General features: G+C 70.9%; 50 protein-coding genes and 1 pseudogene (1 of these 51 only partly in view). 29 read left to right on the forward strand and 22 right to left on the reverse strand.

What is annotated here, in order from left to right:
* From IEY71_RS01050 to IEY71_RS01080, 7 genes and pseudogenes are all read right to left on the reverse strand, one after another.
* A pseudogene (locus tag IEY71_RS01050) lies at positions 1-217 on the reverse strand (amidohydrolase); the annotation flags it as partial.
* On the reverse strand, positions 214-1,893 hold the full coding sequence (locus IEY71_RS01055; protein ID WP_189083465.1) for an amidohydrolase: 1,680 nt from the start codon (positions 1,891-1,893) through the stop codon (positions 214-216). The gene IEY71_RS01055 and the pseudogene IEY71_RS01050, both read right to left, overlap by 4 nt.
* Positions 1,890-3,629, reverse strand: a complete 1,740-nt coding sequence (locus tag IEY71_RS01060; RefSeq protein WP_189083466.1) for a dipeptide ABC transporter ATP-binding protein — start codon at positions 3,627-3,629, stop codon at positions 1,890-1,892. Before IEY71_RS01060 ends, IEY71_RS01055 begins: the two co-directional genes overlap by 4 nt.
* A complete protein-coding gene (locus IEY71_RS01065) occupies positions 3,626-4,609 on the reverse strand; it encodes an ABC transporter permease (protein WP_229781477.1) in 984 nt (327 codons plus the stop codon). Before IEY71_RS01065 ends, IEY71_RS01060 begins: the two co-directional genes overlap by 4 nt.
* A 3-nt stretch (positions 4,610-4,612) precedes the next feature.
* Positions 4,613-5,563, reverse strand: coding sequence for an ABC transporter permease (locus tag IEY71_RS01070; protein ID WP_189083467.1), 951 nt, complete (start codon positions 5,561-5,563; stop codon positions 4,613-4,615).
* 88 nt (positions 5,564-5,651) lie between these two features.
* Positions 5,652-7,259 (reverse strand): ABC transporter substrate-binding protein, encoded by a 1,608-nt coding sequence (locus IEY71_RS01075; RefSeq protein ID WP_189083468.1) that lies wholly within the window; start codon positions 7,257-7,259, stop codon positions 5,652-5,654.
* Positions 7,244-8,569, reverse strand: a complete 1,326-nt coding sequence (locus IEY71_RS01080) for a cyanophycinase (protein ID WP_189083469.1) — start codon at positions 8,567-8,569, stop codon at positions 7,244-7,246. Before IEY71_RS01080 ends, IEY71_RS01075 begins: the two co-directional genes overlap by 16 nt.
* A gap of 233 nt (positions 8,570-8,802) precedes the next feature.
* On the opposite strand from IEY71_RS01080, the gene IEY71_RS01085 reads away from it, so the two are divergent.
* The 3 genes from IEY71_RS01085 to IEY71_RS01095 all read left to right on the forward strand — a co-directional run bounded on the left by IEY71_RS01085 (position 8,803) and on the right by IEY71_RS01095 (position 12,725).
* Positions 8,803-9,705 (forward strand): MurR/RpiR family transcriptional regulator, encoded by a 903-nt coding sequence (locus IEY71_RS01085; RefSeq protein WP_189083470.1) that lies wholly within the window; start codon positions 8,803-8,805, stop codon positions 9,703-9,705.
* 139 nt (positions 9,706-9,844) lie between these two features.
* Positions 9,845-11,020 (forward strand): M20/M25/M40 family metallo-hydrolase, encoded by a 1,176-nt coding sequence (locus IEY71_RS01090; RefSeq protein WP_229781478.1) that lies wholly within the window; start codon positions 9,845-9,847, stop codon positions 11,018-11,020.
* A 538-nt stretch (positions 11,021-11,558) separates the two neighbouring features.
* Positions 11,559-12,725, forward strand: a complete 1,167-nt coding sequence (locus IEY71_RS01095; protein ID WP_189083472.1) for an RtcB family protein — start codon at positions 11,559-11,561, stop codon at positions 12,723-12,725.
* Positions 12,726-12,906: 181 nt separating this feature from the next.
* Here IEY71_RS01095 and IEY71_RS01100 read toward each other — a convergent pair whose 3' ends face one another.
* The gene (locus IEY71_RS01100) at positions 12,907-13,443 is read right to left on the reverse strand and encodes a helix-turn-helix domain-containing protein (protein WP_189083473.1); all 537 of its coding nucleotides are present in this window, start codon (positions 13,441-13,443) and stop codon (positions 12,907-12,909) included.
* A 203-nt stretch (positions 13,444-13,646) separates the two neighbouring features.
* Between IEY71_RS01100 and IEY71_RS01105 the strand changes: the two genes are divergently transcribed.
* From IEY71_RS01105 to IEY71_RS01170, 14 genes are all read left to right on the forward strand, one after another.
* Positions 13,647-15,239, forward strand: coding sequence for an ABC transporter substrate-binding protein (locus tag IEY71_RS01105; protein WP_189083474.1), 1,593 nt, complete (start codon positions 13,647-13,649; stop codon positions 15,237-15,239).
* A 123-nt stretch (positions 15,240-15,362) separates the two neighbouring features.
* On the forward strand, positions 15,363-16,385 hold the full coding sequence (locus tag IEY71_RS01110; protein ID WP_189083475.1) for an ABC transporter permease: 1,023 nt from the start codon (positions 15,363-15,365) through the stop codon (positions 16,383-16,385).
* Positions 16,382-17,290: an ABC transporter permease gene (locus IEY71_RS01115; RefSeq protein ID WP_189083476.1), complete on the forward strand. Its 909-nt coding sequence runs from the start codon at positions 16,382-16,384 to the stop codon at positions 17,288-17,290. Before IEY71_RS01110 ends, IEY71_RS01115 begins: the two co-directional genes overlap by 4 nt.
* Entirely contained in the window at positions 17,287-18,117 is an 831-nt protein-coding gene (locus tag IEY71_RS01120; RefSeq protein ID WP_189083477.1) for an ABC transporter ATP-binding protein, read from the forward strand. The genes IEY71_RS01115 and IEY71_RS01120 overlap by 4 nt, the downstream gene beginning before the upstream one ends.
* Positions 18,114-18,971 (forward strand): ABC transporter ATP-binding protein, encoded by an 858-nt coding sequence (locus IEY71_RS01125; RefSeq protein WP_189083478.1) that lies wholly within the window; start codon positions 18,114-18,116, stop codon positions 18,969-18,971. Before IEY71_RS01120 ends, IEY71_RS01125 begins: the two co-directional genes overlap by 4 nt.
* On the forward strand, positions 18,968-20,206 hold the full coding sequence (locus tag IEY71_RS01130; protein ID WP_189083479.1) for an amidohydrolase family protein: 1,239 nt from the start codon (positions 18,968-18,970) through the stop codon (positions 20,204-20,206). Before IEY71_RS01125 ends, IEY71_RS01130 begins: the two co-directional genes overlap by 4 nt.
* The gene (locus IEY71_RS01135) at positions 20,203-21,927 is read left to right on the forward strand and encodes a DUF885 domain-containing protein (protein ID WP_189083480.1); all 1,725 of its coding nucleotides are present in this window, start codon (positions 20,203-20,205) and stop codon (positions 21,925-21,927) included. Before IEY71_RS01130 ends, IEY71_RS01135 begins: the two co-directional genes overlap by 4 nt.
* Positions 21,924-22,322: a nuclear transport factor 2 family protein gene (locus IEY71_RS01140; protein WP_189083481.1), complete on the forward strand. Its 399-nt coding sequence runs from the start codon at positions 21,924-21,926 to the stop codon at positions 22,320-22,322. The genes IEY71_RS01135 and IEY71_RS01140 overlap by 4 nt, the downstream gene beginning before the upstream one ends.
* 13 nt (positions 22,323-22,335) lie before the next feature.
* On the forward strand, positions 22,336-23,265 hold the full coding sequence (locus tag IEY71_RS01145; protein WP_189083482.1) for a dihydrodipicolinate synthase family protein: 930 nt from the start codon (positions 22,336-22,338) through the stop codon (positions 23,263-23,265).
* Positions 23,262-24,467 carry an NAD(P)/FAD-dependent oxidoreductase gene (locus IEY71_RS01150; RefSeq protein ID WP_189083483.1) on the forward strand — a complete coding sequence of 402 codons (1,206 nt, stop codon included), beginning with the start codon at positions 23,262-23,264 and terminating at the stop codon, positions 24,465-24,467. Before IEY71_RS01145 ends, IEY71_RS01150 begins: the two co-directional genes overlap by 4 nt.
* Complete coding sequence (locus IEY71_RS01155; protein WP_189083484.1) at positions 24,454-24,753, forward strand: (2Fe-2S)-binding protein; 300 nt, start codon at positions 24,454-24,456, stop codon at positions 24,751-24,753. The genes IEY71_RS01150 and IEY71_RS01155 overlap by 14 nt, the downstream gene beginning before the upstream one ends.
* Positions 24,750-26,276 carry an FAD/NAD(P)-dependent oxidoreductase gene (locus IEY71_RS18500; RefSeq protein WP_189083485.1) on the forward strand — a complete coding sequence of 509 codons (1,527 nt, stop codon included), beginning with the start codon at positions 24,750-24,752 and terminating at the stop codon, positions 26,274-26,276. The genes IEY71_RS01155 and IEY71_RS18500 overlap by 4 nt, the downstream gene beginning before the upstream one ends.
* Positions 26,277-26,814: 538 nt before the next feature.
* Positions 26,815-27,726, forward strand: coding sequence for a DMT family transporter (locus IEY71_RS01165; protein ID WP_189083486.1), 912 nt, complete (start codon positions 26,815-26,817; stop codon positions 27,724-27,726).
* Positions 27,723-28,367, forward strand: coding sequence for an NADPH-dependent F420 reductase (locus tag IEY71_RS01170; protein WP_189083487.1), 645 nt, complete (start codon positions 27,723-27,725; stop codon positions 28,365-28,367). The genes IEY71_RS01165 and IEY71_RS01170 overlap by 4 nt, the downstream gene beginning before the upstream one ends.
* A 30-nt stretch (positions 28,368-28,397) precedes the next feature.
* Here the strand turns inward: IEY71_RS01170 and IEY71_RS01175 are convergent, their stop codons facing one another.
* Genes IEY71_RS01175 through IEY71_RS01190 form a run of 4 tightly spaced genes read right to left on the reverse strand, consistent with a single transcriptional unit; the run spans position 28,398 to position 32,144 of the window.
* Positions 28,398-29,822 carry an NHL repeat-containing protein gene (locus IEY71_RS01175; RefSeq protein ID WP_189083488.1) on the reverse strand — a complete coding sequence of 475 codons (1,425 nt, stop codon included), beginning with the start codon at positions 29,820-29,822 and terminating at the stop codon, positions 28,398-28,400.
* Between the two features lie 36 nt (positions 29,823-29,858).
* The gene (locus tag IEY71_RS01180) at positions 29,859-30,683 is read right to left on the reverse strand and encodes an alpha/beta hydrolase family protein (protein WP_189083489.1); all 825 of its coding nucleotides are present in this window, start codon (positions 30,681-30,683) and stop codon (positions 29,859-29,861) included.
* A gap of 32 nt (positions 30,684-30,715) precedes the next feature.
* Positions 30,716-31,003: a DUF1905 domain-containing protein gene (locus tag IEY71_RS01185; protein ID WP_189083490.1), complete on the reverse strand. Its 288-nt coding sequence runs from the start codon at positions 31,001-31,003 to the stop codon at positions 30,716-30,718.
* Positions 31,004-31,034: 31 nt separating this feature from the next.
* Positions 31,035-32,144, reverse strand: a complete 1,110-nt coding sequence (locus IEY71_RS01190) for a hypothetical protein (RefSeq protein WP_189083491.1) — start codon at positions 32,142-32,144, stop codon at positions 31,035-31,037.
* Positions 32,145-32,228: 84 nt separating this feature from the next.
* Here IEY71_RS01190 and IEY71_RS01195 point away from each other — a divergent pair, with 84 nt between their 5' ends.
* Positions 32,229-32,741 carry a methylated-DNA--[protein]-cysteine S-methyltransferase gene (locus IEY71_RS01195; protein WP_189083492.1) on the forward strand — a complete coding sequence of 171 codons (513 nt, stop codon included), beginning with the start codon at positions 32,229-32,231 and terminating at the stop codon, positions 32,739-32,741.
* Positions 32,742-32,864: 123 nt separating this feature from the next.
* Complete coding sequence (locus IEY71_RS01200) at positions 32,865-33,299, forward strand: Hsp20/alpha crystallin family protein (RefSeq protein ID WP_189083493.1); 435 nt, start codon at positions 32,865-32,867, stop codon at positions 33,297-33,299.
* Between the two features lie 68 nt (positions 33,300-33,367).
* Here IEY71_RS01200 and pbp4b read toward each other — a convergent pair whose 3' ends face one another.
* The 3 genes from pbp4b to IEY71_RS01215 form a co-directional block, all read right to left on the reverse strand.
* A complete protein-coding gene (gene pbp4b, locus IEY71_RS01205) occupies positions 33,368-36,013 on the reverse strand; it encodes a penicillin binding protein PBP4B (protein ID WP_229781617.1) in 2,646 nt (881 codons plus the stop codon).
* 214 nt (positions 36,014-36,227) lie between these two features.
* Entirely contained in the window at positions 36,228-37,094 is an 867-nt protein-coding gene (locus tag IEY71_RS01210) for a MurR/RpiR family transcriptional regulator (RefSeq protein WP_189083495.1), read from the reverse strand.
* A 148-nt stretch (positions 37,095-37,242) separates the two neighbouring features.
* Entirely contained in the window at positions 37,243-38,301 is a 1,059-nt protein-coding gene (locus IEY71_RS01215; protein ID WP_189083496.1) for a serine hydrolase domain-containing protein, read from the reverse strand.
* 94 nt (positions 38,302-38,395) lie between these two features.
* Between IEY71_RS01215 and IEY71_RS01220 the strand changes: the two genes are divergently transcribed.
* From IEY71_RS01220 to IEY71_RS01240, 5 genes are read left to right on the forward strand one after another with little or no spacing between them, the layout of a single operon-like run.
* Positions 38,396-39,331: an N-acetylmuramic acid 6-phosphate etherase gene (locus tag IEY71_RS01220; RefSeq protein ID WP_189083497.1), complete on the forward strand. Its 936-nt coding sequence runs from the start codon at positions 38,396-38,398 to the stop codon at positions 39,329-39,331.
* Positions 39,332-39,375: 44 nt separating this feature from the next.
* A complete protein-coding gene (locus IEY71_RS01225) occupies positions 39,376-40,662 on the forward strand; it encodes an ABC transporter substrate-binding protein (protein WP_189083498.1) in 1,287 nt (428 codons plus the stop codon).
* 41 nt (positions 40,663-40,703) lie between these two features.
* Positions 40,704-41,657, forward strand: coding sequence for a carbohydrate ABC transporter permease (locus IEY71_RS01230; protein ID WP_229781479.1), 954 nt, complete (start codon positions 40,704-40,706; stop codon positions 41,655-41,657).
* Positions 41,657-42,568 (forward strand): carbohydrate ABC transporter permease, encoded by a 912-nt coding sequence (locus IEY71_RS01235; protein ID WP_189083499.1) that lies wholly within the window; start codon positions 41,657-41,659, stop codon positions 42,566-42,568. Before IEY71_RS01230 ends, IEY71_RS01235 begins: the two co-directional genes overlap by 1 nt.
* Positions 42,565-43,530, forward strand: a complete 966-nt coding sequence (locus IEY71_RS01240) for an N-acetylglucosamine kinase (RefSeq protein WP_189083500.1) — start codon at positions 42,565-42,567, stop codon at positions 43,528-43,530. Before IEY71_RS01235 ends, IEY71_RS01240 begins: the two co-directional genes overlap by 4 nt.
* A gap of 34 nt (positions 43,531-43,564) precedes the next feature.
* Here IEY71_RS01240 and IEY71_RS01245 read toward each other — a convergent pair whose 3' ends face one another.
* A complete protein-coding gene (locus IEY71_RS01245; RefSeq protein WP_189083501.1) occupies positions 43,565-44,425 on the reverse strand; it encodes an SDR family oxidoreductase in 861 nt (286 codons plus the stop codon).
* A gap of 388 nt (positions 44,426-44,813) precedes the next feature.
* Here IEY71_RS01245 and IEY71_RS01250 point away from each other — a divergent pair, with 388 nt between their 5' ends.
* Positions 44,814-46,697, forward strand: coding sequence for a DUF7380 domain-containing protein (locus IEY71_RS01250; RefSeq protein WP_189083502.1), 1,884 nt, complete (start codon positions 44,814-44,816; stop codon positions 46,695-46,697).
* Between the two features lie 18 nt (positions 46,698-46,715).
* On the opposite strand, the gene IEY71_RS01255 is transcribed toward IEY71_RS01250, so the two are convergent.
* The 4 genes from IEY71_RS01255 to IEY71_RS01270 form a co-directional block, all read right to left on the reverse strand.
* Entirely contained in the window at positions 46,716-48,125 is a 1,410-nt protein-coding gene (locus IEY71_RS01255) for a zinc-ribbon domain-containing protein (RefSeq protein WP_194483590.1), read from the reverse strand.
* A 485-nt stretch (positions 48,126-48,610) separates the two neighbouring features.
* Positions 48,611-49,651 carry an AAA family ATPase gene (locus IEY71_RS01260; RefSeq protein ID WP_189083504.1) on the reverse strand — a complete coding sequence of 347 codons (1,041 nt, stop codon included), beginning with the start codon at positions 49,649-49,651 and terminating at the stop codon, positions 48,611-48,613.
* Complete coding sequence (locus tag IEY71_RS01265; RefSeq protein ID WP_189083505.1) at positions 49,651-51,648, reverse strand: TnsB C-terminal domain-containing protein; 1,998 nt, start codon at positions 51,646-51,648, stop codon at positions 49,651-49,653. The genes IEY71_RS01260 and IEY71_RS01265 overlap by 1 nt, the downstream gene beginning before the upstream one ends.
* Complete coding sequence (locus IEY71_RS01270) at positions 51,645-52,439, reverse strand: TnsA-like heteromeric transposase endonuclease subunit (protein ID WP_189083506.1); 795 nt, start codon at positions 52,437-52,439, stop codon at positions 51,645-51,647. Before IEY71_RS01270 ends, IEY71_RS01265 begins: the two co-directional genes overlap by 4 nt.
* Before the next feature lie 822 nt (positions 52,440-53,261).
* On the opposite strand from IEY71_RS01270, the gene IEY71_RS01275 reads away from it, so the two are divergent.
* Positions 53,262-53,555 (forward strand): helix-turn-helix domain-containing protein, encoded by a 294-nt coding sequence (locus tag IEY71_RS01275; RefSeq protein WP_189083507.1) that lies wholly within the window; start codon positions 53,262-53,264, stop codon positions 53,553-53,555.
* Here IEY71_RS01275 and IEY71_RS18600 read toward each other — a convergent pair.
* Positions 53,482-53,844 carry a helix-turn-helix domain-containing protein gene (locus IEY71_RS18600; RefSeq protein ID WP_189083508.1) on the reverse strand — a complete coding sequence of 121 codons (363 nt, stop codon included), beginning with the start codon at positions 53,842-53,844 and terminating at the stop codon, positions 53,482-53,484. The two genes, IEY71_RS01275 and IEY71_RS18600, sit on opposite strands and share 74 nt — an antisense overlap.
* 3 nt (positions 53,845-53,847) lie before the next feature.
* Positions 53,848-54,468 (reverse strand): hypothetical protein, encoded by a 621-nt coding sequence (locus tag IEY71_RS01285; protein ID WP_189083509.1) that lies wholly within the window; start codon positions 54,466-54,468, stop codon positions 53,848-53,850.
* Between IEY71_RS01285 and IEY71_RS01290 the strand changes: the two genes are divergently transcribed.
* From IEY71_RS01290 to IEY71_RS01300, 3 genes are all read left to right on the forward strand, one after another.
* On the forward strand, positions 54,444-55,529 hold the full coding sequence (locus IEY71_RS01290; protein WP_189083510.1) for a hypothetical protein: 1,086 nt from the start codon (positions 54,444-54,446) through the stop codon (positions 55,527-55,529). The genes IEY71_RS01285 and IEY71_RS01290 overlap by 25 nt on opposite strands.
* Entirely contained in the window at positions 55,529-55,834 is a 306-nt protein-coding gene (locus IEY71_RS01295) for a hypothetical protein (protein ID WP_189083511.1), read from the forward strand. Before IEY71_RS01290 ends, IEY71_RS01295 begins: the two co-directional genes overlap by 1 nt.
* Before the next feature lie 670 nt (positions 55,835-56,504).
* A protein-coding gene (locus IEY71_RS01300; protein WP_189083512.1) for a hypothetical protein crosses the window boundary here: on the forward strand, positions 56,505-56,633 show its start. It continues 1,200 nt past the right edge of the window; only the first 129 of its 1,329 coding nucleotides appear in the window; the start codon lies at positions 56,505-56,507; its stop codon lies beyond the right edge, outside the window.

Raw genomic sequence — 56,633 nt, forward strand, 5'->3', positions numbered from 1 at the left:
GCCCGAAGTGCACGTGCTCGTCCCAGAGCCCGGAGGTGAGGAAGCGGCCCTCCGCGTCGATCGAGTCGGCCGTCGCGGGCGTGCTGTCGGCAGGGGTGACGGCGGCGATCCGGGCCTCGCCTGGGCGTCCGCCGGCGTGGAGGGTCACGTCGAGCAGCTCCGGGCGGCCGAGCAGTCGCACCGAGCGGAGCTGCGTGACCGCCGCGGCTCCCGTCACGCCGGCCGCCCGCCGCTCGCGGTATCTCCGCCCGAGCGGTGGCTCACCCGCCCGCCGACGACGGTGAGTAGCACCTCCGTCTCGGCGAAGCGCTCGGGCTCGCTCGTGAGCGGATCGTCGCGGAACACCGCGAGGTCGGCGATCGCGCCCGGGACGACGGCGCCGTCGCCCGGGCGGTCGATCGAGGTCCAGGCGTTGCGGGTCATGGCGACGAGCGTCCGCGCCGGGGAGAGCGCCTGATGCGGGTCGACGGCGGGCCGGTCGGAGCCGTGCCGGCGCCGGGTCACGTTCGCGGCGAACACGCGGCGTCCGTCGAACTCCTCGACGGGCCAGTCGGAGCCGAGCACGACGAGCGCGCCGGCGGCGTCGAGGTCGGCGATCCGCCAGCCGTGCGCGGCGCGCTCCGTGCCGCGACCGAGGAGCGTCGTCCACATGTCCTGGCCGTCGGGCCGCTGCGCGAACGCGTGGATGGGTTGCACGCTCGCCGGCACGCCGAGCTCCGCGAAGCGGGGCAGGAGCCGGTCGGGGATCGTCTCGAGGTGCTCGATGCGGTGCGTGACCCGCGGCGCATGCGCCGGGATGGCGGCGACGGCGTCGAGCACGAACTCGACCGCGCGATCGCCGATCGCGTGCGTCGCGGTCGGCACCCCGCGCTCGGCGAGCGCGTGCAGCGCGCGGGTGAAGGTCTCGGACGGCACCCAGTACGGCTGCAGTCCGCCGCCGGCGGTGTCGGCGTCGAACAGCCAGGCCGAGCCGTTGTCGATGCTGCCGTCGAGCATGAACTTCACGCCCTCGACCTGCCAGCGCCGCCCGCCCACGCCCTGCAGCTCGACGAGACTGCGGAACGTCTGCTCCCAGGGATCGGTGGCCCGCCAGATCGGCGAGACCCGCACGCGCACCGGGAGCTCGCCCGCCGCCTCGATGGCGCGCAGCACGTCGAGGTCGCCGGGTTCCATGTTGAGCTGGTGCAGCGAGGTGTACCCGCTCGCCGCGAACTCGGCGAGCTTGTTGCGCACCGCCGCGACCCGCTCCTCGAACGGCATGCGCGGGTAGAGCTCCGTGACGAGCATCTCGGCGTCGGACTCGACGAGATAGCCGGTCGGGCGGCCCGCCGCGTCGACCTCGATGGACGCGTTGTTGCCGAAGTCGCGCGGGCCGTCGATGCCGGCGAGTTCGAGGGCGCGCGGGCTCGCGATGATCGCGTGCCCGTCGAACAGCAGCAGATAACCGGGGCGTCCGCCGAAGGCCTCGGCGAAGGGGGCGTTCGTCAGCTCGCCGCCGACGAAGAGGTCGAAGGAGAGGCCGAAGCCGCGGATCCACTCCTCGGGGCCGCGCTCGGCGGCGAAGGCGGCGAGGCGTTCGGCGACCTCCTCGACGGAGGTGCAGTCGTGCAGCAGCAGCGCCCGGTGCCGGGATTCCGCGCCGGAGAGCGGGTGCACGTGCCCGTCCACGAAGCCGGCCGTGATGGTCGCGTCGCCGAGTTCGACGAGCTCGGCATCCCTCGTGTCCCAGGCCGCGGCCTCGGCCCGGGAGCCGACGGCGACGATGCGCTGCCCGCTGACGGCGACCGCCTGCGGCGGCGCCTCGCTCGCCGAGCCCTCCGGCTCGTAGCCGGTGCGGACGAGGCCGCCGAGCAGTACGAGCTCCGCCCGGACGGCGGGGCCGGCGGCGGTCACGCGATCGCCTCCGCGTCGAGCAGGGGGTGGCCCGGGTCCTCGGCCCGGCGCCGCAGCCGCTGCACCTCGGGGTCGGGCACCGGCACCGCGGCGATGAGCTGCTGGGTGTACGGATGCTGCGGGGCGTGCAGCACCTGCTCGGTCGCCCCGAGCTCGACGAGTTCGCCGCCCTGCAGCACGCCGACGCGGTCGGCGAGGAGCTCGACGACGGCGAGGTCGTGGCTGATGAACAGCGCGGCGAAGCCGAGTTCGCGCTGCAGGGACGTGAAGATGTCGAGCACGCGCGCCTGCACCGAGACGTCGAGGGCGGAGGTGGGCTCGTCGGCGATCACGAGCTCCGGATCGAGGGCGAGCGCCCTGGCGAGGCCCACCCGCTGCCGCTGCCCGCCGGAGAGCTCGAAGGGGTACCGGCGCGCGTAGGAGCCGGGGAGCTCGACGGCGTCGAGCAGCTCCGCCGCGCGGGCGCGGTGCGCCGAGCGGCCGCCGGGAACACGGTGGATGCGCATCGGCTCGATGACGCAGTCCTCGATCGTCATGAAGGAGTTGAAGGACGCCGCCGGGTCCTGGAAGACGAAGCCGATGCGGCGGCGGAGCTCGCGCAGGCGCCGCCGCGGCAGGCCGCGCAGCTCGGCGCCGAGCACCTCCAGGCGGCCGGCGGCGACGGTCTCGAGCCCGCCGATGGCGCGGCCGATCGTCGACTTGCCCGAGCCGGACTCGCCGACGAGCCCGACGACCTCGCCGCGGGCGATCTGCAGCGAGACCCCGCGCACGGCGCGCACGGGCTTGGTGCCGAAGCCGCTGCGGTACTCGATATCGACGCCGTCGAGCAGCACGGCGGGGGCGGGCGCGGCCGGCGCGGCCGACACTGCAGTCGAGGTCGTGGAGTCGGATGCCCCCGTCGGGGCGGATGCCGGCGAGGCATCCGGCTCCTCGCGTCCGCCGCCGAGCCGCGGGACCGCGGCGAGCAGCTGCCTCGTGTACGCCTCGCGCGGCGAACGGAACAGCTCGTCGACCGGGGCGACCTCGACGAGCTCGCCGCGGTACATGACCGCGACCCGGTCGGCGATGTCGGCCACGACGCCCATGTTGTGCGTGATCAGCACGATCGAGGCGCCGAAGTCGTCGCGGCACTCGCGGAGCAGATCGAGGATCTCGGCCTGCACCGTCACGTCGAGCGCCGTCGTGGGCTCGTCGGCGATGATGACCGACGGTCGCAGGGCCAGCGCCATCGCGATCACGATGCGCTGCTTCTGGCCGCCCGAGAACTGGTGCGGGTAGTCGCCGAGGCGGCGCTCGGGGTCGGGGATGCCGACCGCGCGCAGCATCTCGACCGTGCGCCGGCGGCGCTCGGCCGGCTCGGTCACCCCGTGCGCGCGCAGGCCCTCCTCGAGCTGCCAGCCGATCGGGAACACCGGGTTCAGCGCGGTCGAGGGCTCCTGGAAGATCATGGCCGCCTCGCCGCCGCGGATCGAGCGGAGCGCCTCGGGCGCGGCCTGCAGCACGTCGGCGCCGCCGAGCAGCACCCGGCCGCCCGTTCGCGTCCGCGGCGGCAGCAGGCCGAGCGCGGCCCGGGCGGTCAGCGTCTTGCCCGACCCCGACTCCCCGACGATCGCGAGGATCTCGCCCCGCTGCAGCTCGAGCGTGACGCCGCGCACCGCGTGCACGGTGCCCTGCGGGGTGTCGATGTCGAGCGTGAGCTCCTCGAAGCGGAGCGGCGCGGTGGACTCGCCGGTCATCGCTTCACCTCCTGACGGAATCGGCCGGGCGTGACGACGGCGGCCATGCGGGCGAAGACGCCCGGCTTGCCGACGAGGGAGCGCGAGCGCTGGTCGACGAGGTCGCGCAGGCCGTCGCCGATGAGGTTCAGCGCGAGCACGGTCACGATCAGGAAGCCGCTCGTGATGAGGATCATCTGCGGCGCCTGCATCAGCACCGACTTGCCGTCGTAGAGGATGTTGCCCCAGCTCGCCTGCGGGGCCGGCACGCCGGCGCCGAGGAAGCTCATCGCCGCCTCGGTGATGACCGACTCCGCGAAGGTGAACGTCGACTGCACGACGAGCACCGACAGCGTGTTCGGCAGGATGTGGCGCCACATCAGGTGCAGCATGCCGGCGCCCTGCATGGTGCTCGCGGTGACGAACGTCTCCGACGTGACCGCGAGCGCCCGGGAGCGGACGAGCCGCGCGATGCCGGGCGTGTAGACGATGGTGAGGGCGATCACGAGGTTCGTGACGCTCGGCCCGAGCGCCGCGGTGAGGGCGACGGCGAGCAGGATGGCGGGGATCGCCATGAGGCCGTCACAGATGCGCATGAGCACCTGGTCGAGCACGCTGTTGAAGACGGCGGCGATGCCGATGATCGCGCCGAGCACGCCGCTGACGAGGGCGACGACGAAGCCGACGAGGAGCGAGGTCGAGGCGCCGGAGACGATGCGGGCGAACAGGTCGCGGCCGAAGTTGTCGGTGCCGAAGGGATGCGCGGCGGAGGGCGGCGCGAGGCGGTTCGCGGGGTCGACCGCGTAGGGGTCGAGGTGCAGCAGCGGCGGCAGCACGTAGGAGACGACGAAGATCACGAGGACGACGACGATGCCGGTCATCAGCCCGGTGTTGCCGAGCATCCGTCGCCACAGCGAGTCGCGGGCGGCGACGGGCTGCATGGCGAGCACCGTGGTGCTGGGCGCCGCGGTGTTCGTGGTCGCGGGGGAGTTCGGGGCCATCGCTCAGGCCTTTCCGACGCGGACCCGCGGGTCGACGATGCCGTAGAGCAGGTCGATGAGCAGGTTCGTGAGCAGGTAGATGAGGGTGACGAAGAGGATGACGCCCTGGATGACGGGGTAGTCGCGGCGGGCGATCGAGGTGACGAGCAGCTGTCCGAGGCCCGGGATGTTGAAGATCGTCTCGGTGACCGCGGCCCCCGTGACGAGTCCGCCGAGCGAGAGGCCGATGATCGTGAGCACCGGCAGGCTCGCGTTCTTCAGGGTGTGGCTGAACAGCAGCCGGCCCTCGGCGACGCCGCGGGAGCGAGCCGCGTCGATGTAGTCGGCGTTCAGCACGTCGAGCACGGCGGCCCGCGTGGTGCGGGTGATCAGGGCGGCCGTGATCGCGCCGAGCGCGATGCCCGGCATGATCAGGGTGCGGATGCCGCCGGCGAAGTCCTCGAAGGGGTTCACGTAGCCGGAGATCGGCAGCCAGCGCAGCATCAGGCCGAACACGACCATGAGAGCGAGGGCGAGCACGAAGCTCGGCACCGTCATGCCGATCAGCGTGAAGCCCATCACCGAGCGGTCGAGGCGACCGCCGCGGAACCGTGCGGCGAGGGTGCCGAACGGCACCGAGAGCACGATGGCGACGATGATCGCGATGACGGCGAGCTGGATGGTCGGCACGGCGTTGTCGCCGATCGCCTCCGTCACGCTCTTGCGCAGGAAGTAGGAGTCGCCGAAGTCGCCGGTGAGCACGCCGCCGACCCAGCCGAGGTACTGCTCGACGAGGGGCCGGTCGAGACCCATGCTCTCGCGGAGCGCGGCGACCTGCTCGTTCGTCGCGTTCTGCCCCAGGATGGCGCGGGCCGGGTCGCCGGGCGTCAGGTGGATGAGCGAGAAGATCACCACCGAGACGACGAAGAGGACGGGCAGCAGGCTGAGCAGCCGCCGGAAGATGAATCTGAGCATCGGGTCTCCGGGGACGAGGGGAGCGGGGGATGGGGCGGGCGGGGCGGAGCTTCGCGCTCCGACCCGCCCGCCCCGGGCGTTCAGCCGGTCACTTCCAGCTGGCGTTCCACCACACGAAGTGCGAGTTGAACACCGGCAGCTCGAGGTCCTTGCTCGCGGCGTACACATTGTGCGCGTCGCCGAGGCGGGTGAGCGGGCGGTACGTCTCGATGTACTGCTGCATCTCGTCGAAGATCAGGGTCGCGTCGTCCTGCGTCGGCGCCGCGCGGAAGCGCGCGAGCAGATCGTGCAGCTCCGGGGTGTCGTAGTAGCCCGCGCGGTTCGGCAGGAAGCCGACGGTCTGCGTCGGGTCGGTGACGGTGCCCTGCGGGATGATCGTGAGGTCCCACTCGTCGCGGCCCTCCTTGTACTTGTCGAAGTACGAGGCCCACTCGAGCGCCTCCAGCTTGACGTCGACCCCGATGCCCTTGAGCTGCTCGGCGACGACGACCGCGGCGTTGTAGGCCTCGGTGTAGTCGCGGGTGACGAGCAGCGTGACGGGCTCGCCGGCGTAGCCGCCCTCGGCGAGGAGCGCCTTCGCCGCCGCGGTGTCGGCCGCGTTGAACTCGGCCTTGCCGACCTCGGTGTCCCAGATCGCCTGCTGCGGTTCGGTCATGTTGTGGTGCACGAGGTCGTAGAGCTCCTCGGAGCCGACCGAGGCGAGCATGATCGGATCGCGGTCGAGCGCCGTGTTGACCGCCTGCCGGTTGACGACGTTCTCGAACGGGCCGCCGGCGCGGTCGCTGTAGACGAGGTTGATCGGGCCGATCGTGTAGGTGCCGAGGACGAGGTTCGGGTCCTCCTGGAACTGCGTCAGCCCGTCGAACGGCAGCTCGGGGGTGACGTCGTACTGGCCCGACTGCATGCCCATGGTGCGGGTCGCGGCATCCGGCACGAAGCTGAAGACGACCTCGTTCAGGACGGCGTCCTTCGCCCCGGCGCGACCGCTCGACGGGGCGTCGACCGATTGGTAGTCGTCCCACTTCTCGATGACGATGCGCTGGTCGGCGTCCCATTCCTTGAGCGTGTACGGGCCGGTGCCGACGATGTCCTGCACGGGCTCGTCGCCGAACTCCTCGATGACCTCGGAGGGCATGATCGCCGGGTACGAGGTGCCGATGTCCGAGAGGTACAGCAGGTGCAGGAAGCTCGCGGTGGGCACCGTGAGCTTGACGGTGTAGTCGTCGACCTCGGTCCACTCGGAGCCGTCGAACGCGCCGTCGGCGGCGATCGAGACCCGCGTCCAGCGGTTCATCGAATCGACGACGTCGCTCGCGGTGAGCTCGGACCCGTCGTGGAACTTCACGCCCTCGCGCAGGACGAAGGTGTACTCGAGGCCGTCGTCGCTGCGCTCGAACGACTCGGCGAGCATCGGCTGCGGCACGAGGTTCTCGTCGGTGACGACGAGGGTCTCGTAGATCGAGCCGGTGATCTCGCCCATGATCGACTCGGTCGAGATCTGCGGGTCGAGCGTCGACGGCTGCGCGGGCGTCACGACGTTGACGACGTCCTTCGCGGCGTCGCCGCCGTCGCCGGACGCCGCGCAGCCGCTCAGCACGAGCGCGCCGGACGCGACGATCGCGGAGACGGCGCTCGCACGGCGGAGGCTCCGCCGACGGCGGGGGATGCCGGATGCTCCGGTCACGGGTGTGGGCATGGTGCGCCTTCCTCTGTGGTGGTGGGGACTGCTGTGGTGATGGGGACTGCTGCGGGGATGAGCTCGTCGGCATGGGGCGCCGGGGCGATCGAGACGAGCAGCTCGCCGAAGCCGCCGTCGGCGGTCCAGACGGTGCGCTCGTCGCGACGCAGGGTGGTGCGGTAGCGCGGCTCGGACTCGGCGGTGTCGCCGTGCGCGGTGCGCGCCCCGGAGGCGAGCAGCTGCGTGGCGAGCCGGAGGAGCGCTCGCGAGCCGTCGGCCGCCCAGGCGTCGTCGCTCGGCTCGGGCGCGGCGGCCTCGCCCAGACCGAGCAGCACCGCGCCCGCGCGCTCGACGCGGCCGGCGCCGAAATCGACGGCGTCGCCGCGGAGGAGCCGGCTCCAGCGCACCCCCGCGACCGCGTCGCCTGGGGTATGCGCGTCGGTCTCCTCGCTCTCGGCGACGTCGACGAGATGCACGCCGCGCTCGCCGATGACCTCGCCGCGGCGGGTGGCGCGGTCGTACACGAGCGCCGTGTGCTCGTCGACGCCGACGAGCGATTCGCGGCCGAGCGCACGGGCGAGGCGGATGGCCCGGGGCAGCCGGCCCCACTCGGCGAAGTGCGAGTCGAGCAGCGCCTCGGAGAAGAGGCCGAGGCCCCCGGCCGGCACGTAGCGCAGCCGCTCGTCGTCGGCGTAGCCGGCCGAGGCGCCGAGGCGCCAGCTCTCGTGCACGCCGCCGCCAGAGACCATGCCGGCGCCCTGCTGCACCGCGAGCCCCGCGCTCGTGCCCGCGACGACGCCGCCGCGCGCGAGCACCCCGCGGATCGCGGTGAGCACGCGGGTGTCGCGGCGCTCGCCGAAGGGCGGTTCGCCGGCGAGGGCAGCGGCACCGGTGCTGCGGTGCAGCGCGAGCACGTAGTGCGTCTGGTCGCCGCCGCCGAGGAACACGCCGTCGCACGAGTCGACGAGGGCGGCGAGCTCGGCGCGCTCCGCGTGCTCGGCGAGGTAGCGCTGCCCGGGGAACCGGGGCGCCGCGGCGACGCCGACGGGGATGGGCACGCCCTCGGCGCCGTGCCGGGCGAAGAGGGCGGCGTAGTAGCGCCCGTCGGCGGCGTCGTGCTCGACGCCGGGGTCGTTCGTCGCCTCGTCGTCGGCGGAGCGGGCGGGCTCGGACGCCGTCGTGAGGATCGCGATGCGCGGCGGGCGGCCGGGCGCCGGGCTCGCGCTCGCCGCGAGCTGCACGATGCGGTCGAGGATGCCCGGATGCTCGTCGAGCGCGCCGCCGATCAGCACGAGGGTGCCGCGGTCGGCGTCGTGGGTGGCGGTCACGGTACTCCTCTCCGAGTACGGGATCGGGCTCCGGCGGGGGCCGGATGCGCGGTGCAAGTATTTCACATCACGATAGAATGTCCAGAATCGAAATGAACATTTCAGTCGTTCGCCGCCCCGGCGGCCGGCTGGCCCGTTGCTAGACTCGCGACGTCCGATGTCGCGGTCGACCGGGTTCGCCATCGCCGGCCGGGGCTCGGCGACGGAGATGCGTCGCAGACCGAAGGACCCAGATGAACCCCGATTCCCCTCGATCCGCCGCCGTCGCGCCGGGCGATCTCGCCGAGGAGTCGGTCGCCGCACGCATCCGCGAGCGCATGGGCGACTGCAGCCCGGCCGAGCGCAAGGTCGCGCGCACGCTGCTCGCCGCCTATCCGGTCGCGGGCTTCGAGACCGTCGCGGGCCTCGCCGAGCTCGCCGCGGTGAGCGGCGCCACCGTGGTGCGCTTCGCGACCCGGCTCGGCTACCGCGGCTTCCCCGACTTCCAGCGCGCGCTCCGGCACGAGCTCGAGCAGCGCAGCGCCTCGCCCGCCTCGCTCTACGAGCGGATCGGTGCGGCGGGCGCCTCGGCATCCAGCGATCTCGCCTCGCTCGGCGACGCCCCCGCCGACGACGTCCGCGCCACGTTCGCGGGCCTGTCCGAGCACGACTTCGCAACCACCGTCGACGCGATCGCGAACCCGAAGCACCGCGTCTGGCTCGCCGGCGGGCGCTACAGCGGCTTCCTTGCCGAGTACCTCCAGGCGAGTCTGCAGCAGCTGCGCCCAGCGGTCCAGATGGTGCCGCGCATGGCGAGCCTGCGCGCCGCGACCATGTCGGGCTTCGACGCGAAGGACGTGCTCGTCGTGTTCGACTTCCGCCGCTACGAGGCCGAGACCCGCCGGCTCGTGCAGCACGCGAAGGCGCGCAAGGCGACCGTGGTCCTCGTGACCGATCGCTGGGTGTCGCCGTGCGCCGGCGACGCCGACACCGTGCTGTCGAGCCTCGCCTCCGAACGCGGCCCGTTCGACTCCGTCGTGCCCGTCATGGCGCTCATCGAGGCGATCTTCGAGGCGGTGCTGACCCGCCTCGGGCCGCCCGCGCGGGAGCGGATGGAGCGCATCGAGCGCACCGTGCAGGAGCTCGAGCTGCTCTGAGCGGCACGCCCCTCCGCGAGTCGCCCGACTTCCGTGGAGGTCGGGCGCGTCCGGCGCTCGGCTCGGAAACGAGTGTTTCTGTTCGTGTATGGTCGTCGGTGATCTGCAACGGACGTTGCAGACACCGAACGGAGGCCCCGTGCTCGCTGCCGAACTGCTCCGCCGCGCCGAAGACGCCCGGGCGGCGTACATCCGCGATCTCGCGGAGCTCGTCGGCATCGACTCGGGCTCGCTCGACCCGGAGGGGGTCGACCGCGTCGGCGACGTGGTCGCCGGCCGCCTCGCCGAGCTCGGCTTCGCCGTCGAGCGCCGCGCCTCCGTCGACCCGCGCTACGGCGCCACGGTCATCGGCCGGCGTCGCGGCACCGGCGTCGCGCGCATCCTGCTGTTCGCCCACCTCGACACGGTCTTCGAGCGCGGGGATGCCGCGGCGCGGCCGTTCTCGATCGACGCCGCCGGGCACGCGCACGGGCCGGGCGTCACCGACGACAAGGCCGGCGTCGTCGCGGCCCTGCACGCCGCCGCGCACCTGATCGATGCCGGGGCCGAACGCTACGGCGAACTCGTGCTCGCCTTCACCCCCGACGAGGAGATCGGCTCGCCCGCCGGCGGTCCGGTGCTCCAGGAGCTCGCCGCGGGCGTGGACGCCGCCTTCAGCCTCGAGTGCGCGCGCGAGAACGGCGATCTCGTCGTCGGGCGCAAGGGCGTCGCCGACCTCGAGCTCGTCGTGCACGGCGTCGCCGCCCACTCCGGCATCGAGCCGGAGCGGGGCGCGCACGCCGCCCTCGAGGCCGCCCACCTCACCGTCTTCCTGCAGGCGCTCGCCGACCCCGCCGAGCAGCTGACCGTCAACGTCGGCGTGCTCCGAGCCGGCGAGCGCACGAACATCGTGCCCGACCGGGCGACCATGCACGTGGAGATGCGGGCGACGCGCACCGCGGTCATCGAGGGGGCGCTCGCCGCGCTCCGGGAGCGGGCGGCCGGTCCGCTCGTCGAGGGCACCCGCGTCGAGGTGCGCGTCGTCGACCAGTGCGCGCCGCTCGAGGAGACCGAGGCGGGGCGCGAGCTCGGCGAACTGGCGCTCCGGCTCGCGCGCGAACTGGGGTTCGAGCCGGGGCTCGCCCGCACCGGCGGGGTGTCCGACGCCAACCGGGTCGCCGCCCTCGGCGTGCCGACCCTCGACGGCCTCGGCCCCGTCGGCGGCGGCGACCACAGCCCGAGCGAATGGCTCGACCTCGCGAGCGTGCCGCAGCGGGTCGCACTCCTCGCCGCGCTCGTCGACGCGAGCGCCGCCCGCTCGGCCCTGGTTCCCTGAGCCTGTCGAAGGGACCTTCGCCGTGGTTCCCTGAGCCTGTCGAAGGGAACGCCGCCGCACTTCGACGGGCTCAGCGAACCAAGGCCGCGCTTCGACGAGCTCAGCGAACCAGTGGTTCCCTGAGCTTGTCGAAGGGAACGCCGCTTCGACGAGCTCAGCGAACCAAGCGGGCTCAGCGAGCCATCCGTCCTTGACCTCGGCTGCGCCGGCCCGCTAGGGTTCCAAGGCTGCGCGATCGCGCGGCATCCCCGGAGTCTGGAAGCAGGTGGAATCGTGAGCGTGTCTCTGCAGCGCACCTTCACGCCCGCCTTCGCCGAGCCCGCGAACGCGGGGCGCCAGCAGCGCCCCGAAGCGAAGCTCGAGCAGGCTCTCGAGCCGGCACCCTGACGCCAGCGAATCCATCGCCACCGTCACCCCGTGCCGCTTCGAGGCCCGGGGTGATTCCGTCTGCGCGCGACGGTGGACCCTCGGGCCCGAGGACCCACCAGAACGGGGCCCGTCACCGCGAGCTCCGGGAAAGCAGACAGGAATCATCATCATGGAGAGACTCTCCGATCGGCTCGTCTCCTGGGCGAGCCTGCTCGACGAGCAGACCGTCGCGCAGGCGCGCACCTCGTCGACGATGCCGTTCATCCACCCGCACCTGGCCCTGATGCCCGACGCCCACCTGGGCCTCGGCGCGACGGTCGGCTCGGTCATCCCGACGCTCGGGGCGATCATCCCCGCGGCGGTCGGCGTTGACATCGGCTGCGGCATGATCGCCGTGCGGACCCAGTTCCACGCGAGCGAGCTGCCCGCCGACCGGCGGGAGCTGCGGGAGCAGATCGAGCGGGCCATCCCGCTGTCCGCGGGCAAGTACAACCGCAAGGTCGTCGCGACGGCGCAGCCCCGGATCGCCGAGCTCGAGGAGCTCGCGGAGCGGAGCGGCTTCGACCCGGCCTCCTACGCGGGGAACTGGCGGGAGCAGCTCGGCTCCCTCGGCAGCGGCAACCACTTCATCGAGGTCTCGCTCGACGAGGTCGACCGGGTGTGGCTGTTCCTGCACTCCGGCAGCCGGGGCGTCGGCAACAAGATCGCCCAGCGGCACATCGGCATCGCCAGGCGGCTCGCGAAGCAGTGGTGGATCGAGCTGCCCGACCCCGACCTCGCCTACCTCGTCGAGGGCACGCCGGAGTTCACCCGGTACATCGCCGAGCTCCGGTGGGCGCAGCACTTCGCGCTGCTCAACCGGGAGGAGATGATGGACCGGGTCATCCGGCAGGTGTCCGAGTGGACCGGGGTGCCGGTGGAGGAGCAGGAGCGGATCAACTGCCACCACAACTTCACCGAGAGCGAGGAGCACTTCGGCAAGCGGGTCTGGGTGTCGCGGAAGGGGGCGATCCAGGCCGACGTCGGCCGGCCGGGCCTCATCCCGGGCTCGATGGGCACCGCCTCGTACGTCGTGGAGGGGCTCGGCGACCCGATGTCGCTGAACTCCTCGCCGCACGGCGCGGGCCGGGAGTACTCGCGGTCGAAGGCCAGGAAGACCTTCACCCACGAGCAGCTCCGGGAGGCGATGGTCGGCATCGAGTCCCGGGACACGGAGGCCTTCATCGATGAGATCCCGCAGGCCTACAAGCCGATCGACCGGGTGATGGCGGATGCCTCGTCGCTCGTCGCGGTGCGGCACACGCTGCGGCAGATCGTCAACGTGAAGGGCGACTGACCCTGGTTCCCTGAGCTTGTCGAAGGGAACGCCCTGGTTCCCTGAGCTTGTCGAAGGGAGCGACCCTGGTTCCCTGAGCTTGTCGAAGGGAACGCCGCTTCGACAAGCTCAGCGGGCCAACGCCGCTTCGACAAGCTCAGCGGACCAACCCCGCTTCGACGGGCTCAGCGGGCCAGGCGGACTACGGGGACGGCGGCGTCACCGCGATCACGATCGTGGTGACGTCGTCGCTCTCGTTCACGTAGCGGTGCGGCTCGCGCGAGTCGAACGTGACGGACTCGCCGGTCGCGAGGGTCACCCGCTCGGCGCCGAGCTCGACGGTCAGCTCGCCGGAGATGACGTAGGCGCACTCGGTCGAGGGGTGGCCCCACAGCCGGGGCGAGGTCGCCTGCCCCGGCGGGATCTCGGCGCGCAGCACCTCGAGGTCGCCGCGGCCCGGGGTGAGCCGCTCGTAGGCGAAGCTCGCGTCGGCGACGCCGAGGCTGTGCCGTTCGCCCGGCCGGCTGATGTGGATGGCGGGCGCATCGGGGTCGCTGAAGAGGGTCGCGATGGATGCCTCGAACACCTCGGCGAGCTTACGCACCGAGCCGAGGCTCGGATCGGCGGCGCCGTTCTCGATCTGGCTCAGCATGCTGACCGACAAGCCCGTCCGCTCGGAGAGCTCGCGGAGGGTCAGGCCCTTGGCCTGGCGCAGGGCCTTCAATCGGTCACCGAGCACGCTGAGTCATCCTTCCTGTGCGTCCCCCGTGTGGGTGTGACGGGCGGCCGCGTTTTGACATGTGAGTCCGCACGTGTTTAATGTGCTTGAATTCATGGTACCTGGATTGAACATCATCCACACGACACCGGGCACTGACTGGCAGCGAGGCTGAGCGCTCCTCCAACTCCTTCGTCACCGTCGCCGACCGGGGAAAGAAGCACATGAGATCCCTCACAGCCAAGCTCGCCGTGCCCGCCGGCGCCGTCGCCTTGACGCTCGCGCTCGCCGGATGCGCCGGAGGCAACAGCACCTCCAACGCGGGCGACCAGACGCTCACCGTCGACACCTCATTCGTCGTGAAGACACTCGACCCCGGCACAGTGTACGAGCAGACGGGCAACATCGCCGTGCACGCGCTCTACGACACCCTGGTGACCTACGAGGGTTCGGACGTCACGACCCTCCAGCCCGAGCTCGCCGAGAGCTGGGAGCAGTCGAGCGACGGCACCACCTGGACCTTCACCCTCCGTGACGACGCGGTCTTCTCGGACGGCGCGGCCGTCACCGCCGAGGACGCCGTCTTCAGCCTCAACCGCCTGAAGAACCTGCAGGGCTCCGCCTCGCAGACCGTGCAGGGCCTCGACTTCGCCGCTGAGGGGGACGACACGGTCGTCGTCACCTCCGAGACGCCGAACCCCGACGTCCCGGTCATCCTCGCGATGCCCGCGGCGAGCGTGCTGAACTCGGCCGAGGCCAAGAAGCTCGGCGCGACCGACGCCGAGGACGCCGCCACGAGCGACCAGATCGGCACCCAGCTCGACACCGCCAGCCTCGGCAGCGGCCCGTACGTGCTGAAGAGCTACGACCCGAGCACGAAGATCGTGCTCACCGCGAACCCGAAGTACTGGGGCGAGCAGCCGGCTTACAGCCGCGTCGTCATCCAGAACGTCGACGTGCAGAACCAGAAGCTCACCATCTCGAAGGCCAAGGGCGACGAGATCGCGCTCGACCTCTCGGGCCCGCAGGCCGCCGAGCTGTCCGACGACCTCCAGGTCTCGGGCGTCGCCGACACCTCGTACTTCCTGAGCCTCAACCAGGACCCGGCCGTCTCGGCCGTCACCTCGAACCCGGCGTTCGTCAAGGCCCTGCGCCTGACCGTCGACGGCGAGGGCCTCGCGAAGCTCTTCGGCGAGGGGGCGACCCCCGCGGCCGGCCTCGTGCCGCCCGCCTTCGCCGGCGCGCTCGACGAGTCGGAGAACCCCGTGCAGGACCTCGACGGCGCGAAGAAGCTGCTCGCCGACGCGGGCCTCAGCGACGTGAAGGTGGCGCTCGTCTACCCGGCGATCACCTACCGCGGCGTCGACCTCGGCACCATCGTCACGAAGGTGCAGCAGGACGCGAAGAAGGCCGGCATCGAGATCGAGCTCACCCCGCAGCCGATCAACGTGTTCCTGCAGTCGCAGTCCGAAGGTAAGAACGAGATCAACTTCTCGCCGAACAGCCTGAACTACCCGGCCTCGTCGTCGCTCGTGAACAACATGGCCCCCGGCGCCTCGACCTCGCTGCGCACCGGCTGGACCCTGGAGCGCGCCGACCAGTCGGCGATCGACGCCAGCAACGCCGTGACCGCGGAGCTCACCCCCGAGGGGCGCAACGAGGCCATGATCGAGTGGCAGCACGTGATGAACGAGGTCTCGCCCTACATCGCCCTGGCGAACAACGCCGGCATCGTCGTCGCGACGAGCGACCTGACCGGCGCGGACTACACGCCCGCCGGCTGGACGGTCGACCTCGCGGCGATCGCCGGCAAGTAGCCGGAACGGACCGCGGGCGCCCCTGCTCTCTTCCTGTCAGGGGCGCCCGCTTCCCCCGTCGCGCATGCGACCCCGTCGCGCGAGCGACCACCCGTCGCCACCGCGACCCGAGACGGAGCTTCGATGCCACCCCTCCTCAAGATGATCGGCAAACGCCTGCTGAGCGCCCTCGTGCTGCTCTGGGGCGTCACGGTCGTGACCTTCCTGCTCGTGAACGTGGTCCCGGGCGACGCCGCCGCGGCGAACCTCTCGCAGCAGGCCTACGACGACCCGGAGATCCGGGCCGCCTTCGAGGCCAAGTGGGGCCTCGACCAGCCGATCTGGGTGCAGTACGTGCGCTACCTCGGCAACATCCTGCAGGGCGACCTCGGCACCTCGCAGCAGACGCACCGCCCGGTCGCCGAGGACCTCGGCCAGTACGTGCCGGCGACGATCGAGATCGCGCTGCCGGCCATGGCCCTCGCCATCGTGATCGCGGTCGGCCTCGGCATGCTCGCCGCGATGCGCAAGAACCGTCCGACCGACACCGGCATCCGCAGCGCCGCGCTCGTCGGCCTCTCCACCCCGCCGTTCTGGCTCGCGCTCGTCGCGCTCTACGTCTTCTTCTACCTGCTCGGCTGGGTGCCCAACGGCGGCCGGCTCAGCAACATCTACGACCCGCCGCCCGCGGTCACCGGCATGTACACCGTCGACGCGGCCATCGCCGGGCAGTGGGACGTCTTCGGCGACGCGCTCTGGCACCTCGTGCTGCCGGTCGGCATCCTCACCGCGCTCACCGTGTCGGGCCTCCTCCGTTTCGTGCGCTCGGCCATGATCGAGGTGCTGGATGCCGAGTACATCCGTTCGGCGATCGCGAAGGGCCTGCCGCGCCGCATCATCACCTGGCGGCACGTGTTCCGCGCGGGCCTGCTGCCGGTGCTCACCGTCTCGGGCCTCATGCTCGCCTCGCTGCTCGGCGGCGCCGTGCTCGTCGAGCAGGTGCTGTCCTGGCCGGGCCTCGGCCAGTACGCCTACAAGAGCGCCATCTCGCTCGACCTGCAGGCGATCCTCGGCGTGACCCTGTTCATCGCGGTCGTCTACACCCTCATCAACCTCCTCGTCGACGTGCTCTACAGCGTCATCGACCCGAGGATCGGAGCGAAATGACCATCCTGCCCTCCGACCGGGTCGCCGTCTCGCGCGCCTCGCGCTTCCGGCGCGACCGCCTGCGCGTCGGCGGCAGCCTCGGCACGGGGTCGTTCTGGCGACCGCTCACCGTGGTCTCCCTCGGCATCATCGTGCTCTGGTGCCTGCTCGCGGCCTTCGCGCCGTGGGTGGCGCCCTACGACCCGCTCGAGACCGTCGGCGACAACCTGCAGCCGCCGTCGGGCGCGCACTGGATGGGCACCGACGACCTCGGCCGCGACGTGCTCAGCCGGCTCATCTGGGGCTCGCGCCTCTCGCTGCCGCTCGCGGTCGCCATCGTCGCGTGCTCGCTCCTCGTCGGCGGCATCGTCGGCCTCGCCGCCGGCTACTTCGGCAAGGCCGTCGACAACGTCGCGATGCGGCTCGCCGACCTCGTGCTCGCGTTCCCGCAGATCATCCTCGCGATGGCGGTTGCCGCGGCCTTCGGCCCGAGCGTCGGCAACGCGGTGCTCGCCCTCGTCATCGTGTCGTGGCCGCTCTACGCGCGCATCATCCGCAGTTCGGTGCTGAGCGTCCGCGAGCAGGAGTACGTCGTCGCCGGCCGGATGCTCGGCCTGCCGACGCTGCGCTCGATCGTGAAGGACGTCATCCCGAACAGTGCCGGCCCCGCCCTCGTCATGTCGACGATCGAGCTCGGCAACGCCATCCTCATGCTCGCCGCCCTGTCGTTCCTCGGCCTCGGCCCGCGGCCGCCGGCCGCCGAGTGGGGCGCGATGATCGCGCTCGGCTCGCAGAACCTCGGCAACTGGTGGGTGAGCCTGTTCCCCGGCCTCGCCATCCTCACGATCGTGATGGCCTTCAACCTCCTGGGCGACGCCATCCAGGACCACCTCGACCCCCGGTCGCGGAATGCGAGGACGCGATGACGACCGCAGCCGACCCCCTGCTCTCCATCGAGGGCCTCTCGGTGACCATGCCGACCCCCTCGGGGCCGGTCGAGCTCGTGCACCGCACCGATATCGAGATCGGCGAGGGCGAGATCGTCGGCCTCGCCGGCGAGAGCGGCTCGGGCAAGACGATGACCGCCTCGGCGATCATGGGCATCCTGCCGCCCGGCGCGCGCGCCGGCGGCCGGATCATGTTCGAGGGCCGCGATCTGCTCTCGCTGAGCCGCGCCGAGCTCGACACGGTGCGCGGCAATCGCATCGCGATCGTGTTCCAGGACCCCTCGGCGGCGCTGCACCCGCTGCTCACGATCGGCACGCAGCTCACCGAGCACCTGATCCACCACAAGGGCGTCACGAAGAAGCAGGCGAACGCCCGCGCGGTCGAGCTGCTCGACCTCGTGCGCATCCGCGACCCGCACCACGCGGTGAAGGCGTTCCCGCACCAGTTCTCGGGCGGCATGCGCCAGCGCGCGGCGATCGCCATCGCGCTCGCCTGCGAGCCGCGGCTGCTCATCGCCGACGAGCCGACGACGGCGCTCGACGTGACGGTGCAGGCCGGCATCCTGCGCCTCTTCGACCGGCTCGCCCGGGAGACCGGGGTCTCGATGCTGTTCATCACCCACGACCTCGGCGTCATGAACTCGATCGCCGACCGCACCTACGTGTTCAAGGACGGCACCGTCGTCGAGTCGGGGGTCACCACCACCATCCTGAACGAGCCGAGCCACGAGTACACGAAGGCGCTCATCGCCTCGCGCGCGCAGTCGCTCGCCGAGGAGCGCGTGCAGCAGGAGGCCCGCCCATGACCGCCAACGTGCTCGAGCTCGAGGACATCGTCGTCACCCACCGCCGCAGCGGCGGCCCGGCGGTGCAGGCCGTCCGCGGCGTCTCGCTGACCGTCGCGCCCGGCCAGGTCGTCGGCCTCGTCGGCGAGTCGGGGTGCGGCAAGTCGTCGCTCGCGCGGGTCGCCTGCGGCATCCACGCCCCCACCTCGGGCGCGGTGCGCTTCGAGGGTGCGCCGTTGGAACCGCTCCGGATGCGGCAGCGGCCCGCCGCCGACCGCAAGCTGCAGATGGTGTTCCAGAACCCCTACGCCTCGCTGAGCCCGCGCCGCACGATCGCGAGCCAGCTGCTCGACGGCGTGACGGAGCCGATCCCGCGCGAGCAGCGGGCCGCGGAGGTCGCGCGGCTGCTGGAGCTCGTCGGCCTCGACGCGGCGGCGGGCAGCCGCTACCCCTCGCAGTTCTCCGGCGGGCAGCGGCAGCGGCTCGCGATCGCCCGCGCCCTCGCCGCGAAGCCGAGCCTCGTCGTCGCCGACGAGCCGGTGACGGCGCTCGACGCCTTCTCCTCGGCGCAGATCGTGCAGCTGCTGCAGTCGCTCGTGCGCGAGCTCGGCATGGGGATGCTCTTCATCTCCCACGATCTCTCGCTCGTGCGGGCCATCGCCGACGAGACCGCGGTGATGTACGCCGGCGAGATCGTCGAGCGCGGCCCGAGCGAGCAGCTCTGGGAGCGGCCGACGCATCCCTACACCAAGACCCTCATCGCCGCGATCCCCGAGATCGGACCCGTCAAGAAGCTGCCGGGCCTCGACGAGGACGTCGCCGAGCCCGCAGCGGCCGGCATCGACGCGGCCGCCACGAACGGAGCATCAGCATGACCAGCGCGCCCACCGCCCCCACCCTGCTCGTCGGGGCCCGGATCTTCACCGGCACGGATGCCGAGCTCCTCGACGGCGCCGCGGTGCTCGTGGGCGTCGACGGCCGCATCGCGGCGCTCGGCCCGGAGGCGGAGCTGCGCGCCCGCGCCGACGCCGCCGACGCCCGCGTCGTCGAGCTCGCCGGCCGGGTGCTGAGCCCGGGCCTCGTGAACATGCACGTGCACCTCGGTCTCGCCCTGCCGGGCACGGCGGGCGCCGCGATCGCGAGCAAGTCGGACCCCGACCTGCTCCTCGTGATGGCCGACGGCGCGAAGCGCACGCTGCAGGCGGGCGTCACGACGACCCGCCTCGTCGGCGAGAGCCGCTACCTCGACTTCGCGCTGCGCCGCGGCATCGACGCGGGCATCGTGCCGGGCCCGCGCATCTTCACCGCCGGCCACGCGCTGTGCTGCACGGGCGGCCACGGCTGGGACTCCGACGCCCTCGAGGGCGACGGCGCCGACGAGCTGCGCCGGCTCGCCCGGCTGCAGATCCGGCACGGCGCCGACCTCATCAAGGTCTGCATCTCGGGCGGCATCGCCGGCGAGCACGAGCAGATCGACACCCCGCAGCTCACCGACGAGGAGATGGCCTCCATCATCCAGGTCGCCCACGACTGGGGCCGCAAGGTCACCGCGCACGTCGGCCCCTCGGAGACGCTGCGCCGCGCGATCGAGCTCGGCCTCGACTGCGTCGAGCACGGCTACCAGCTCACGCGGGAGATCACCGAGCTCATGGCCGAGCGCGGCGTCTGGTACGTGCCGACGATCACGGTGAGCCGCTGCGAGGAGTTCTTCGACGCGCAGGGCGTGCCCGCGTGGATGAAGGAGCGCGCCCTCGGCGCGGGCCCCCGGCACTGGGAGAGCCTGCAGCACGCCATCGCGAGCGGCGTGCCGATCGCGATGGGCACGGACATGCCGCCGGCCGCCGACTTCGACGGCACGACGGCCACGGTCCGCGAGATGGAGTTCATGGTGGAGGCCGGGATGACGGACCTCGACGTCATGCGCTCGGCGACCGGGCGGGCGGCGGAGCTCCTCGGCGCGCCCGGCATCGGGGTCGTCGAGCCCGGCGCCCACGCCGACTTCATCGTCACGGACGCAGACCCGACGCGCGACGTCTCCGCGCTGCGGGGCATCGATTGGGTCATGAAGGACGGCGTCGTCGTGCGCGACGACCGGGCCGGCGCCCGATGACGGATCGCGCCACCGTCCGCTCCGTCGCCGACGCGCACCTCGCCGCCCTCGCCGAGCACGAGCCCGCCGCGGCGCAGGCGCTCGGCCGCGACGCCGCCGCGCGCCTCGCGGACTACGGCCCGGAGTGGGCGGAGGAGCGCCGGGCGCTGCTCGGCCGCACCGCCGCCGCGCTGGCCGCGCTGCCCGCCGAGGAGCGCGCCACCGACGCCGCCCTCGACGCCGCGCTCGCGGAGCGCGCCGCGAGCGAGGCGGAGCTCTTCGACACGGGCTTCACCGCGCGGCTGCTGGCCCCGCTCGCCTCGCCCGTGCAGGAGATCCGGGAGCGCTTCGACGACGTCACCGTCACGGACGACGAGGCGGGCGACGCGGTCATCGAACGGCTCGCCGCCGTCGAGCCCGCCCTCGGTGAGTTCCGCCGCCGCCTCGAGTGGGCGCGCGACGCCGGCCGCGCCGGCCGGTTCAGCGGCTCGGGGGTCGCGGCGGCGCGTCAGCTCGAGGTCGTCGCCGGGCAGATCGACAGCTGGATCGACCCGGCGGGCCTCGACTACTTCTCCCGCATCTCGGCGGCGCCGCTGAGCGGGCCGCGCGCCGCGGCCCTCGCGCGCGCCGGCGAGCGGGCGACGCGCGCCTTCGGCGAGCTGAGCGGATGGCTCCGCACCGAGCTGCTGCCGAGCGCGCCCGTCGAGGACGCCGTCGGCGAGCACGTCTACCGGCAGATCGCGCAGAGCTTCCTCGGCACCCGGCTCGACCTCGACGAGGTCTACGACTACGGCTGGTCCGAGCTCGACCGGCTGCTCGGCGAGGCCCGGCGCCTCGCCGCGATCGTGCTGGGCACCGGAACCGAGACCGGCGCCGTCACCGACGGCACCGAGGCGGTGCGCGCCGCGGCGCGCCTGCTCGACGCCGACCCGCGGTACCGGGTCGCGGGGCACGAACGCATCGTCGCCTGGCTGCAGGAGCGCCTCGAGGACACCTTCGCCCGCGTCGACGGCGTCGCCTTCGACCTGCCCCGGGCCATCCGCGACGTCGACGTCGTCGTGCCGACCGCCGCGAGCGGCGTCGTCTACTACACGCCCGGCGCGCCCGACGGCTCCGTGCGCAGCAAGATCGTCTGGACCATCCCCGAGGGCGCCGAGGCGATCGGCACCTGGCAGGAGGTCACGAGCTTCCACCACGAGGGCGTGCCCGGGCACCACCTCGAGCACACGATCAACCGCAGCAATGCGGGCCTGCACCCGTGGCAGCGCTACCTGTGCGAGATCCACGGCTACGCCGAGGGCTGGGCGCACTACTCCGAGCAGCTGTCCGACTCGATCGGCCTGCTGCGCGACCCCGCCGAGCAGCTCGGGATGGTGCTCGGCCAGATCTGGCGCGCGGTGCGGATCGTCGTCGACCTCGGCCTGCACACCGGCCGCGAGCTCCGGCCGAACCCGCTCGGCGCGACCGGTCGGTGGACGCCCGAGCTCGGCCGCCGCTTCCTCACCGAGCTCGCCCTCGTCGACCCCAGGACGGCCGGCTTCGAGGTCGACCGCTACCTCGCCTGGCCGGGGCAGGCGCTCGCCTTCAAGGTCGGCGCGAAGCTCTGGACCGAGGCGCGGGCCCGCGCCGAGGCATCCGGGATCGCCGCCAAGGACTTCCATCACCGAGCGCTGTCCTACGGCCCCATGGGCCTCGGACCGCTCCAGCACCTGCTCACCACCGAATCGACGGACCGACCATGACCTCTGCCTCCCTCGACGACTTCGTCGTCGCCCTCTACCGCGACCTCGGCGACCGCGCCGCCTTCGACGCCCGCCTCGACCCCGCGGTGACCGTGTGGGAGACGCCGTGGCCGACCCTCATGCGCGGCATCGCCGAGCTCGACGAGCTGCGCGGCCCCGCCGTCGCGCCCGAGGACCGCGCCGAGCCGCTGCCCGAGGTGCGCCCCGTCGAGATCGTCAGCGACGACTTCGGCGACGGCACCGGCCTCGTGCGCTACGTGCTCGAGGTGCGCGACCCGGCCGACGGCCGCCTGCTCGAACGGGTGCGGGTGACCGATGTGCTCCGCCACGGCGACGAGGGCTGGCGCATCGTGCACCACCACGCGCAGGACCTGCCCGCCGACGGCGCGAACTGAGAGGACGAGGAAGATGGATCGCACGAGCGTCGACTGGCACGGCTACATCCCGGCCATCACGACCCCGTTCACCCGGGACGGCGACTTCGACGTCGCCGCCTTCGAGGGGCAGATGGGCTGGCTGGCCGACGAGGGCATGCACGGCGTCATCCTCGCCGGGACCTCGGGTGAGTGGTTCAGCCTGAACGAGGACGAGCGGGCCGAGCTGTTCGCACAGGGCGCCCGGCTCGGCGCCGGCATGCGCGTGCTCGGCGGCTGCAACGCCTTCACCGCGGCCGAGGCGATCCGGCACGCCCGCGCCGCCGAGCGGGCCGGGCTCGACGGCATCCTGCTCACCCCGCCGCCGTACCTCGTGCCCAGCCGCGCCGAGATCGTCGAGTTCTACCGCGAGGTCGCCGCCGGCACCGAGCTGCCGATCTGCGTCTACAACTGGCCGCGCGGCTGCATCGTCGACCTCGACGTCGACACCCTCGGCGAGCTCGCCGAGATCGACAACGTCGTGGCGATCAAGAACTCCACGGGGAACTTCGCCGGCTTCCTCGCGGGCCTCTACGCCCTCGGCGACCGGGTGCGCTACTTCGGCATCCCGACGAGCGAGCTCGGCGCCGACCTCGCCGCCCTCGGCCGCGGCGACGGCCTGATGGGCTCCGGCGCCCCGCTCGGCCGCGACCACCCCGACTTCTGGAACGCGCTCGCCGCCGGCGAGCGCGAGCGCGCCATCGAGCTCGGCGCCCGCGACCGGGTCGTCATGACCCGGTGGTTCGGCCCCGACTACGGCGCGAAGTTCGGCAACCAGCAGGCGATCATGAAAACGGCGCTGCGCCTCCGCGGCGTCTCGGCCGGCTACGTCCGGCGCCCCCTCCTCGAGCTCGACGACGCGCAGGTCTCGATCGTCCGCTCGACCCTCGAGGACCTGGGGATCGCGACCGTTCCACTCTCGTGAGCGAGCGATACGACAGCATCGTCGTCGGCGGCGGACTGCTCGGCGCCGCGCTCGCCTGGATGCTCGCCCGCGAGGGCGCCCGGGTGGCGCTCCTCGAGCGCGACCAGCTGAACCAGCACGCCTCCGGCCAGAACGCGGGCAGCCTGCACTTCCAGCTCGAGTACCGCATGGTCGAGCACGGCTGGGAGTCGGCGCGCACCGCCGCCGAGGCGATGCCGCTGCACCTCGAGGCCGCCCGCGAGTGGGCGGCGCTCGGCGACGAGCTCGGCGAATCCCTCGGGGTCGCCCAGCAGGGCGGCTTCATGCTCGCCGAGACGGCCGAGCAGGTGGAGGTGCTGCGGCGCAAGACCGCGCTGGAGCAGGAGTGGGGCCTCGACGTGCGCCTCCTCGACGGCGACGAGGCCCGCCGCCTCGCCCCGTACCTCTCCGACTCGGTGCTCGCCGCCGCGTTCTGCCCGCTCGAGGGCAAGGCCGACACCCGCATCGCCGGCCCGGCGCTCGCCCGCGGCGCGCTGCGGCTCGGCGCCGAGGTGCGCACCCGCACCGAGGTCGTCGACCTGGTGCCCGCCGGCTCCGGCTGGGCGGTGCACGCGGTCGAGCGCAGCGAGGCGGGGGAGCGGAGGCTCCGCCTGGAGGCCGACACGGTGATGCTCGCCGCCGGGGTCTGGACGACCCGGCTCGGGCAGCTCCTCGACGTCTCGCTGCCGACCATCCCGCTCGCGCTCATGATGAGCGTCAGCGCCCCGACCGCGCCGTTCGTGCCGCACCTCGTGCAGCACGCCGGCACGAAGCTCTCCCTGAAGCAGACCGGCAACGGCACCGTGCTCATCGGCGGCGGCTGGCCCGCCCGCCTGCCCCTCGCCGCCGACGGCACGCCCGACCTGGACAGCAGGCCGACGCTGCTGCAGTCCTCCCTCGTCGGGAACGCCGCCGCCGCGATCGGCGTCGTGCCGCGCACCGCCTCGCTGCCGATCGTGCGCAGCTGGGTCGGCACGACGACCGTCACCCCCGACCAGCTGCCGCTCGTCGGGCAGGTGCCCGGCCGACCCGGGGTGTTCGTCGCGACGGGCGGCTCGGCCTTCACCCTCGGGCCGAGCTTCGCCCGCTCGCTCATCGCCCTCGCCGACGGGCGGCCGCCCGGCATCGATCTGCACCCCTACGACCCCGCACGATTCGAAAGGCTGAGCCATGCCCGACGCTGAGGCCACGAGCGGGCGCGCCGCGCGCCTGCCCTCGGAGCGCGGCGAGCCCGCGGAGATCACCGTCGACGGTCGCCCCGTCGGCTGCTTCGCCGGCGAGACCGTCGCCACGGCGATGCTCGCCGCCGGGGTGCCCGCGTTCTCGCACCGCAACGGCGAGCCGCGCATCCCGCTCTGCAACATGGGCACCTGCTTCGAGTGCGGCGTGACCGTCGACGGCGTGCCGCTCACCCGCGCGTGCCTCACCACCGTGCGCGACGGCATGCGCGTCGAGACGAGCGAGCGATGAGCGCCGCCCACGACCTCGTCGTCGTCGGGGCCGGTCCCGCGGGTGCCGCGGCCGCGCTCGCCGCCGCCGACGCCGGCCTCGACGTGCTCGTCGTCGACGAGCAGCGCGCCGCGGGCGGGCAGATCCTCCGCACCACGCCGCCGGAGTTCGGCGGGCGCCGGAAGCTGCCGACCGGCTACCCCTGGGCCGGCGAGCTCCTCGACCGCGCACGCTCGCACCCGGGCATCGCCTGGCGGCACGGCGCGACCGTGTTCGGCATCCTGCCGGTCACGGCGGATGCCTCGTCGGCGGGTGGCGCGGATGCCTCGGCCGGGCCCGGCTCGGCGGATGGCGCGGATGCCTCGGCCGGGCCCGCTTCGGCGGGCTTCGACGTGCTGACGAGCGATCCGGCCGATCCCGCCGGCTCCGGCCGCGTGCGCGCGCGACGGGTGCTCATCGCCTCCGGCGCCTACGACATGCCCGTGGCGATCCCCGGCTGGACGCTGCCCGGCGTGATGATGGCGGGCGCGGTGCAGGGTTTCCTGAAGTCGCAGCGCCTGCGCGTCGCCGACCGCGTCGTGCTGGCCGGCTCCCACCCGCTCCTGCTCATCGTCGCCGACCAGCTGCTCGCGGCCGGGGCGCGGATCGAGGAGGTCGCGATCGCGCGAGGCATCCCGTCGCCCGTCGAGCTGCTGCGGGCGCTGCCCGCCGTGCCCGGTCACGTGCGCCTCCTCGGCGAGCTCGCCGGCTGCGTGCTGCGGCTGCTGCGGGCCGGCGTGCGGATCTCGACCGGCACGGTGCCGACCGAGGTGCTCGGCGACGGCCGCGTGCAGGGGGTGCGGCTCGCCCGCGCCGACCGCGGCTGGCGGCAGACCGGCCCGGCGCGGACCGTCGAGGCGGACGCGCTCGTGCTCGGCTACGGCTTCCACCCCTCGACCGAGCTCGCCCGCCAGCTCGGCTGCGCACTCGATTGGGACTCGGCGCAGGGCGGCTGGATCGTGCGCCACGATGCGCAGCTCGAGACGACCGTCCCCGGCGTGCACGTCGCGGGGGAGCCGAGCGGTGTGGCCGGCGCCGAACAGTCCCGGGCGGAGGGCGAGCTCGCCGGCCTCACCATCGCCGCGGCCCTCGGCCGCCCCGTGCCCGAGCGCGCGCTCGCCGGCGCCCGGCGACGCATCCGCTCGGCCTCGCGCTTCTCCGGAGTGGTGCAGCGGATGTTCGCCCCGCGCCGCGAGGCCCTGCTCGAGCTCGCGACGCCCGCGACGGAGATCTGCCGCTGCGAGACGGTGACGCGGAGCACGATCGACGGCTTCCTGGACGAGAACCCCTTCGCCGGCACCGCGGATGCCGTGAAGCTCGCCTGCCGCAGCGGCATGGGCCCGTGCCAGGGGCGGTACTGCGAGTCCGCCGTCGCCGGCCTCGTCGCGAAGGCGCGCGGCACCGGCGTCGGCGAGGCCGGCCGCTTCGCCGCGCACATCCCGGTGAAGCCGGTGCCGCTGCAGGCCTACGTCGCCCTCGCCGACGACCCAGCGGAGGTTCCCTGAGCCTGTGGTTCCCTGAGCCTGTCGAAGGGAACTGCGTGTTGGTTCCCTGAGCCTGTCGAAGGGAACTGCGTGTTGGTTCCCTGAGCCTGTCGAAGGGGACGCCGTGTTGGTTCCCTGAGCCTGTCGAATGGAGCAGCGCCCCGTCCCGCTTCGACAAGCTCAGCGAACCAACGCCCGCTTCGACAGGCTCAGCGAACCAACGCCCGCTTCGACAAGCTCAGCGAACCAACGCCCGCTTCGACAGGCTCAGCGAACCAACCTCCGCTTCGACAGGCTCAGCGAACCAACCCGCGCTTCGACAGGCTCAGCGAACCAACCCGCGCTTCGACAAGCTCAGCGAACCAACCCGTGGTTCCCCAGCCCCGCCCAGCGAACCATCCACCGCGGCAAGCCGTCAGTCTTTGCGGGTGCCGGCGCCGACGCACCCGCAAATACTGACGGCAAGCCGGCCGGACCCCGCCCCCGAGGTGGCCGGATGTCGCGGGAGGACGGCAGCCATGCCCGCGCGCTCGGGCCCGCGACGCAGCAGAATGGGCGGGTGACTCGCCGGGGGATCATCCTGTTCGCCGCGCTCGGGATCGCGTGGGGCATCCCCTACCTCTTCATCAAGGTGGCGGTGTCGGAACTCGACCCGGGCATGGTCGTGCTCGCGCGCTCGGGGCTCGCGGCCATCCTGCTGCTGCCGCTCGCGCTCTTCCGCCACCAGGTCTGGCCCGTGCTGAAGCGGTGGAAGCCGATGCTCGCGTACACGCTCGTCGAGATCGTGTTCCCCTGGTACTTCCTGAGCTCCGCCGAGCAGCACCTGCCGAGCTCGACCGCGGGACTCCTGCTCGCGGCCGTCCCGCTCGCGGGCGTCGCGATCGCCTTCCTGATGGGCCGCCCGGAGCGCCTGTCCGGAGTGAACTGGCTCGGCATCCTGCTCGGCATGCTCGGCGTCGCCGCGCTCGTCGGCCTCGACGTCGCGGGCTCCGACCTCTTCGCCGTGGCGGAGATGGGCGTCGTGGTGGTGGGCTACGCGCTCGGCCCCGCCATCCTCGCCCGCTGGATGTCCGATCTGCCGGGCGTCGGCATCGTCGCCGTCTCGCTCGCGGGGGCGGCCGTCGTGTTCGTGCCGTTCGTGCTGCTCACCGGCGGGGTGCCGACGAGCTGGCCCTCGACGGAGGTCGTCGTGGCGGTGCTCGTGCTCGCGGTGGTCTGCAGCGCGCTCGCGTTCCTGCTGATGGTCGGGCTCATCGCCGAGATCGGCCCGGTGAAGGCGACGACGATCACCTACGTGAACCCCGCGGTCGCGATCGTCGCGGGCGTGCTCGTGCTCGGCGAGCGGGTCACGGTGTGGACGGTGGTCGGCTTCGTCCTCGTGCTGCTCGGCTCCTACCTCGTGACCCGACATCGGCAGGATGCCTCGGTCGGGGAAGCAATCGCCCCGCCGGAGCGTTCCACCTCTGCATGACGACCCTCGGAATCATCGGCGCAGGACACATCGGCAGTCAGATCGCCCGAGCGGCGGTGGCGAACGGCTATGAGGTCGTGATCGCCAACTCGCGCGGCCCGGAGACGCTCGCGGAGCTCGTGGCCGAGCTCGGCCCGCAGGCGCGCGCGGCCACCGCGGAGGAGGCCGCGGCGGCGGCGGACCTCGCGGTGGTGACCGTGCCGTTCAAGGCGTACCCGTCGGTGCCGGTCGAGCCGCTCGCCGGCAAGATCGTGATCGACACGAACAACTACTACTGGGAGCGCGACGGGCACGTCCCCGTCCTCGACGAGGGGCGCGACACCGTGAGCGGCATGCTCCAGGCGCACCTGCCGACGAGCCGGGTCGCGAAGGGCTTCAACCACATCACCGCCGCCGACATCACCACCGAGGGGCGCCCGGCCGGTGCCCCGAACCGTCGCGCGCTCGCCACCGCGAGCGACTACGAGGATGCCGCGGCCGCCGTCGCCCGGATCTACGACGAGTTCGGCTACGACACCGTGAACGTCGGGCCGCTCGCCGAGAGCTGGCGGGTCGAGCGCGATCAGCCCGCGTACTCGGCCGGCGCGCAGGGCCGTGAGGAACTCGTCGCGAACCTCGCGAAGGCCGAGCGCGCCGCGTAGGCGCGCTCGAGCCTGCTGCGCGCTCGGGCGTCAGTCGCGCTGCTCGGAGGCCAGGATCACGAGCGGTGACGTCGGGAACGCGATCGTCTGGGTGCTCTCGTAGACGAGCACGACGGCATCGTCGACGACCCGCGCGGTGAACCCGGTCTCGCCGAAGAGTCCCGACGGGATCTCCCAGCTCTCGGTGCTCTCGCCCGTCTCCGGGTCGATGCGGTTCAGTGCGGTGTCGCCGTTCACGAGGCCGATGCTCAGCGCGTACAGCTCGCCGTCGGTGCCGATGCTCACGTCCTGCAGGGTCGCCGTGAACGGCGCCGGCGGCGTCGTGCGCCAGCGCTCCTCGCCGGTGACGAGGTCGTAGCCGACGAGGTCGAGCGAGCCGCCGTCGGGATCCTTCGCGCCGGTGACGAGCAGATCGCCGACGACCTCGTAGGCGCCGTGGCCGTCCGTGAGCCCCGCCGCGAAGTCGACCGGCGTGGCCGGTGAGATCGGCGCCGGCATCCGCCCGGTCTCGGGGTCGAGACGGCCGAGCACCGCGCTGCCGTCGGCGAGCTCGGCGATGGCGAGCACGCCCGGTTCGCGGTCGTCGACGAAGAGGAACGGGTCGGCTGCGTCGAGTTCGCCGACCCCGAGCGCGGCGTTGCCGTCGATGGTGTCGCCGAACTTCCAGACCACCTCGGCCTCGGTGCCGTCGACACGGATGCCGTAGACGTCGGAGGCGGGCGCGTCGCCGATCAGCTCGCCGTGCAGCAGGGTCGTGACGAGCAGCCCGGATTCGGGATCGACGGCGAGCGAGCTGACGTGCGCCCGCCCGCTGTCGTCGCTGAAGGCTCCCAGCTCGGCGGAATCGAGGACGCCCTCGGGCTCGCCCGTCTTCGGGTCGAGGAAGCCGAGCCCGTGGTACGCGGTGACGAACCATAGCCGGCCGTCGACGGCCGCGGTGCCGGTGACCTGCTCGTAGCTCTTCGTGCCCTGGTATTCCGCCGTCACGAACTCGAAGCCGTCGACCGCCTCGCCGCTCTCGAGGTCGTAGACGACGAAGCGCGAGCAGGGCCCGCCGCCCTCGATACCGGTGAGCAGCACGAGCCGCTGCTCGGAGAGGAAGTACGGCTCGCCGCACGGACCCCAGTCGGCCGGGCCGCCGGAAACGGACCAGGCTTCGTCGAGGGTGGCCCGGTCGAACACCGTGAGCGTACCGGCCGGCGCCGAGGCGACGGCGATCCAGCGCTCGGAGATCGAGACGCCCGGCTGCATGATCGGACTCGTGCTGCGGTCGACCTCGCTGACCTGCGGCGCCTGGTACACCACCTCGAGTTCGCCCGCCGGGAGCGGCGGGGTCGCTGCCGCGCTCGGCGGTGCGCTCGGCGTGGGCGTGGCGGTCGGCGGGGCGGTGCACGCCGTGAGGGCGGCGAGCGCGAGCGCGCACGAGGCGAGCGCGGTGGTGCGAAGCTTCGACATATGTCCCCCGTCTGGCATCCCCAGTGCTGGCGGCCTCTACTGTAGCCGTTCCGGGAATCGGCGGGCGAGCGCCGACTGCAGCCAGCCGCTCACGATCTCGTCGTAGGCGCGGGCGGCGGCGGTCTGGGGCGCGGGTTCGTCGCCCGGCCACTCGGCGAGGGCGTGCTCGACGCCGGGCACGTAGCGCACCTCGGCGAGCTCGAGCCGGTCGAATGCGCGAACCGCGTCGAGGAAGGGCGCCTCGTCGGCGTCGCCTTCGACGATGAGCAACGGGGTGCCGAGCCTGCGGAGCTCGTCGGCGCGGGCCACGAAGTCCATGCGGGCGGCGACGGCGCTCGAGGCATCCGTCCAGCGGTAGGGCTCGGGCAGGAACTCGGCCATCGCGTCGACCATGGGCCGCAGCCGCAGCATCGGGTTCACGAGCACCGCGGCGCGGAGGCCGAGCGCTGCGCCGTGGGTCACGGCGACCTCGGCGGCGACCGACGCGCCCGCGGAGCCGCCGAGGACGACGAGGGGTGCCTCGGGGGCGGCGCCGAGCCGTTCGCGGAGCTCGGCGAGCGCGCCCGGGAACTCGTCGTTCGCCTGCTCGTGCATGGGCCCGAAGAACTCGGTGACCAGATCGATGCCGCTGCCGAGCAGCGCCTCGAAGCCGTCGTGCACGGCGCGCGCCCCGCTGAGCGGCAGGCCGAGGCAGAGGAGGTGCGCGTCGAGACCGGCGAGCGGCAGCGCCGAGGCCATGGCGGCGGGCGTGTTCGGCGGGTCGAGCAGGTGCCAGGCGGCCACAACGGGGGCGTCGGGATGCCTCGCCGCGCGCGCCGTGTAGGGGACTCCGCCGCTCGTCGTGCCCGAGATCTCGCTCATGGGGTGACGCTACCCGCGGCCGCCGACACCCCTCAACCGTCGTGCACGTCGAGCGAGACGAGCACGGTGTCGCCCTCGCCCACCTGTTCGGCGCGGAGCACCGCCCGCTTCAGCGGCAGCACGTAGACCCCGCCGCTCGGGAAGATCGAGGTGCTCCAGGTGCTGCCGCCGAGCGAGACCGTGACCTTGACCGCCCCGAAGCCGCGGGGCATGCGCGGCTGCTCGGAGATGTCGGCGCTCGGCTCGGGCGGCACATCGACGAAGAACCAGTTGCGCCGGGCCTCCCACTCGTAGATCTCGGCCTCGAATCGGATGCGCATGCGCCGAGCGTAGCGGCCGCCGCCGACGTCGCTACCGCGCGGCGGCGAGAATCTCCCGGTGCAGGGCGAGCAGCGCGGCGGTGCGCTCGGCGGGCCCGCGGCCGAAGCCGCACTCGGTGCCGATGCCGAATTCGGCGACGCCCGCGGCGGCGAACGCCTCGCGCGCGGGGGCGAGGCGGGCGAGCGCGCCGTCGACCCCGTCCTCGTGGTGCACGAGCCCGAGGAACGGCGTCGTCGCGGCGGTCAGCGCCCAGCCGGCGAGCGGGGCCGCGTAGGCGGCATCCGTCCGCTCGATCGGCACCGGCAGGTGCACCCAGTCGATGCGGCGGGAGACGGCGGCACCGAGCGCGTTGGCGACGGCGACGAGGCGGCCGGCGTCCTGCGGCTCGACGAAGTGCTTCTCGCCGACGTCGCCGTAGCAGAGGTGGAAGCCGAGTTCGGCGCCCGCCGGCACGGCGTCGGCGAGCTCGGCGGCGAGGCGCGCGACCTCGGTTGCGAGCGCGTCGGCGCCGCGGTCGTCGGCTGCACCGTCCGCGGCCGCGAAGAAGGCCTCGAGCGGACCGCCGCCCAGGCTGATCCCCTCGAGGTAGGCGAACTCGGTGGCGAGGTCGAGCTGCACCGCGAGCTCCTCGGCGGGGATCGCCGCCGCGATCGCGCGCAGCTCCCCGACGAGCGCCGCGGCGTAGGCCGGATACACGGCGGCGCGATCGTCCGGCGCCACGAAGCTCGTCACCGGCGCGAGCGGCGACGGCAGGCAGACCTGGAAGCGGGTGCCGTCGGGGATGACGCCCGCCTCCCGCAGCCGCACGAACTCGGCGTGGCTCTCGATCGCGGCGGCGGCGTAGCCGAGCGGGCCGAACGACAGTTCCTCGGCCGGCACCGTGCCGTCGAGCAGGAGCGGCCGCAGGTCGAAGCCGGCGACGACGATCGGGTCGATGGGCGCGCGCACGAGCCCGGCGACGCGGTCGAACGCGGCGCCCTGGAACAGGATCCAGTGGAAGCGCTCGCCCACCTCGCCGTCGGGGATGCGGGGCAGCGCCGCGCCGAGCTCGCCCGCCGCCAGGCGGAAGACAGCCTCGGCGGTGGGCTGGTTGACGGATCCGACGAGGTGCGCGCCGGCGACGCGGGGGAGCTGAGGCATCCGATCAGCCTAGTCCGGCGCAGAGGTCCGAATTCCGCTGTCCGATGCGGCTCCCGCCCGCCGCGGCGCGGCGAGAATGGGGGCATGACCCGCCGCCATGCCACCCTGCCGACCGCGCTCGGCGAGCTGCTCGTCGTCGCGGACGCGGGCGGGATCGCCGGGCTCTACTTCCCGGCGCACTGGCACCCGCCGGCCGCGGGCTCGCTGGGGGCGTCGGCGGATGCCTCGGCCGACCCGCTGCTCACGGAGCTCGCGCGGCAGCTCGACGACTACCTCGCCGGGCACCGCCGCGACTTCGACGTGCCGATGGATCCGGCCGGCGACGAGTTCGAGCACCGGGTGTGGGGGATGCTTCGGGAGATCCCGTTCGGCGAGACCACGACGTACGGCGAGCTCGCGCTCCGGCTCGGCGACCGGAACCTGGCCCGCATGGTGGGGCGCGCGGTCGGCCACAACCCGATCAGCATCCTGGTGCCGTGCCACCGGGTCGTCGGCGCCGACGGCTCGCTCACGGGCTATGCGGGCGGGCTGGAGCGCAAGCGCACGCTGCTCGAGCTTGAGGGCGCCGAGGTGGTGGCGCAGCGGCGGCTGTTCTGAGCCCTCGCAGCGTTGGCACTCTCCTGGGTCGAGTGCTAATCTGACTGTGTTGAGTCGATGCGACTCAACTCTGAAACCTCGGGCCGCTCACCCGCGGCCCGCACCGAGTGAGAGGAGACGCTCATGGCACTGACCTGGGACCCGTTCCGCGACCTCGACCGGCTCGCGGCCACCATGCTCGACTCGCGGCAGGGGCCGCGCATGATGCCGATCGATCTGCACCGCGACGGCGATCACTACGTGCTCTCCGCCGATCTCCCCGGCGTCGACCCGGGCTCGATCGACATCGACATCGACGGCCAGCTGCTGACCATCCGCGCCGAGCGCACGCTGCGCGGCGACGAGGGCGTGAAGTGGCTCGCGCACGAGCGGCCGAGCGGCTCGTTCCTCCGCCAGCTCAGCGTCGGCGAGGGCATCGACACCGCGTCGATCAGCGCGCACTACGACAACGGCGTCCTGAGCGTGCTGCTGCCCGTGTCCGAGCGGGCGAAGCCGCGCAAGGTCGAGGTGCGTCAGGCCGCCGGCGCGGACGCACCCAAGGAGGTCGCGGCGAGCTGAGCCGCGGCGAGACGGAGAACGGGGCGGTGCGCACGGCGCACCGCCCCGCTCCGTTCCTGACCGTCCGGCTATCGCATCGCGCGGCGGCGACGGATGCCGAGGCCGGCGAGGAGTGCGCCGAGCGCGAGCACGAGCGCACCGAGTCCGGCCCAGAGCCCGGCCGGAATGCCGGTCTCCGCGAGGTCGCCGGACGACGAGCCGCCGCCCTGGCCGGTGCCCGGCCCGCCCGTTCCGGGCTGACCCGTTCCGGGCTGACCCGTCCCCGGCCCGCCAGTACCTGGACCGCCCGTGCCCGGCCCCTCGGCCGCCCGCACCGTCACCGTCGCCTGGGCGGTGAGCAGCTCGGCGCCGTCCGCGGCCACCAGCCAGGCCGGTCGCTGCAGCTCGCCCGTGGCGGCGTAGTCGCCCGCGCGGGCTCCGTCGTATCCCGCGAGCGACCAGGCGACGGGCAGCTCGTGATCGGCCCCGTCCTCGTCGCGGACGACGACCGTCGCGGGCAGCGCGGCGAGCGCCTCGGCCTCGCTCGTGCCGTGGTCCACGGTCACCGGGTCGACGGCGGCGACCGTGCGCTCGGCGGTGAAGTCGGGCTCGTCGCCCACGAGGGCACGGTACACCATCGCCGAGACCGGCGCGAGGTCGGACACGTCGTACTCCGCCCCGGCGAAGCCGTTCGGCGGGCTGACGACCGGCGAGTGGCGCATGTTCGTGAGGATCGTGATCGTCATCTGGTGCAGCGGGTCGATCACGGTGAGCGTGCCCGTCCACCCCTGGTGGCCGTAGGTGCTGCGGCTCGGGCCCCAGTTGAAGTAGTAGTACGCGGCCGCGTTCTGCGAGTGCAGGCGCCAGCCGAGCCCGATGGTCGAGGCCCCGAGCCCGGAGGGGCTCACCGCGAAGGGCTGCACGAAGGCATCCGCCACGTCCGTCGGGAAGTACTCGCGACCGTCGTAGACGCCGCCGTTCAGCATGAGCTGCGTGAGCACGGCCATGTCGCCCGCGGTCGAGAACAGCCCGGCGTGGCCGGCGACGCCGCCCATCGAGTAGAACGCCTTCTCGTCGTGCACCTCGCCGCGCAGGGTCTCGTGGCGCATCGGCACCGGGGTGCCGTCGCCCTGCACGCCGAACGTCACGTTGCCGTCGCGGGTGTTGCCGTTCAGCTCGGTCGCGGCGATGCGGGCCGGGTCGACGCCGGCCTCGAGCGGGCGGAAGCCCGTGTCGGCGAGCCCGAGCGGGCCGTAGAACTCCTGCTCCAGGTAGACGTCGAGGCGCTGGCCCGTGATCTGCTCGACGAGCAGGCCGAGGATCATGTAGTCGACGTCGCTGTACGCGAAGACCGTGCGCGGGGTGTAGCGCAGCGGCGTCCGCGAGATCGCGTCGATGATGCCGGCGCGCTGGTCGGGGTCGTCGTTCTGGTACCAGAGGCCGCCGGCCGAGGTGAGGTTCGGGTACTCGGGGTCGGGGATCATGCCGCCGACGTGGTGCAGGATGTCCCGGATCGTGACGGTCTCCTTGCCGGTGTAGACGGCGGGGATGCCGCCAGGACCGCCGACCGTCCACTTGCCCGTGTACTCGGAGTTCGCGTCGGTGAAGTCCTCCCAGCCGGGGAAGCTCTGCAGGGTGCGGTCGAGGTCGAGCCGGCCCTCGCCGACGAGGCGCTGGATGGCGTAGTTCGTCGCGTACATCTTGCTGTTCGAGGCGAGGTCGAAGATCGTGTCGCTCGTCGCGGGGGTCCACTCCGATTCCGGCAGCAGCGCCGCGGGCACGGTCTCGCCGTCGGGGCCGGTGCTCGTCGAGTACTTCTCGGCGAAGCCCCAGGCGTCGTCCTTCACGAGGCGTCCGTCCTTGGTGACGGAGACGGCGACGGCGGGACCGCCGGCGTCGACCTGGCGCTGCACGAAGGCGTCGAGCTCGGCGAGCTTCGCCTCGTCGAAGCCCACGCTCGCGGGGGCCGCTTCGACGAGGCGGTCGTGCGCGACGCGCTGCGGCTCGAGCAGGTAGGTGCCGTTCGGGTGCACGAGGGTGCCGAGCTGCAGGGTGCGCTCGATGGCGCCGAGCGAGAGGTAGTACTCGCCGCCGTCGCGGAAGCCCTCGACGTCGTCGAAGACGAGCTCCGTGTAGGCGTTCAGCATGTTCCCCGTGACGTTCGAGCCGATGCGGTTCGTGTCGACGGCGATCTCGAAGTAGTCGCGGCCGCGGTACAGGGTCAGGATGTCGAGGCTGCCGGTCGGCGAGCCGTCGAAACGGTAACCGTTCTTGCCGTACTGGTAGCGGAGGTCGACGAGCTCGGCGAGGGCGCTCACCGGCAGGTAGGCGCGGCGGTCCTGCACGCGGAGCTTCGCGGGGTCGATCTCGATCGGCGCGCCGTAGACGCGGGGGTCGCCGTCGACGAGCCAGACCTCGGCACTGCCGCCCTCGGCCTGGACGTAGCGCAGGTCGTCGGCGAAGGCCGAGTCGCCCGTGACGCGCAGCCCGACGGTGCCGTCGATCGGCGCGTCGAAGGCGAAGCTCGTGACCTCGCCGTAGGCGTCGGCGCCGACCTCGGTCGAGCTGGGGGCGGTGCCGTCGAGCAGCTGCGCGGTGACGGCGCCGGACGGGCTGGCGGTGGCGTCGCTGTAGTGCACGACGAGGCCGGGCGGCGCGGCGGCCTGGGCCGCGGGTGCGTCGACGAGCAGGGCGAGGGCGAGCGAGCTCGCCGCGACGACGGCGAGCCGTCTCATGATCTTCACGTTGAATGCTCCAGTGCGTTCTGACGGGAATCGTGTCGGCGGGTACGCCGCATCGGCGCCCGACCGGAGGGCTCGGGATCGGAGCCGGGGGAGTCGGCCGGGGGCGTTGATGGAAGAAATTATCAGAACTGATCGGATTGGTGAAGTATTTTTTCAGAGGTCCGATCCGCTGCGGTCGCGCCCCTCTGCCCAGCGGGCCGGGCGCTCAGCCGTCGAGCCGGTGCGCCTGCACGGCCTCGTAGGTGAGCCGCAGCAGCTCGCCCGCCCGGTCGATCTCGCCCTGGAGCAGTCGGACGACGAGGAAGTCGACGATCGCCATCTGCGCGAGCCGGCTCGACATGGCCCCGGTCCGGTACCGGGACTCCCTGGCGCTCGTCACGAGCAGCCGGTCGGCCGCGGCGGCGAGGGGCGAGTCGGGGTAGTTCGTGATCGCGACGGTCGTCGCGCCGCGGCTGCGGGCGAGCGCGAGCATCTGGTTCGGCTCGAGGGTCTGCCCCGAGTGCGAGATGCCGATCGCGACACTGCCCGGGCCGGTCAGGGCGAAGGAGGTGAGGGCGAGGTGCGCGTCGGTCCAGCAGAAGCTCGGGATGCCGATCCGGTGCAGCTTCAGCTGCAGGTCCTGGGCGGTGAGCCCGCTCGAGCCGGCGCCGAAGATGTCGATCCGCGGAGCCGTGCGCAGCGCGGCCACCACCGCGTCGAGGGCGTCGAGGTCGATGCCGCGCGCGGTCTCCTCGATCGCCCTCGCCTCCTGGTAGGCGACCTTCGTGACGACGTCGAGGGCGGAGTCCGAGGCGTCGATCTCGGCGTCGTCGACGCGGAACAGTTCGCGCGCGGCCTCCTCGCGGCTGTTCGCGGCGGCGATCGCGATGCGGAACTCCTTGTAGCCGGCGTAGCCGACGGCCCGGCAGAAGCGGGCGACGGAGGCGGGGGAGGTGTCGGCGAGCTCGGCGAGCCGGGTGATCGTGGACTCCACGACGACGGCCGGACGCTCGAGCACGAGCTCCGCGATGTGCCGCTCGGACTTGGACAGCTGCGGCATCCGTTGGCGGAGGGCGACGAACACGTCGGTCATGAGCGGCCTCCCACGGCGTCGGCGGCGCCCGAGCGGCGTCGCGGCCGGCGGGATGTGCGCCCACCGCGGGGCACCGGCCTGGAGTCGAATACTACCGATCCCGGCCCCGTGCGGCCGGGCACACGCGGGCGGCCGCGGAGCGGCGCGCTCATCGCCCGGCCGCCTCGGCGACACGGGCGCGGAGCGTGTGGATCGCGTCGGAGTCCCGCGAGGGGTGCACCCGGTTCACGAGCAGCACGAGCGAGCGGCGGCCGCCGGGCTCGGTCGCGAACGCGGTGCCGGTGAAGCCGGTGTGGCCCGCGGTCGACGGGCCGAGCCCGCGCATCCAGCCCTCGTCGAGCCGCGGCCCGAGGGCCTGGCCGAACCCCGGGTCGTCCGGCAGCGGGGCCGGCCGGGTCATGGCCTCGACCACCGACGGTGCGAGGCCCCGCCCGGCGTCCGCCGTGCCGCCGGTGCGCAGTGCCTCGGCGAAGCGCAGCAGGTCGGCCGAGGTGCCGAAGAGCCCGGCGTTGCCGCTCACCCCGCCGATGGCCGCCGCGGTCTCGTCGTGCACCTCCCCGTGCACGAGCCCGCGCCCGGGCTGCCACTCGGTCGCGGCGATCCGCTCGCGCAGCTCGGGCGCCGGCCGGAAGCCGGTCTCGCGCATGCCGAGGGGGTCGAGCACTCGGCGCTGCACCACGGCGTCGAGCGGGGCGGCGGCGAGCGCCTCGGCGGCGAGGCCGGCCCAGATGAAGCCGACGCAGGAGTACCGGTGGGCGGACCCGGCCGGCGCGACGGGCCGCGCCCCGGCGCGGAACCGCACGGCGCCGGGGTCGGGGGCGCGGTCGGGCCACTCGGGCGCGAAGCCCGCGGTGTGCGAGAGCAGCCGGGCGAGCGGGACCGTGCGGAGCGCCGGTTCGCGGAACTCGGGCAGCAGCTCCGCCGCCGGCAGCGCGGCGTCGAGGCCGCGGGCGTCGAGCTCGGCGAGCAGGGCGGCTGCGACGATCGGCTTCGTCACCGAGGCGAGGTCGAAGCGGGTGGATGCGCCGACGGCGGCATGCTCGCCGGTGCTCGCGACGCCGGGGGCGTCCCAGCGGCGCACGGTCCCCGCGTGGTGCTCGAGCTGCGGCACGCCGTCGACGGCGAGGATCGCGGACGCGGCCGAGCCGATGCCGCGGCGGAGGGCGTCGTCGACGAGCCCCTCGATGGTGACGGTTTCGCAACGCATATGAAAAAAATAATCCCTGAACTTCCCAAACGCGACACTTTTGTACATACTGAGTCGGAACCAGCCCGCCGAAGTGAAGGATTCAGCACCGCTGATGAGCACCAACGACCTCCTGCTCGATCGCCGAAACGACGGCGAGCGCCCGCTCTCGCCCACCGAGGAGCGGCTCGAGGCCTCGTCCGAGCTCGACGCGAAGTCGAGCCTCGAGGTGCTCCGCCTGCTGAACGCCGAAGACCGCGTCGCCGTCGAGGCCGTCGCCGCCGTGCTGCCCGAGCTCGCCGAGCTCGTCGACCTCGCCGCCGAGCGCTTCCGTCGTGGCGGCACCATCCACTACTTCGGCGCCGGCACCTCCGGGCGGCTCGGCGTGCTCGACGCCGCCGAACTCCTGCCCACCTTCAACCTCGAAGCCGGACGCGTCGTCGCGCACATCGCCGGCGGCCCGGCCGCCCTCGTGAACGCCGTCGAGGACGCCGAGGACTCCGAGGCCGAGGGGCGTCTCGCCGCCGCCGGCGTCGGACCCGACGACGTCGCCATCGGCCTCGCCGCGAGCGGCAACACCCCCTACGTCGGCGGCGCGCTCGCCGCGGCCCGCGCCGCCGGGGCCCGCACCGCGCTCATCTCCAGCAACCCGCACGCGGCCCTCGCCCCGCTGGCCGACGTCGACCTCGTGCTCGCCACCGGCGCCGAGGTGCTCACCGGCTCGACCCGGCTGAAGGCCGCGACCGCCGAGAAGCTCGTCCTGAACGGCTTCTCCACCGCGCTCATGGTCGCCGTCGGACGCACGTGGTCGAATCTCATGGTCGACGTCGTCGCGACGAACGACAAGCTCCGGCTGCGCACCGTGCGCATCCTCGAGCAGGCCACCGGCCTCGACCGCGACGCCGCCCTCGAACTGCTCGGCGCCGCCGGCGGCGAGCTGAAGACCGCGATCGTCGCGGCCAACGGCGGACTCGCCGTCGACGAGGCCCGGCGGCTGCTCGCCGCGCACGGCGGCGCGGTCCGAGACGCGCTCGCCGCGGCATCCCACTGACCTGCACCATCCCCCATGCACCACCACAACGAAGGAGAATCACGATGAGGCGACGTATCCTTGCGAGCGCGGCCCTCCTGGCCGGCTCCGCCCTCCTGCTCAGCGCGTGCGCGCCGAGCGGATCGAGCGGCGGCGAGCAGGCGACGGGCGACGACGTCACGCTGAAGGTCTGGTCCTGGCGCACCGAAGACGTCGAGGCGTACAACAAGATCTTCGACGTGTTCGAGGAGGAGCACCCCGGCATCACCGTCGAGTTCGAGGCGTTCCAGAACACCGAGTACAACCAGATCCTGACCACCGGCCTCGCCGGCAGCGACGGCCCCGACGTGCCCATGGTGCGCGCCTACGGCCAGCTGCAGCCGAACGTCGAGGCCGGCCAGCTCGAGCCCATCGACGGCGACGTCGACGGCCTCGACGCGATCGCCCCGAGCGTCATCGCCGGTGCGAAGGGCAAGGCCGACGGCAAGACCTACGCCGTCCCGCTCGCCACGCAGACGCTGCAGATGTTCTACAACAAGCAGATCTTCAAGGAGCAGGGCCTCGAGGTGCCCACCACCTGGGCCGAGTTCATCGACGTCCAGGAGAAGCTCCTCGCCGCCGGGATCACCCCGATGGCGCTCGGCGCGAAGGACGACTGGATCCTGCCGATCTTCGCCGACATCGTGGGCAGCGCCCGCTACGGCGGCTCGGAGTTCGAGCAGAAGGTGCTCTCCGGCGAGACCGACTTCAACGACCCCGACTACGTCGCGTCGCTCGGCATCATCACGGAGCTGCAGAAGTACCTCACCCCCGACGTCGTCGGCGTGAGCTACACCGACAGCCAGATCCAGTTCACCTCGGGCCAGGCCGCGCAGTTCCCGGGCGGCTCCTTCGAGATCGCCACCTTCCGCAACCAGGCGCCCGACCTCGAGTTCGGCTCCTACCAGGTGCCGGTCCCGGACGGCGCGGTCCTCGACGCCCCCGTCTCGCCGGCGTACGCCGACGGCAACTTCGCGATCAACGCCAAGTCGAAGAACAAGGAGGCGGCCCTCGAGCTGCTGAACTGGTTCGCGACGCCCGAGTTCGGCCAGCTCGTCGCCGACGAGCTGAACCAGTTCTCCGCGATCCCCGGCGTCGAGTACGAGGATGCCGTCATGAAGGAGGCGTGGGCGAACTACGAGGACGGCCAGGCGCCCTACCTCCTGCTCGTCGACTTCCGGTACGGTGAGCCGCTCGGCACCGCCGTGCTCGGCGCCGAGGTGCAGAAGATGTTCCTGGGGCAGACCGACGCCGCCGGCGCCGCCGCCGCGCTCCAGACCGGCATCTCGCAGTGGTTCACGCCCGGCGAGTGACCGCCTTCCCGAGTACCGCCCGATAGCGAGGAACGAAGACCATGTCCGCCACCAGCATGACCACGGCGCCCCGCCGCCGAGGGAACACGGGCATCGCCCTGACCCGACGGACGGGCATGGTCTTCGTCCTCCCGGCGCTGATCCTCTTCGGAGTGTTCATCGCCTACCCGCTGCTCACCGCGCTCAGCTACTCGTTCTTCGGGTGGACGGGCATCGTGCGCGGCGACTTCGTCGGCCTCGAGAACTACCTGACGCTGTTCACGAAGCTGCCCTACAGCGAGGACATCCCGAACGCCTTCGTGCACAATGTGCTGCTCTTCGTCGGCGCGATGCTGTTCCAGAACACGGTCGGCCTCGGACTGGCCACGCTGCTGCACCGGGTGCGCCGCTTCAAGCGCTTCTTCCAGACGATGTACACGCTGCCGTACCTCGTCTCCCCGCTCGTCATCGGCTACCTGTGGTCGCTGATGCTCTCGCCGCTGTTCGGCCCGGTGAACGCGGTGCTCCGCACGATCGGCCTCGGCGAGATCGCCCAGCCCTGGCTCGGCAACCCGCAGACCGCGATCTGGGTCGTCGTCTTCGTCACGGCCTGGCAGTGGATCGGCTTCCCCGTGCTGCTCTACGGCGCCGCCCTCGGCGGCATCCCCGAGGAGATCGAGGAGGCCGCCTCGCTCGACGGCGCGAGCTCGTGGCAGCGCTTCCGCTCGATCACGCTGCCGATGCTCGTCCCCGCGATCGGCACGGTCAGCGTGCTGACCTTCATCGGCGCGATGGAGGCGTTCCCGATCCCGTACGCCCTCGGCGGCTCGCAGGGCAACCCGGCCGGCGCGACCGACGTGCTCAGCCTGCTGTTCTACCGCACGGCCTTCGAGTCCGGCTCCTCGAACGCGATCGGCACGAGCTCGGCCATCGCGACCCTGCTGTTCCTCTTCATCTTCGGCATCTCGATGCTGATCACCTGGCTCATGCGCCGGGCCGAACGGAAGCTCTTCTGATGACCGCGACGATCTCCCCCAGCACCGCCGACGCGGCACCCGGCGAGCGCCCACCCGCCCGGCGGCGCCCCGCGGCCCCGCGCCGCCGCCAGAAGGTCACGGCCGGCGGCGTCGCCTCGAGCACCTTCCTCTGGCTGTACGCCGCGATCTCGATCGCCCCGCTGCTGCTCATGCTCTCCAACTCGCTGCGCACGACGCAGGACATGGCGAAGCATCCGCTCGGGCTGCCGCTGCCGCCGAACTTCACGAGCTACCAGAAGGCGTGGATCACCGCGTCCTTCGACACCTACTTCTTCAACTCGATCTTCGTGACGGTGGCGTCGGTGCTGCTGTCGACGGCGGTGTCGCTGCTCGCGGCGTACGCGTTCGCCCGCACGAAGTCGAAGCTGTTCGCGACGCTCGAGGGGCTCTTCCTCTCCGGGCTGATGCTGCCCGTGTACCTCGCGATCCTGCCGCTGTTCTTCATGCTCGACGCGGCCGGCCTGATCTCGAACCTCGGCGGCCTGATCCTCGTCTACGGCGCCCTCGGCATCCCGTTCTCGACGTTCGTGCTCGCGAGCTTCTTCCGGCAGCTGCCGATCGAGCTCGACGAGGCCGCACGCCTCGACGGCGCGGGGCCGTTCATGACCTTCTGGCGGGTGCACCTGCCGCTCGTGCGCCCGGCGATCGCGACGGTCATCGTGTTCCGCTTCGTGCCGGTGTGGAACGACTTCTTCTACCCGCTGATCCTGATCCGCGACCAGTCGGCGTACACGCTGCCGGTCGGCATCACGCGCTTCTTCGGCGAGTACCAGACCGACTGGGCGACGCTCTTCGCGGGCCTCACGCTCGCGACGATCCCGCTCGTCGTGCTGTTCCTGCTCGCGACGAAGCAGATCGTCTCGGGCCTCACCGCCGGCATGAGCAAGTGACCCTGCGGCTCGGCATCGACCTCGGCGGCTCCGGCAGTCGCCTCGCGCTGCTGGGCGTCGCCGGGCCGCGCCGGGAGCTCGCGGGGGAGCGGGTCGGGGTGACCGGATCCGGCAGCTCGGCGCCGGCGACGGCGCTCGCCCTGCTCCGCCGGGCGCGCGAGCAGTGGCCGGACGACGTCGCCGCGGTCGAGGGCGTCGGCCTCGGCTCGACGGGGCTCGGCACGCTCGTCGCCGATCCTGCCGCGCTGGCCGTCGAGCTGCGAGCGCAGCTCGAGTCCGCTCGGCCCGCGGACGCCCCGGCGCCCGCCGTGGCCGTCGCGATCGACGCCGTCACCGCCCACCTCGGCGCGCTCGGCGGCGAGTCGGGCGCGATCGTCGCCCTCGGCACCGGGGCGATCGCCTTCGGTTCCGACGGGCACGAGATCTGGCACCGCGTGGACGGCTGGGGGCATCTGCTCGGCGACCGCGGCGGCGGCGCGTGGATCGGACGGCGCGGCCTCGAGGCCGCCCTGCTCGCGCACGACGGAGTGGATGCCTCGGGCGCCGCCCTGCTCGAGGCCGCGCGCGCCCGCTTCGGAGAACCGCTCGGCTGGCCGGCGCAGCTCTACACCCGGGACGACCGTGCCGGGGTGCTCGCGGGCTTCGTGCCCGATGTCGTCGCGCTCGCCGCCGACGGCGACGGGGCCGCCCTCGCGATCGTCTCCCAGGCGGGGGCGGAGGCCGCCCGGAGCGCCGCCGCGGCGCTCGTGCCCGGACTCGCGCCGCGGGTTGCGGCGACCGGCGGCCTGTTCGGCGCGGGCGGGACGCTCGTGGAACGCTTCGGGGCGACGCTTGCCGCGCTGCGCCCTGACGCGGAGGTGCGGGCGCCGCTCGGCGATCCGCTCGACGGCGCGCTGCTGCTCGCCGAGCGGGCGGCGCGGGGCGAGCTCGTCGCCCGCGCGCCGTCGCTCTGGCTCGGCTGAGCAGCCGGGGCGCGCTTCCGCGGCCGGCCGCGGCTCAGGCGGAGATCGCCTGGCGGAGGCCGTCGACGAGCGAGGTCGTCGGGCGGCCGATGAGGCGTGCGAGCGTGCCGTCGGCGTTCGCGAGGACGCCGCGGCGGATGCCGTCGTCGATGCCCGCGACGAAGCCGGCCGTGCCCGCGTCGAGGCCGGCCGCCTCGAGGGCGGCGACGTGCTCCTCGCTCGAGACCGGGGTGAACGCGACCTCGCGGCCGGTGAGCTCGGATGCCGCGGCGGCGAGCTCCTCGTAGCCCCAGGCGTGCTCGCCCGAGAAGTCGTAGACGGCGCCGAGGTGGCCGTCCTCGGTCAGCAGCGCCGCGAGCCCCGCGGCGAGGTCGGCCCGGGTGGCGCTCGCGACCTTGCCGTCGCCGACGCTCGCGACGATCGTGCCCGACTCGGCGGCCTGCTGCACGTCGCCGACGTAGTTCTCGGTGTACCAGTTGTGCCGGGCGATGACGGCGGGCACGCCCGAGGCGGCGATCGCCTCCTCGGTGGCCTTGTGGTCGGGCGCGAGCACGAACTCGGCGGTGGTCGCGTTCGGCACGCTCGTGTAGACGAGCTTCGCGACCCCGGCGGCCTTCGCGGCGTCGATGACGTTGCGGTGACCGACGGCGCGGGCGCCTGGCGCGCTGCCCGAGATGAGCAGCACGGTGTCGACGCCGTCGAGGGCGGCGGAGATGGTCTCGGGGCGGTCGTAGTCGAGCACAGCGGTGCGCACGCCGCGCTCGGCGGCGGACTGCAGCTTCGCGGCGTCGCGGGCGGTGGCGACGAGCTCGGCGGGGGCGACCCCGCGCTCGAGCAGAGCGTCGACGACGAGGCGGCCGAGCTGGCCGGAGGCGGCGGTGACGAGGATGGTCATGCGGTGGTCCTTTCGGAAGCGCCGGCCCCTCCGGCGTCATCAAGGGCCAACCGGATGCCTCGGGCCGTGCATTCCTTCTGGCGGGTACCCACTTTCCGGTAAGGTACCCACATGCAGGTAAGTCTTGCGGATCTGCGCATCGAGCGCCCGAAGATCTTCACCCACGGCTGCTGTGAGGTCTCCGCTTAACTGGCAGCATCTCGAATTGTCCGGCAGCGGACGAATCTCGGCTGGCAGTAGAAATCCGGTTGGCAGCGACAGACCCCAGTGGCCAGGATCCAGCCGCCGTCGGTGTGCGCCGCTGTTGCGGCTGGGCCGGTCAACCCATCGTAGGTAGTCAGTGTTAGTCAGTAGGTAACGTCAGCCGCGCCCGGGTAACGTCCACACCGTGGAAAGCACGCCGGAAGAACTCGTTGCCGCGCTCGAACAGCACAACTGGCGTGCTGTCTTCGATCTCGATCCGATGGAGGCCTGGCGGCGTCTCGGGGAGCTCGCCGAACAGTTGCAAGATGAAGACCCGATCGCCTCCGAAGGTCTGCGCATCGTTCAGACGGTGAGTGGCATGATGCTCGACGGCGACAGCTGGGACATGCCGTATAAACCGCTCGCACAGTTCGAAGACTGGCGGTCCGCCCTTCCTTCAGACCTTGATGAGGGGCAGCTTCGATTCCTTCACGAACTGGCGCCAACCCTCCCGGGTTCACAGCTCGCTGCACGAGTGAGCGATGTACTCCACCTCCGAACGACCAGCAGAACTGAGCGGATCGAACATGCTGCCCGCGCCGTGGAACTCTGGATTGCATCCGGGTTCACACGTGTGCTCGCAAGAAGCGAGGGCGAAGATTGGATACGCGCTGCAGAGATTGCCGCGCGCTACCGCATGGCTGAATCGGCGGGGCGACTTACGGAGCAGGCGCTCGCTGTCCTTCGGTCCGATGACGATATTGCCGCCCTTCGGGCAGCCGGAGTGATGCGCCGGGCGAGGTACTTCGGCGAGCATGACGACGAAGTCGCGCTTCAGATGGAATCGAGAGGGCTGCGCTCCGCAGTGGCCCGCCGCCAGCGGACGTTCCTCGAAGAGGCGTTGCGCTGGGTCCGCGGCGGCGACGCAGCCGAGCGTCACGCGCGGCTACACGAGCTCATTGGCGACACGTGGTGGGATGAAGCGGTCAGCCGTGCAGAAGATTCGCATCTGGTGGCACGTGACTTCTTCGCCAACGCCTACAACACCTATCGGGCGATTCCCCGCAAGTTCCGAAGCGCCGCCGTGACAGAGCGCCTCAGCCGTCTTCCGGCGATTGTTCGCGAGCACGGCGAACAGGCGCTGGGCGAGTTCACATCTTTCGTCAGCGACCCAATTGACGTCAGCTCGATCCGTGAACTCGCGGAGTCGTTCGCTGCCGAGGAAATGCCGATCGACGCGTTGGCGAGTTGGTTCGTCAACTATGAGCTCGACGCATTCGAAACCGCCAAGAGCGATGCGGAGATGCTCATTCGCGAGCACCCACTGACACACATATTCGGTAGTTCGACCGTCGCGGCGGATGGGCGGAAACTGCACAGCTCGTCAAGTAGTCGCACGCATATGGGAGTTGAGAACGGTGTCTGGTCTCAGATGGTCAAGCACTTCCATCAGAGGATTGATCTCCTTGCTCAGAGTTACATCCGGCCGGGTCTCTGGAGCCTCAGTGCGGCCTTCCGTCTTTCGTTGGGCGACTTCAAATTGATGGTGAGCGCGTCACCGTTCGTGCCGCCGGAGGTCGAGAATCTGTACGCGCGGGGTCTGCACCACGGCTACTACGGGAGGTTTGCCGAAGCTGTTCACCTGTTGGCGCCCGTCACAGAAGCCTGCGTTCGTGCCGCGCTGCACCGGGATGGAATAGAAACTCGCAACCTTCGTGTGGACGACACCGAGATCGAACCCGGTCTAAGTGCGTTGATGGAACTCGACGGGGCGGATGAGGCGCTCGGGTACGACCTGGCATGGAACATGCGGGCGTTGTACTGCGGCCCGCTCGGACCGAACCTCCGTAACCGAGTAGCGCATGGGCTTGTCAGCGACGTTGAAGCAGCTGGCGCTGACGTGGTCTTCGCTTGGTGGCTCGCCCTTCGGTTGGCCTTCGTTCCCTACTTCAACATGGTTCGGGCAGAGGAGCACCGCAGCGAGCACGACTCGGGTGTGGGCCCGAAGCTGTGCGGTAAGGCCCGCGCGAACGGCCGCGGTACGTGTCAGCGCAGGGTGGGTGCGCGCGGGTGTCCCTTCCACGGGTAGCTTGCAGCAAGCGGCGGGTCAGCACTCTTTGCATCCGCGTTTCGCGCGCACACGAGTAGTTGTTTGTTCTGTATGCCCCTTCTGGCACAACCAATCGATCGGAACGCTGAGGTTCATGACCTTGTTCGGCGGCAACGGGTTCGAGTCTGCCCAGTCGATCACTGTCTCCGGAAAGCGGGTGGCGAGGTCGTTGACGCCTTCGACTAGGCGCTTGTTGTTGCAGACGCTGCAGCCGGTGCCGCGATGTACTCGGAATCGTGCGGACGCAGGGTAGGAATGACCTTTCGGGCAGACCCACCAGAGGACGCGGGCTGTTCCTGCATGGACTCGGTCCGGGGTGATCCCGTTCTTCTCGACGTCAAACTCCGGCACAAGGTGCGGCGCGACCTCCGCGATATCGTTCTTGCCAGGGATCGTATGTCGATTGGTGCACTTCCCGCAGCCGGCAGTTGTCATCTTCACTCGTACGATGACCGGGAGCTGGTACGCATGCCCTTCATCGCAGAGCCACCACATGGTTCTGGGCGAGGTGTGCTTGATCTGAGACGCGGACAGCGAGTTGCGGGTGGGGTGTAACCTCGGTGCGAGGTCTGGATGGGTGACGTCTAGCGTGTTCACTCCTTCGTCGGCTGTCCGTCCGGTACAGATGCCGCACCGCCCTTGTGTCTGCTGCATCACCCAGATGGTGCGGCGGAACCGATGACCGTTGTCGCACTTCCAGTGGTATTTGCGCGCACCGCCGCCGAGCGTCTCTGAGGGGTTGCACCCGTTTTCCGGCACGTCAAACCACTTCACGAACTGCGGGAAGAGCGTCGCTAGGTCGTTGACACCGATCACGAGCTCGCGCATCGAACAGACTCGGCAGTTGACGCGCTGGTTGCGATACGCGGTCATGACGGTTGCGCGGTGGGTTTGTCGGACGTGGCCGTTGCGGCAGATCACTTGCGCTGACCCGTTCACCGATGGAAGTTCTGACCGTGTGAGTCCAAGTTCTCCGTTGTGGTGGATGAACGCCGCGGTGTGGTCCGCGAGCGTCTCAACGGTGAAACCTACTGCTTTGAGGTAGCCCCCGAAATGCTGGAACGGACCCTGGATCTGGGACCATGCGGTCGAGGCTGCTGTCACGTCCAAATCGTGCGCCCAGGCGCCCGCAGCAGCACTCCGGGTGGCTGCGCTGGCCGCGACAGGTCTGAGCAGCAGCGCCAGGTGTTGCGCGACAAGCTCGGCGTTTTCAGGTACACGGTGTTGGGTCTCGGTAAGCAGAAGTTCCCAGCGTCGTTCGAAGCTACGGAGCGGGTTGAAGTAGTCGGCGATGAACCACGGTGCGGTGATCAGACCGATCAGCCGGACAAGGACCGGGAACAGGAGATAGTCAGCATCGGAGTGTGAGCCTCGAGAGATTCTGCGGAGAATGTCTCGCACCTCCATGTGTAGCCGTGCGGAGATCCGATCTCGGGCGAGCAGACGCCGGTACTTCCGCTCAGCATTGACATGCGCGGGTGAAACAGACCGCTGCTCCGTTGCGGCGACGCCCGGGGCCGTCCATCGCCGGTGACGGAGGCACACGTTTCCGCCAAGGTGTGGTACTTGGGGGTACGGCTCCCCGTGAGCGCAGCGGGAGCATCCGACTCGGGACTCCAAACCCATGGTGCAGCAGGGGTGGCAAGAACCGTCCTGGTGTGCTCTGAGTTTCGCTTCCCAGTGGAATCGGGCAGACTCGACCAACCCCTTCTCCTGCACGTAGATCAGCAGCCGGGCGTCATCACCACCATCGTGTGAGTGCTGCAACCCTCGGAGGTACGCAGCAACATGGAGGTCCGACTCGCCGTTCGCTTGAGCCAGTCGTTGTGCGTAGCTCGCCGGCGTCTCCATGTTCAGGACACGGGGACGGGAAAGGTACGGGATGGCGCCGATCATGCTACTGCCGTGACCCGTTTCATCAGATCGACCGCCGCCATGCTCGGCTGCAGCGCCAATACGTCTTCGATCCGGATAGTCTCGGGCGCCTCCGCACCGCGCTGGCGAATCTGCCGCGTCGCTGCCATCCGCATCAGCCGCACCAAGTCCCCGATTGATCCTCCGCTGTGTCGGTGGAGCTCCTGGGCGTGTCGACGGAGCGAGCCCACTTTGTGGTCGAACAGCGGAAGTTCACGCTCGACTGCTGAGATGAGCTCCTTCCAGAGCTCCTTCTCGGTCGGGGTCGTGTATCGGTACCGTTCGACACGGTGGGTCTGCACCCTGCCGCGAATCTGGGTCGCGAAGTCACCGCTGAACGCTTCGCCTGGCGTGATCTCGGCGCTCAGGTACAGGAACGTGACTCCCGCCGCTTGGTTGTGCAGGTCCTTCAGGAAAGACAACGACTGGCGGCCGAACCGGTCCCGAGGTGAGAGGTGCTGCAACTCGTCGATCACGATCAGCTTCGTGCGGGCTTTCGCGATCGTGGCGCAGATTCGGGTGGTAAGCGAGTTCAGCGTCTCCTTCGAGCGAACGGTCAATCCGTAGAACTCAGCGATCCTCGTCGCGAGCGCGACAGCTCCGGACTCTGAAGGGATGAGCACGTAGGCGACGGGCACACGTCCGTCGGCGAGCCAACCTGGATGCCGTCGCACTTCTTGCAAGTGCACAGTTCGCATTGCGATCAGGGCTGCGGTTGTCTTCCCGAGGGTGCCCGGCCCTGAGACGTGGAGGCCTGCATGCCCCGAGCTGAGGCCCGCGTTCTCATACAGCAAGTCTTGGACCGTCTCGATAATCCGACCAACCTCGGGGGTCTGGATGACGAACCCGGTGTTCATGTGAAGGAGGCGCCGTTCGTCGTATCGGTTCCGGTCGGTCTTGCTCATTGACCGATAGGCGTCGCGACTCTCTCGCGGAAACTCCTCAAGCGGCCGACCGAGGAACTCGGTCAGCCCATCCCATCGGGTGAGCGGTCGGTTCGGGGTTTCAGGGGGCAGCATCAGTCTTCCTCCTCGTCCACAATGAACCGGACTGACTGCATCGCAACGACCGACTCCGGTTCTGTCTCGGCTTCCGGCAGGGCGGGCACGGGTGGTGGTGCGTACGGTCCGCGGAGTTGCTCCTTCGCAGCCAGCCGGCGTGCGGCCGCTACGCGTGGGGTGGCGTACCGCAGGTCGTCCCCACTCCGCGCGAGAATCGCGGCTTCGTCCGCACTGACCGCCTCGCGATGATCGTCTGCCCTTGCAGCGCGCGCCGCTCGATACCGGTCGGAGCTGTCGATGGCGAACGGCAGGCTGAAGACGTGCTCATCGCGGCGGAGGCATTCGACGGGAGCGTCATGACCGGGAAGCCAGACCCAGATGCGGCTCGGATCGTACGGATGGTAGTGGTACCGGTAGCCTCCGTTCTCAGGTCCCGGAACCAGTCGGAACTGGTTGAGGGTGGGAGAGTCGTAGCTGATGTTCGCGTGACGCATTCCGGTCTTTTGGATTGAGACGGTCTTTGTCGGCAGGCCGTAGATGAAGTCGAGCTGGGAGATCGGCACCGGGATGCAGGCGCTCAGGTCCCACATGGCGGTGTACGCCTCAAGCGGTGTCAGCTTCACATTTGGGAAGTACGGGTCGTGGAGCCCGTCGAGCGGGGTGTTGTGCCACACACGGGTGACCCAGTCGTCGAACAGTTCATTGAGCGCGTCGAGAGTCAGGAGAGGCTTCTTCTCGAGCGCGTGCCCCCGCCGGTCGACCGACCCGCCGGTGAAACCGGCGAGATGCGCGGCGAACTTGGTTGAGATGGTTCCCCAGTACCGTTCGATGTGCGGTTTGTCGGTCGCGGTCCTGGACCGCGCCCGGTTGATCCGGATCCCGAACCGCGCGCATACCGCGGCGAACTCCGGCGCGAGGTAGTCCTTCCCGTTGTCGGTTGTGATCGCGGTCGGGACGATATACGGCCTAGTCAGATCGAGCTGTGCGCGCTCGTTAGCCGGGATGTGTTCCGCCCATCGAAGCTGGGGCCCGAGTTTGGCCCAAGCATCATCTCGCCCCGGTTGAAGTTCGCGTGGGGTGAGCGCGCGAAGCAGCACGAACGCGTGGTCCGAACCCTTGGTGCCCCCGAGGCGGAACGCGCTGCCCGCGATGCACCCTGTTGCAACGTCGAATAGGACTGTGAGCAGCGGGCGTACGGGGTTTCCGTCATCGTCAAGGCAGATCACATCGAACGTCGTCGTGTCCATTTCGCAGAGCTGCCCAGGACGCAGGACCCGCGTCTTTCGGTACGTCGAGTCCGGCTTTCCAGCGTTGGTGCGTCGATTCTTCGCGTTCCCGGTGGTGTACGCACCCTTGGTCAGGTAGGCGAGGTGCCGGTGAAAGGAAGACCGTGCCGGGACGGGGACGGCTTGACCTGGGTGCTTATCCAGCAGGCGACGCTTGACCCTCGCGAGGAGTACCGGGGCGGGCAACGTGGACTCCTGCGTCTGCTCTGCGATGACGAGCTTCAGCTCTTCGACGTACCGGGGATCTGCCCGGTCGAGGGGCAACTCGTCACGGGTCTTTGTCTCTACGAGCGCGGGTAGACCACCGTTCTCGTAGGCGTCCTTCAGTCGCCAAAGGTTGCGCTCGGAGAATCCCTTGAGATTGGCGTTTCTAAGCTCAGCCGCTTTGCGCTTGATTCGGGTTGAGAGCGAGCTGTCCTCTGGGTCGTACTCATCACGAGGCGGGTCTTGTTCGCGGAGCGGTGTCCCATGGAGCACTTCGAGTAGGTGCTTTTCGATGAACCGCGCCCTCTCCTTGGCGTCGTTGTCGAGGGCCGACCACGCCGGAAGCTCGGTGAGCACAGGCGAGGGGGGTGTAGCGAGTCGTTCCCCCAGTTCCCTCAGGGCTAGCAGCAGATAGTCCCCGCTCGTTACGTTCCGAAGCTTCAGCCGCGCGAAGTCGTATGCGTCGACGACGTAATCTCCGTCGTCCAGCTCGACGACGGAGCCGACACGGATGGCCGCGGTCAACGGGCACCTCGGGAGGGGTGGACGGGGTTCAACGGTGCGGGGTTAGTCATGGCGGGGTTAGTCCAAACAACGGTTTCGAGGGACATCGGGGAGCTGAGGTCTAGCTGCAGGTCTTGGTCCCACAGCATCCGAAAGACATGTGGCGAACTGAGCGGTGCGGCGTTTTCCAGTACGTCCCCCAAGCGGGCCCCGCGGCCGACGATGCCGAAGACGGTGGAGCGCACCTCTTTCGGAGGAGTCAGATCCGGACGTCGGAACGCCGAAAGCCACTCCAGGTTGGTCTCAGCAGCTCCGGGCAGGCCGGTGTAGATCTCGTAGTCCCACCCCAGAGTCGCGGCGGCCTTCGCCGTCGCGTCAGAGACTGCCGCGAAGCCGCTGAGAGCAGCCGGCCACTTCGCGTCGATCAGGGTCCGGCCCCCGTCGGGACGCGTGACCAGGATGTCGGGGATGTGCGTGGTGCTGTCCTCGAACGTCAGCTGCAATGGCTGAGGGAGCAGATCGGCGACCATCCCTCGGTACTCGGCGTACAGCATCGCTCGGGACTCGAGCAGGGACTCATGCCAGTGATGGCGGCCCGTCGCCGCAGACCAGTACAGCCCCTGCATCGCTCGGGAGCTCGGGCCGTTGTAGCTCTTACGAAGCTGCTGCGCACCCGACATCGCCATCGCGCCCGTCTCACGGGATATGACGTGGTTGTGCCGGCGTCCGCTGAGGTCGATCCATGAAATCCCCGCAACGCCGGGAGTGATGACATTGGGGAGGCGGGTCCGTGTCGTTGGTTTGTAGCTCACACCTTGAGGTATGTGGCGGACCTGGCGCGCGGCCCGTCGGCGGCGATCCCGTGAGGTCGCCCGCTGTGGACTGTGTAGCTGAACGATTGCGTCCATGTCGTCACCGAGTGGTTAATGTAATAACACATGGGGTGGCTGTAGTCGAGTGTTAGGCGGGTGTTCGCCGTTGTATTCGGTGGGTGCTGAAAGCCGAGAACTGGTTCGCGACAGTCGGCTCGGAGTTAGTCAGCGCAGTTGACGGACTGGCAGGCCCACTTTGGGGCTAACGCACAGCTCAAGGTGTGGGATGCGCCGCCCCCGTCGCGCCAGCAGGTGCGCCGCGAACGCGGGTCGGAGTCACCGCGACCCCGAAGTGGGGTGTTGTTGCCTTGAACCGCCGAAAGTAGCGTCCTCATCATCTCGTCGAAGGAGGCGCAGTGGCCTGGAGGATCTCGGCTGGCAAGACGCAGGGGCCGGAGTACAGTTGGTGGTTGTACGCGGGCAATGGTGAGCAGGTCGCCTGGGCGGGTGAGACGTTCCCAAGCCAGCACAACGCGGGCCGCGCTGCCGCGGCTTTCAAGATTGGCTCAGCGACCGCGCGTTACGAGGTATTCGCTGACGCTGCTGGGGAGTATCGATGGCGAGCATGGCGCGGGAGCGAGAAGGTTGCGGCTTCTGGCGAGGCGTTTGCGAGCAAGTACAACGCGGAGCGAGCTGCCGAGACGGTCCGGTTGAACGCATGGGCAGCCGAAGGGCCCTGATCTCTTGCGCACTGCTCGGTGGTACGTCGTCGGCGAGCGTCGCTACGTGCTCGGGGTAGAGGAGTGAAGGTACTCTCTCAATATGGCGAGGACGGTGCGTGCGAGCCCGGCTGAGTTGGTTGATGGTTGGCCGGATGGGGTGCCGTCTGATCCGATCGCTCGTGTGGCGCAGCAGTTCGCCTTGAATTTGCGGGAGGCGGTCGGTGATCGTTCACTTCGCGCTGTCGCGGATCTCGCGGGCGTGCATCATGTGACCCTGTTGGCGATCTTGGCGGGCCGGACCTGGCCTGACATGTCGACGATCAGCAAGCTGGAGCGCGGTTTGGGTCAGAGCCTGTGGCCGGCAGGTGTGAGCATCGAGGGTCTTGACCGCTGACGCCGGGGGACCTGAGGGCCGCTACGAGCTCGTCCGTCAGGATCGATTTCCTGAGGATCGGCGCATCAAGCGGGACGGTGCGCGCCGGTTTCAGTTCAACGTTGAGCTCGAGTGCATCGAGCACCGCAAGCAGTATCCGTCCGTTGACGTCGCGGGCACCATTTTCGATCCGCGAGATGAGTTGGCGGGTGGTGCCTGCTTGCGCAGCGAGCTCGCTTTGGGTGATGCCTCGGCTGCGCCGTCGTTGACGGACGACTGGGCCGATGTCTTCGAGGGTGCGGACGAGCACTGGTCAGCTTTGGTTGAGACGTTCGGCTTGCATCATGAGTTGGGTGGCGTCTGGGCCGGCGACGGTGATGGAGCGCCACCATCGGCGGAGGGCGACCCGATCCCCATTCGTAATGGCGTCGGAGAGTTCGGTTGCGCTGACGATGTCGATGTGCGGTTGTCGGCCGACCATCGGCGGGACGACTGATCTGTAGATGCGGGCGACCTCTGCAGCGTCCGCGGAGTGGTCCGGTTCGTGGATGAGCAGCACGCCGATCTTGGTCGGGTCTGGCTGTGCGTAGACGGCGACGGTGAGATCGCTTCCGGCTTCTTCGGCGAGGCGCCTCATTCTGTTGAGCGCTGCCTGGCGGGCGTCGAGGGCTTCTCGGAGCGTGCCGGCCAGCATGTTGCCGTCGTTGATTAGGTAGTGCGTGCCGCGCTCGATCACCAGGCCCGCATTCACTAGGCGGCGGAGTGCGCGCTTGACCTTCCGTTTGGATAGATCGACATGTCTTGCGGCGTTCGCTTCGGTGATCGGTTCGTAGTCGCGGACCGTGCGGAGCGTGGCGGCGAGTGCCGGGCCCATGAGTTCCGCGACTGGGTCACTGAGGATCGTGTCGAGTGACCATCGGGGTGTCGTTCTCACCGGTTCCTCCATTGCCTCTGGCGGTTGTGCGCCGCACCGCGTATCCTGTGCTGATTATATTCACCATTGGAGGTGAGTGTGTGAACGAGAGCTCCAGGCTCAGCGACGCGGCGCTCATCGGTGTCGTCGGTGCGCTGAACGACCGATGGGGTGCCTTGTCCCAGGTTCTTGACACCATGGCGACCCGTCGCGTCCGAACCGTCTACCAACTGGGTGGCCTGTTCGACGAGATCGCCGAGACCCCGGCTGAGTTGGACAGGACGCTCGCCCGGAATCGTCAAGCCGTGCGGATGGTGAGCCGGGTTGGCGGCGACACTGGAGTCCGCGCCCGGGTTACAGGCTCTGCCGGTGAACTGATGGGGGAGACCGCACATGCGACAGTGCTCGGACGTGCCGACCGGGACCAGCTGTTTGGCGGGCACAGTGTGGCCTCGATGTCGGGAGACGGTCGGCGCACCGATTTCGCATCCTCCGCCGAGATCCTCCAGGGGACTGGCTCAAGCCCGGCCGACGTGGTGCTCACCGATCTCGTGCCGGCGTTGATCCTCCGTGGGAGAGGAGCGCCGGCGGTGAACCGTCGTCAGGCGTTGCTGCGTCTTCGGCCCTGGGCGTTCGTCGGTCCCTCCCCGAGGTTCGTCGTCCGAGACGAATCGTTCCGCCCGCCGCACGGCGAGCCCTTCACCACCACGTGCATCGAGCTCCCCCGCGTCCCGGACGTCGCGGTGATCGTCGATCTCAGGAAGAAGTCGATCGAGTACATCGACAACCGCGGCACACGGATACCGGTGAACCGCGACGACCCGCCGCTCGAGCTGGCAGCGGGCGGACGATGGCTGGTCACCGCGGCGAACGGGCGATGGCGCCTAGACCTTGACCGGATGACCGTCGAACAGATGGCAGGCGACCCGACCAAACCGTGGGGAAATCGAACACTGGTTGAGCTGCAAACCATCCGGATTGGAGAACAGGCTGTGCTGACGATCGCCGCACGCGACGGGAGCTACACGATGACCGAGAACCTCGGGCAGGTCGCAGCCATCCAACCGTGGGAGCGGGACTGATGTTCGGCGACCTGATCACGCTCGACGGCGTCACGGACGGTACGTACAGGATCGAGACCATCTCCGGCTCCGTGTACCTCCTGGATCTGAACCGTCGAGTCTTCACACGGACCCCGCTCGACGACCCCGAACTGACCCTCCGCCGCGACCGCAAAGAAGTCCGCCTCCTCGAGCTGGTCGATTGCACCATCGGGCGGAGGATGCTGCTGATTATCGACCTTCGAGTGGACGACGTCCTCTACACGACCAGGGACACCACGCCTGTCGTTGCAATCCACAAGCTCGCGGACGGCGAGACGGACTAGCGGCGAGGCGCCGCATCGTTGGTTGCGCGCCAGCCGGCGGGGAGCGCATACGGGAGCTCGTCCGGCCTGGCTGCGCCTTCGGCGCCGGAGCGGCCGGTAGGCCGCAGCGAGCGGAGGGTTCGGTCAGCCGCGGTTCTCCAGAGCTGATTGGGCTCCGCGTGGTTCGAGTTCGGTGCCGGGCGTTAGGGGTGTACCTCGTTTTGGGGGGTGCGCGTTGCGTCGAAACAGGCCGGGTGCCGCGCATGTATATTTCGGGCCGGAAATCAACTCGGCGAACACTGTTCCTTCCCCGCGTCAGCGGGGGTGACCCAGAGCCAACCGGAGCACTAGACCAGACGGTCGAAAGCACTAGTTCCCCGCGTCAGCGGGGGTGACCCAGAGCCAAGCAAAGGCCTAGACCCACCTGCGGCAGTATCAGTTCAAGCAGTATGAGGGGCGGAGCAAGTAGCTCCGCCCCTCTTCGCATCCCCACTCTTGCTCGTGAACAGCTTCAGGGGCGGAACGTCGACCAGCCGCTGCTTCGAACCTCTCCGAGGATGCCAGGCATCTGCCAGCCCGCGCTTTCGATCCTTGTCGTCAACTCGGCAAGCCAAGGGATCACCATGGGGCGGCGCTACGCCGGGCCGGTACTGCACCAAATACAGTGGCAACTGACATTGCAGGAGGTCCGGTGCCCAGAGAAGTCGTTTCCGTCGACGAGGTGTTCCCCGTAGCCGGCGATCCTCGCTACACGTATAAGCGACGGGTAGCGCTCGAAGATGAGGTGAAGCAGTACGCGGCTCATGGCAGCGGCGTTCTC

This window comes from Agromyces mediolanus, assembly GCF_014648575.1.
In the GTDB taxonomy this organism is placed as follows: Bacteria; Actinomycetota; Actinomycetes; order Actinomycetales; family Microbacteriaceae; genus Agromyces; species Agromyces mediolanus.

What these genes read in the sequence shown, in the direction of transcription:
- IEY71_RS01145 (WP_189083482.1), top strand. Translation starts at nt 22,336, where the DNA reads ATGGATCGCACGAGCGTCGACTGGCACGGCTACATCCCGGCCATCACG.
- IEY71_RS01115 (WP_189083476.1), top strand. Translation starts at nt 16,382, where the DNA reads ATGACCATCCTGCCCTCCGACCGGGTCGCCGTCTCGCGCGCCTCGCGC.
- IEY71_RS01225 (WP_189083498.1), top strand. Translation starts at nt 39,376, where the DNA reads ATGAGGCGACGTATCCTTGCGAGCGCGGCCCTCCTGGCCGGCTCCGCC.
- IEY71_RS01195 (WP_189083492.1), top strand. Translation starts at nt 32,229, where the DNA reads ATGACCCGCCGCCATGCCACCCTGCCGACCGCGCTCGGCGAGCTGCTC.
- IEY71_RS18500 (WP_189083485.1), top strand. Translation starts at nt 24,750, where the DNA reads ATGAGCGCCGCCCACGACCTCGTCGTCGTCGGGGCCGGTCCCGCGGGT.
- IEY71_RS01260 (WP_189083504.1), bottom strand. Translation starts at nt 49,651, where the DNA reads ATGCTGCCCCCTGAAACCCCGAACCGACCGCTCACCCGATGGGATGGG.
- IEY71_RS01220 (WP_189083497.1), top strand. Translation starts at nt 38,396, where the DNA reads ATGAGCACCAACGACCTCCTGCTCGATCGCCGAAACGACGGCGAGCGC.
- IEY71_RS01140 (WP_189083481.1), top strand. Translation starts at nt 21,924, where the DNA reads ATGACCTCTGCCTCCCTCGACGACTTCGTCGTCGCCCTCTACCGCGAC.
- IEY71_RS01095 (WP_189083472.1), top strand. Translation starts at nt 11,559, where the DNA reads ATGGAGAGACTCTCCGATCGGCTCGTCTCCTGGGCGAGCCTGCTCGAC.
- IEY71_RS01255 (WP_194483590.1), bottom strand. Translation starts at nt 48,125, where the DNA reads ATGGAGGTGCGAGACATTCTCCGCAGAATCTCTCGAGGCTCACACTCC.
- IEY71_RS01065 (WP_229781477.1), bottom strand. Translation starts at nt 4,609, where the DNA reads ATGGCCCCGAACTCCCCCGCGACCACGAACACCGCGGCGCCCAGCACC.
- IEY71_RS01185 (WP_189083490.1), bottom strand. Translation starts at nt 31,003, where the DNA reads ATGCGCATCCGATTCGAGGCCGAGATCTACGAGTGGGAGGCCCGGCGC.
- IEY71_RS01120 (WP_189083477.1), top strand. Translation starts at nt 17,287, where the DNA reads ATGACGACCGCAGCCGACCCCCTGCTCTCCATCGAGGGCCTCTCGGTG.
- IEY71_RS01210 (WP_189083495.1), bottom strand. Translation starts at nt 37,094, where the DNA reads ATGACCGACGTGTTCGTCGCCCTCCGCCAACGGATGCCGCAGCTGTCC.
- IEY71_RS01175 (WP_189083488.1), bottom strand. Translation starts at nt 29,822, where the DNA reads ATGTCGAAGCTTCGCACCACCGCGCTCGCCTCGTGCGCGCTCGCGCTC.
- IEY71_RS01085 (WP_189083470.1), top strand. Translation starts at nt 8,803, where the DNA reads ATGAACCCCGATTCCCCTCGATCCGCCGCCGTCGCGCCGGGCGATCTC.
- IEY71_RS01105 (WP_189083474.1), top strand. Translation starts at nt 13,647, where the DNA reads ATGAGATCCCTCACAGCCAAGCTCGCCGTGCCCGCCGGCGCCGTCGCC.
- IEY71_RS01275 (WP_189083507.1), top strand. Translation starts at nt 53,262, where the DNA reads ATGGCGAGGACGGTGCGTGCGAGCCCGGCTGAGTTGGTTGATGGTTGG.
- IEY71_RS01070 (WP_189083467.1), bottom strand. Translation starts at nt 5,563, where the DNA reads ATGCTCAGATTCATCTTCCGGCGGCTGCTCAGCCTGCTGCCCGTCCTC.
- IEY71_RS01135 (WP_189083480.1), top strand. Translation starts at nt 20,203, where the DNA reads ATGACGGATCGCGCCACCGTCCGCTCCGTCGCCGACGCGCACCTCGCC.
- IEY71_RS01155 (WP_189083484.1), top strand. Translation starts at nt 24,454, where the DNA reads ATGCCCGACGCTGAGGCCACGAGCGGGCGCGCCGCGCGCCTGCCCTCG.
- IEY71_RS01130 (WP_189083479.1), top strand. Translation starts at nt 18,968, where the DNA reads ATGACCAGCGCGCCCACCGCCCCCACCCTGCTCGTCGGGGCCCGGATC.
- IEY71_RS01170 (WP_189083487.1), top strand. Translation starts at nt 27,723, where the DNA reads ATGACGACCCTCGGAATCATCGGCGCAGGACACATCGGCAGTCAGATC.
- IEY71_RS01125 (WP_189083478.1), top strand. Translation starts at nt 18,114, where the DNA reads ATGACCGCCAACGTGCTCGAGCTCGAGGACATCGTCGTCACCCACCGC.
- IEY71_RS01200 (WP_189083493.1), top strand. Translation starts at nt 32,865, where the DNA reads ATGGCACTGACCTGGGACCCGTTCCGCGACCTCGACCGGCTCGCGGCC.
- pbp4b (WP_229781617.1), bottom strand. Translation starts at nt 36,013, where the DNA reads ATGAGACGGCTCGCCGTCGTCGCGGCGAGCTCGCTCGCCCTCGCCCTG.
- IEY71_RS01295 (WP_189083511.1), top strand. Translation starts at nt 55,529, where the DNA reads ATGTTCGGCGACCTGATCACGCTCGACGGCGTCACGGACGGTACGTAC.
- IEY71_RS01230 (WP_229781479.1), top strand. Translation starts at nt 40,704, where the DNA reads ATGTCCGCCACCAGCATGACCACGGCGCCCCGCCGCCGAGGGAACACG.
- IEY71_RS01215 (WP_189083496.1), bottom strand. Translation starts at nt 38,301, where the DNA reads ATGCGTTGCGAAACCGTCACCATCGAGGGGCTCGTCGACGACGCCCTC.
- IEY71_RS01060 (WP_189083466.1), bottom strand. Translation starts at nt 3,629, where the DNA reads ATGACCGGCGAGTCCACCGCGCCGCTCCGCTTCGAGGAGCTCACGCTC.
- IEY71_RS01235 (WP_189083499.1), top strand. Translation starts at nt 41,657, where the DNA reads ATGACCGCGACGATCTCCCCCAGCACCGCCGACGCGGCACCCGGCGAG.
- IEY71_RS01075 (WP_189083468.1), bottom strand. Translation starts at nt 7,259, where the DNA reads ATGCCCACACCCGTGACCGGAGCATCCGGCATCCCCCGCCGTCGGCGG.
- IEY71_RS01245 (WP_189083501.1), bottom strand. Translation starts at nt 44,425, where the DNA reads ATGACCATCCTCGTCACCGCCGCCTCCGGCCAGCTCGGCCGCCTCGTC.
- IEY71_RS01180 (WP_189083489.1), bottom strand. Translation starts at nt 30,683, where the DNA reads ATGAGCGAGATCTCGGGCACGACGAGCGGCGGAGTCCCCTACACGGCG.
- IEY71_RS01110 (WP_189083475.1), top strand. Translation starts at nt 15,363, where the DNA reads ATGCCACCCCTCCTCAAGATGATCGGCAAACGCCTGCTGAGCGCCCTC.
- IEY71_RS01190 (WP_189083491.1), bottom strand. Translation starts at nt 32,144, where the DNA reads ATGCCTCAGCTCCCCCGCGTCGCCGGCGCGCACCTCGTCGGATCCGTC.